General features: G+C 59.9%; 45 protein-coding genes. 17 read left to right on the forward strand and 28 right to left on the reverse strand.

The window, feature by feature from the left end:
- Nucleotides 1-178: 178 nt before the first annotated feature.
- The 23 genes from ispD to rpsB all read right to left on the reverse strand — a co-directional run bounded on the left by ispD (nt 179) and on the right by rpsB (nt 26,383).
- Entirely contained in the window at nt 179-886 is a 708-nt protein-coding gene (gene ispD, locus Q1V60_RS10785; RefSeq protein ID WP_300630124.1) for a 2-C-methyl-D-erythritol 4-phosphate cytidylyltransferase, read from the reverse strand.
- Entirely contained in the window at nt 883-1,161 is a 279-nt protein-coding gene (gene ftsB, locus Q1V60_RS10790; RefSeq protein ID WP_057723188.1) for a cell division protein FtsB, read from the reverse strand. Before ftsB ends, ispD begins: the two co-directional genes overlap by 4 nt.
- Before the next feature lie 184 nt (nt 1,162-1,345).
- Nucleotides 1,346-2,635: a phosphopyruvate hydratase gene (gene eno, locus Q1V60_RS10795; protein ID WP_300630126.1), complete on the reverse strand. Its 1,290-nt coding sequence runs from the start codon at nt 2,633-2,635 to the stop codon at nt 1,346-1,348.
- Nucleotides 2,636-2,790: 155 nt separating this feature from the next.
- Nucleotides 2,791-3,636, reverse strand: a complete 846-nt coding sequence (gene kdsA, locus Q1V60_RS10800) for a 3-deoxy-8-phosphooctulonate synthase (RefSeq protein WP_124366122.1) — start codon at nt 3,634-3,636, stop codon at nt 2,791-2,793.
- Nucleotides 3,637-3,641: 5 nt separating this feature from the next.
- Nucleotides 3,642-5,273, reverse strand: a complete 1,632-nt coding sequence (locus Q1V60_RS10805) for a CTP synthase (protein WP_124357350.1) — start codon at nt 5,271-5,273, stop codon at nt 3,642-3,644.
- A gap of 273 nt (nt 5,274-5,546) precedes the next feature.
- Nucleotides 5,547-6,866 carry a tRNA lysidine(34) synthetase TilS gene (gene tilS / locus Q1V60_RS10810; RefSeq protein WP_300630129.1) on the reverse strand — a complete coding sequence of 440 codons (1,320 nt, stop codon included), beginning with the start codon at nt 6,864-6,866 and terminating at the stop codon, nt 5,547-5,549.
- 186 nt (nt 6,867-7,052) lie between these two features.
- Nucleotides 7,053-8,000 (reverse strand): acetyl-CoA carboxylase carboxyltransferase subunit alpha, encoded by a 948-nt coding sequence (locus Q1V60_RS10815; protein WP_300630131.1) that lies wholly within the window; start codon nt 7,998-8,000, stop codon nt 7,053-7,055.
- 128 nt (nt 8,001-8,128) lie between these two features.
- Nucleotides 8,129-11,650, reverse strand: coding sequence for a DNA polymerase III subunit alpha (gene dnaE, locus Q1V60_RS10820; protein WP_300630133.1), 3,522 nt, complete (start codon nt 11,648-11,650; stop codon nt 8,129-8,131).
- Between the two features lie 77 nt (nt 11,651-11,727).
- Entirely contained in the window at nt 11,728-12,360 is a 633-nt protein-coding gene (rnhB, locus tag Q1V60_RS10825) for a ribonuclease HII (RefSeq protein ID WP_300630135.1), read from the reverse strand.
- Entirely contained in the window at nt 12,357-13,499 is a 1,143-nt protein-coding gene (gene lpxB, locus Q1V60_RS10830; RefSeq protein ID WP_300630193.1) for a lipid-A-disaccharide synthase, read from the reverse strand. The genes rnhB and lpxB overlap by 4 nt, the downstream gene beginning before the upstream one ends.
- Nucleotides 13,499-14,275 carry an acyl-ACP--UDP-N-acetylglucosamine O-acyltransferase gene (gene lpxA / locus Q1V60_RS10835; RefSeq protein WP_300630137.1) on the reverse strand — a complete coding sequence of 259 codons (777 nt, stop codon included), beginning with the start codon at nt 14,273-14,275 and terminating at the stop codon, nt 13,499-13,501. The genes lpxB and lpxA overlap by 1 nt, the downstream gene beginning before the upstream one ends.
- On the reverse strand, nt 14,272-14,712 hold the full coding sequence (fabZ, locus tag Q1V60_RS10840; RefSeq protein ID WP_300630139.1) for a 3-hydroxyacyl-ACP dehydratase FabZ: 441 nt from the start codon (nt 14,710-14,712) through the stop codon (nt 14,272-14,274). Before fabZ ends, lpxA begins: the two co-directional genes overlap by 4 nt.
- A 111-nt stretch (nt 14,713-14,823) precedes the next feature.
- The gene (lpxD, locus tag Q1V60_RS10845) at nt 14,824-15,879 is read right to left on the reverse strand and encodes a UDP-3-O-(3-hydroxymyristoyl)glucosamine N-acyltransferase (protein ID WP_300630141.1); all 1,056 of its coding nucleotides are present in this window, start codon (nt 15,877-15,879) and stop codon (nt 14,824-14,826) included.
- A 3-nt stretch (nt 15,880-15,882) separates the two neighbouring features.
- Complete coding sequence (locus Q1V60_RS10850; RefSeq protein WP_300630142.1) at nt 15,883-16,386, reverse strand: OmpH family outer membrane protein; 504 nt, start codon at nt 16,384-16,386, stop codon at nt 15,883-15,885.
- A 45-nt stretch (nt 16,387-16,431) separates the two neighbouring features.
- A complete protein-coding gene (bamA, locus tag Q1V60_RS10855) occupies nt 16,432-18,819 on the reverse strand; it encodes an outer membrane protein assembly factor BamA (RefSeq protein WP_300630144.1) in 2,388 nt (795 codons plus the stop codon).
- Between the two features lie 74 nt (nt 18,820-18,893).
- Nucleotides 18,894-20,246 carry a sigma E protease regulator RseP gene (gene rseP, locus Q1V60_RS10860; protein WP_300630146.1) on the reverse strand — a complete coding sequence of 451 codons (1,353 nt, stop codon included), beginning with the start codon at nt 20,244-20,246 and terminating at the stop codon, nt 18,894-18,896.
- A 53-nt stretch (nt 20,247-20,299) separates the two neighbouring features.
- Nucleotides 20,300-21,490, reverse strand: coding sequence for a 1-deoxy-D-xylulose-5-phosphate reductoisomerase (ispC, locus tag Q1V60_RS10865; RefSeq protein WP_300630147.1), 1,191 nt, complete (start codon nt 21,488-21,490; stop codon nt 20,300-20,302).
- Nucleotides 21,487-22,293, reverse strand: a complete 807-nt coding sequence (locus Q1V60_RS10870; protein WP_300630148.1) for a phosphatidate cytidylyltransferase — start codon at nt 22,291-22,293, stop codon at nt 21,487-21,489. Before Q1V60_RS10870 ends, ispC begins: the two co-directional genes overlap by 4 nt.
- Nucleotides 22,294-23,049 carry a polyprenyl diphosphate synthase gene (gene uppS, locus Q1V60_RS10875; protein WP_300630149.1) on the reverse strand — a complete coding sequence of 252 codons (756 nt, stop codon included), beginning with the start codon at nt 23,047-23,049 and terminating at the stop codon, nt 22,294-22,296.
- A 17-nt stretch (nt 23,050-23,066) separates the two neighbouring features.
- On the reverse strand, nt 23,067-23,624 hold the full coding sequence (gene frr / locus Q1V60_RS10880) for a ribosome recycling factor (RefSeq protein ID WP_300630150.1): 558 nt from the start codon (nt 23,622-23,624) through the stop codon (nt 23,067-23,069).
- Nucleotides 23,621-24,364, reverse strand: coding sequence for a UMP kinase (gene pyrH, locus Q1V60_RS10885; protein ID WP_003189161.1), 744 nt, complete (start codon nt 24,362-24,364; stop codon nt 23,621-23,623). Before pyrH ends, frr begins: the two co-directional genes overlap by 4 nt.
- A 212-nt stretch (nt 24,365-24,576) precedes the next feature.
- A complete protein-coding gene (gene tsf, locus Q1V60_RS10890; RefSeq protein ID WP_300630152.1) occupies nt 24,577-25,440 on the reverse strand; it encodes a translation elongation factor Ts in 864 nt (287 codons plus the stop codon).
- Nucleotides 25,441-25,645: 205 nt separating this feature from the next.
- Nucleotides 25,646-26,383, reverse strand: a complete 738-nt coding sequence (gene rpsB, locus Q1V60_RS10895) for a 30S ribosomal protein S2 (protein WP_003219330.1) — start codon at nt 26,381-26,383, stop codon at nt 25,646-25,648.
- 385 nt (nt 26,384-26,768) lie between these two features.
- On the opposite strand from rpsB, the gene map reads away from it, so the two are divergent.
- The 5 genes from map (at nt 26,769) to Q1V60_RS10920 (ending at nt 33,384) form a co-directional block, all read left to right on the forward strand.
- The gene (gene map, locus Q1V60_RS10900) at nt 26,769-27,563 is read left to right on the forward strand and encodes a type I methionyl aminopeptidase (protein ID WP_300630156.1); all 795 of its coding nucleotides are present in this window, start codon (nt 26,769-26,771) and stop codon (nt 27,561-27,563) included.
- Nucleotides 27,564-27,627: 64 nt separating this feature from the next.
- A complete protein-coding gene (locus Q1V60_RS10905) occupies nt 27,628-30,330 on the forward strand; it encodes a [protein-PII] uridylyltransferase (protein WP_300630158.1) in 2,703 nt (900 codons plus the stop codon).
- A gap of 142 nt (nt 30,331-30,472) precedes the next feature.
- Nucleotides 30,473-31,672: a succinyldiaminopimelate transaminase gene (gene dapC, locus Q1V60_RS10910; RefSeq protein WP_300630160.1), complete on the forward strand. Its 1,200-nt coding sequence runs from the start codon at nt 30,473-30,475 to the stop codon at nt 31,670-31,672.
- A gap of 118 nt (nt 31,673-31,790) precedes the next feature.
- Nucleotides 31,791-32,495, forward strand: a complete 705-nt coding sequence (locus Q1V60_RS10915) for a M12 family metallopeptidase (RefSeq protein ID WP_300630162.1) — start codon at nt 31,791-31,793, stop codon at nt 32,493-32,495.
- Between the two features lie 226 nt (nt 32,496-32,721).
- Nucleotides 32,722-33,384 carry a M12 family metallopeptidase gene (locus Q1V60_RS10920; RefSeq protein ID WP_300630164.1) on the forward strand — a complete coding sequence of 221 codons (663 nt, stop codon included), beginning with the start codon at nt 32,722-32,724 and terminating at the stop codon, nt 33,382-33,384.
- Here Q1V60_RS10920 and Q1V60_RS10925 read toward each other — a convergent pair.
- Nucleotides 33,377-35,020, reverse strand: coding sequence for a Na+/H+ antiporter (locus tag Q1V60_RS10925; RefSeq protein ID WP_300630166.1), 1,644 nt, complete (start codon nt 35,018-35,020; stop codon nt 33,377-33,379). The two genes, Q1V60_RS10920 and Q1V60_RS10925, sit on opposite strands and share 8 nt — an antisense overlap.
- A 268-nt stretch (nt 35,021-35,288) precedes the next feature.
- Between Q1V60_RS10925 and Q1V60_RS10930 the strand changes: the two genes are divergently transcribed.
- The 4 genes from Q1V60_RS10930 to Q1V60_RS10945 all read left to right on the forward strand — a co-directional run bounded on the left by Q1V60_RS10930 (nt 35,289) and on the right by Q1V60_RS10945 (nt 38,347).
- Nucleotides 35,289-35,597, forward strand: coding sequence for an arsenate reductase (locus Q1V60_RS10930; protein ID WP_231982825.1), 309 nt, complete (start codon nt 35,289-35,291; stop codon nt 35,595-35,597).
- A gap of 30 nt (nt 35,598-35,627) precedes the next feature.
- Nucleotides 35,628-36,662 carry a 2,3,4,5-tetrahydropyridine-2,6-dicarboxylate N-succinyltransferase gene (gene dapD, locus Q1V60_RS10935; protein ID WP_300630168.1) on the forward strand — a complete coding sequence of 345 codons (1,035 nt, stop codon included), beginning with the start codon at nt 35,628-35,630 and terminating at the stop codon, nt 36,660-36,662.
- 69 nt (nt 36,663-36,731) lie between these two features.
- Nucleotides 36,732-37,937, forward strand: a complete 1,206-nt coding sequence (locus tag Q1V60_RS10940) for a cysteine desulfurase (RefSeq protein ID WP_300630170.1) — start codon at nt 36,732-36,734, stop codon at nt 37,935-37,937.
- Nucleotides 37,934-38,347 carry a SufE family protein gene (locus tag Q1V60_RS10945; protein WP_300630172.1) on the forward strand — a complete coding sequence of 138 codons (414 nt, stop codon included), beginning with the start codon at nt 37,934-37,936 and terminating at the stop codon, nt 38,345-38,347. The genes Q1V60_RS10940 and Q1V60_RS10945 overlap by 4 nt, the downstream gene beginning before the upstream one ends.
- A 56-nt stretch (nt 38,348-38,403) precedes the next feature.
- On the opposite strand, the gene tcdA is transcribed toward Q1V60_RS10945, so the two are convergent.
- The gene (gene tcdA, locus Q1V60_RS10950; RefSeq protein ID WP_300630173.1) at nt 38,404-39,213 is read right to left on the reverse strand and encodes a tRNA cyclic N6-threonylcarbamoyladenosine(37) synthase TcdA; all 810 of its coding nucleotides are present in this window, start codon (nt 39,211-39,213) and stop codon (nt 38,404-38,406) included.
- Between the two features lie 218 nt (nt 39,214-39,431).
- On the opposite strand from tcdA, the gene Q1V60_RS10955 reads away from it, so the two are divergent.
- From Q1V60_RS10955 to Q1V60_RS10970, 4 genes are all read left to right on the forward strand, one after another.
- Entirely contained in the window at nt 39,432-42,023 is a 2,592-nt protein-coding gene (locus Q1V60_RS10955; protein WP_300630174.1) for a glycosyltransferase, read from the forward strand.
- 258 nt (nt 42,024-42,281) lie between these two features.
- Nucleotides 42,282-43,433, forward strand: coding sequence for a succinyl-diaminopimelate desuccinylase (dapE, locus tag Q1V60_RS10960; protein WP_300630176.1), 1,152 nt, complete (start codon nt 42,282-42,284; stop codon nt 43,431-43,433).
- Entirely contained in the window at nt 43,433-44,242 is an 810-nt protein-coding gene (locus Q1V60_RS10965) for a putative RNA methyltransferase (protein ID WP_300630177.1), read from the forward strand. The genes dapE and Q1V60_RS10965 overlap by 1 nt, the downstream gene beginning before the upstream one ends.
- 55 nt (nt 44,243-44,297) lie before the next feature.
- On the forward strand, nt 44,298-44,675 hold the full coding sequence (locus Q1V60_RS10970) for a hypothetical protein (protein WP_300630179.1): 378 nt from the start codon (nt 44,298-44,300) through the stop codon (nt 44,673-44,675).
- Nucleotides 44,676-44,777: 102 nt separating this feature from the next.
- Here the strand turns inward: Q1V60_RS10970 and Q1V60_RS10975 are convergent, their stop codons facing one another.
- Nucleotides 44,778-44,987 (reverse strand): cold-shock protein, encoded by a 210-nt coding sequence (locus Q1V60_RS10975; protein WP_300630181.1) that lies wholly within the window; start codon nt 44,985-44,987, stop codon nt 44,778-44,780.
- 180 nt (nt 44,988-45,167) lie between these two features.
- Here Q1V60_RS10975 and plsB point away from each other — a divergent pair, with 180 nt between their 5' ends.
- The 3 genes from plsB to Q1V60_RS10990 are packed head-to-tail and all read left to right on the forward strand — an operon-like array spanning nt 45,168 to nt 48,837.
- Nucleotides 45,168-47,672, forward strand: a complete 2,505-nt coding sequence (gene plsB / locus Q1V60_RS10980) for a glycerol-3-phosphate 1-O-acyltransferase PlsB (RefSeq protein WP_300630183.1) — start codon at nt 45,168-45,170, stop codon at nt 47,670-47,672.
- Between the two features lie 51 nt (nt 47,673-47,723).
- A complete protein-coding gene (locus tag Q1V60_RS10985) occupies nt 47,724-48,125 on the forward strand; it encodes a YbaY family lipoprotein (RefSeq protein WP_300630185.1) in 402 nt (133 codons plus the stop codon).
- Nucleotides 48,126-48,147: 22 nt separating this feature from the next.
- Complete coding sequence (locus Q1V60_RS10990; RefSeq protein ID WP_300630187.1) at nt 48,148-48,837, forward strand: DUF4197 domain-containing protein; 690 nt, start codon at nt 48,148-48,150, stop codon at nt 48,835-48,837.
- A gap of 213 nt (nt 48,838-49,050) precedes the next feature.
- Here the strand turns inward: Q1V60_RS10990 and Q1V60_RS10995 are convergent, their stop codons facing one another.
- Nucleotides 49,051-52,110, reverse strand: a complete 3,060-nt coding sequence (locus tag Q1V60_RS10995) for an efflux RND transporter permease subunit (RefSeq protein WP_300630188.1) — start codon at nt 52,108-52,110, stop codon at nt 49,051-49,053.
- A 6-nt stretch (nt 52,111-52,116) separates the two neighbouring features.
- Nucleotides 52,117-53,217, reverse strand: a complete 1,101-nt coding sequence (locus tag Q1V60_RS11000) for an efflux RND transporter periplasmic adaptor subunit (RefSeq protein ID WP_300630190.1) — start codon at nt 53,215-53,217, stop codon at nt 52,117-52,119.
- A 93-nt stretch (nt 53,218-53,310) separates the two neighbouring features.
- Here Q1V60_RS11000 and Q1V60_RS11005 point away from each other — a divergent pair, with 93 nt between their 5' ends.
- Nucleotides 53,311-53,946 (forward strand): TetR/AcrR family transcriptional regulator, encoded by a 636-nt coding sequence (locus tag Q1V60_RS11005; protein ID WP_300630191.1) that lies wholly within the window; start codon nt 53,311-53,313, stop codon nt 53,944-53,946.
- The last annotated feature ends 265 nt before the right edge of the window (nt 53,947-54,211 follow it).

Raw genomic sequence — 54,211 nt, forward strand, 5'->3', positions numbered from 1 at the left:
GGCACACGACTGGAAAGTGGCAATGAATCAATTTGCGATCCTGTACGGAGACCGATTTACCAGACCGAGCTGGTAAAACAACGGCCTGCCTGACGGCAGGCCCTAACCAGCCCGAACACAAAAAAACTGATACTCCCGAGCTGGCTTGCCTGCGATGAAGTCGACCCGATGCAACTGGCTATCTGCGATTAGCCCAGCGCAATCTGAGCCACTCGAGGTCTTCAGGCCGAGTCACCTTGATATTGTCCGAACGCCCTTCGATCAGGCGCGGCGCCTGGCCGGACCATTCCATGGCCGACGCTTCGTCGGTGATCACAGCATCGGCCACCAGGCTGTCAGCCAGCGCGCGGTGCAAGGCGCCCAGGCGAAACATCTGCGGCGTATAGGCTTGCCAGATCAGGCTGCGATCAACAGTCTCAACGATACGGCCGTGTTTGTCGGCGCGCTTGAGGGTGTCACGGGCCGGCACTGCCAGCAGGCCGCCAACGCGATCGTCAGCCAGCTCGCCTAATAGCTTGTCGAGGTCATCACGGCTCAGATTCGGACGCGCCGCATCGTGCACCAACACCCAATCATCATCACTGGCGCCCAGGGCATTGAGTTGCAGCAGCGCATTAAGCACTGAACCCGAACGTTCCGACCCGCCTTGCGCACGGTGAATACGCGGGTCAGCAGCACACGCCAGATTGGGCCAGTAAGGGTCATCAACAGCGAGACTGACCACCAGCCCTTTCAACGACGGATGGCCAAGGAAACAGCCCAGGCTGTGTTCAAGAATAGTGCGCCCGCCCAGTTGCAGATATTGCTTGGGACGGTCCGCGGCCATACGGGCACCCACACCCGCGGCAGGAATCACGGCCCAGAAGGCCGGCAACTCGGTGCTCATTGGGCCAACTGGTAGAGGGTTTCACCCTCCTTGACCATGCCCAACTCATGACGAGCCCGCTCTTCGACGGTCTCCGTACCTTTTTTCAACTCAAGCACTTCAGCGTCGAGGACGCGGTTGCGCTCCAGCAGACGTTCGTTTTCGGCGTGCTGGTCGGCAATTTGCTGGGTCAGCTCTTCCACCTGCGCAAAGCTGCCGTTACCGACCCATAGGCGGTACTGCAGGCCAGCCAGCAACAAGAGCAGGACGAGGAACAACCAATTGGGACTGCGCATCGAAATCCAGGTATCCAATGAAAAAAGACAGCCATGCAAAACCTTTTGCAGCAACTGATAGCACGAAGCCTGGATAACCAGGCTTGTGCTTGTCAGTCAGCAGATCAGCGCCGAAATTCCCACCGTCGTGAGATGTGCGACGCAATCCGCTGACTTTTTACCATGCATTACCACCAAGTGGCGATCAGCCGCGAAACTCGCTGCGACCGTTGTACTTGGCTTTACCCGCCAATTGCTCTTCGATGCGCAGCAACTGGTTGTACTTGGAGACGCGATCGGAACGGCACAGGGAACCGGTCTTGATCTGGCCCGCCGAAGTGCCCACGGCCAGGTCGGCAATGGTGGAGTCTTCGGTTTCGCCGGAACGGTGAGAGATCACGGCGGTGTAACCCGCAGCCTTGGCCATCTGGATGGCCTCCAGGGTTTCGGTCAGCGTGCCGATCTGGTTGAACTTGATCAGGATCGAGTTGGCGATCTTTTTATCGATGCCCTCTTTCAGGATCTTGGTGTTGGTCACGAACAGGTCGTCGCCCACCAGTTGGATTTTCTCGCCGATCTTGTCGGTGAGGATTTTCCAGCCATCCCAGTCGGACTCGTCCAGGCCGTCTTCGATCGAGATGATCGGGTAGCGCTGGGTCAAGCCCTTCAGGTACTCGGCGAAACCTTCGGAGTTGAACACCTGGCCTTCGCCGGACAGGTTGTACTGGCCGTCTTCGTAGAATTCGCTGGCGGCGCAATCCAGGGCCAGCGTCACGTCGGTGCCCAGCGTATAGCCGGCGTTGGCCACGGCTTCGGAGATCACTTTCAGCGCATCTTCGTTGGATGCCAGGTTCGGTGCGAAACCGCCTTCGTCACCCACCGCGGTGCTCAGGCCACGGGCCTTCAGCACAGCCTTGAGGTGATGGAAAATCTCGGTGCCCATGCGCAGGCCTTCGGAGAAGGACTTGGCGCCCACCGGCTGCACCATGAATTCCTGGATGTCGACGTTGTTATCGGCGTGCTCGCCACCGTTGATGATGTTCATCATCGGCACCGGCATCGAATACACACCCGGCGTACCGTTCAGGTTGGCGATGTGCGCGTACAGCGGCAGGTCCTGGTCCTGTGCGGCGGCCTTGGCGGCGGCCAGGGACACAGCGAGGATCGCGTTGGCGCCCAGGCTGCCTTTGTTTTCGGTGCCGTCGAGCTTGATCATCGCGTGGTCCAGGGCTTTCTGGTCCAGCGGGTCCTTGCCCAGCAACAGGTCACGGATCGGGCCGTTGATGTTGGCTACCGCCTTGAGTACACCCTTGCCCAGGTAACGGCTCTTGTCGCCATCACGCAGCTCCAGCGCTTCGCGCGAACCGGTGGAAGCACCGGAGGGCGCGCAGGCGCTGCCGATGATGCCGTTATCGAGAAGCACGTCGGCTTCGACGGTGGGGTTGCCACGGGAGTCGAGAACTTCACGACCTTTGATGTCGACGATTTTTGCCATTGTTGTAAACACTCCAAAGTTGACGAAAACGACGCAGCTGAAGGAAATCTTTTGACCGACCGCAAGGGTGGAACAACAGGGCAGGCTTGCAGACGACAAGGCTCAGGCCTGGGCCTGAGCGTAAAGCGTGGGAAATTCTACCGGAGAAACGACGCTTACGCGGTCTCTACCGTCGGAAAACTCTTGACCAACTCGTCCAACTGCTTGAGCTGGGCCAGAAACGGCTCCAGCTTGTCCAGGCGCAGGGCACAGGGGCCGTCGCACTTGGCGTTGTCCGGGTCCGGATGGGCTTCCAGGAACAGGCCGGCCAAGGATTGGCTGATGCCCGCCTTGGCCAGGTCCAGTACCTGGGCACGCCGCCCGCCAGCGGAATCGGCGCGACCACCGGGCATTTGCAGCGCGTGGGTCACGTCGAAGAACACCGGGTATTCGAACTGTTTCATGATGCCGAAACCGAGCATGTCCACCACGAGGTTGTTGTAGCCGAAGCTGGAACCACGCTCGCACAGGATCAACTGGTCGTTACCCGCTTCCACGCATTTGCTCAGGATATGTTTCATTTCCTGGGGCGCGAGGAACTGGGCTTTCTTGATATTGATCACAGCGCCGGTCTTGGCCATGGCGACCACGAGGTCGGTCTGGCGCGACAGGAAGGCCGGCAACTGGATGATGTCGCACACCTCGGCGACCACGGCAGCCTGCTCAGGCTCGTGGACGTCGGTGATGATCGGCACGCCGAAGGCTTGCTTGATGTCCTGGAAGATCCGCATGCCTTCTTCAAGGCCCGGGCCGCGATAGGAAGTCACGGACGAACGGTTGGCCTTGTCGAAGCTGGCCTTGAATACATAAGGGATACCCAGCTTCTGGGTAACCCGCACGTACTCTTCACAGACCTGCATCGCCATGTCGCGGCTTTCCAGTACGTTCATGCCGCCGAACAGCACCATGGGCTTGTCGTTGGCAATTTCGATGTCGCCTACGCGAATGATCTTCTGGGCCATCAGGGTTATGCCTTCTTCTGATGTTGCGTCAGTGCAGCTTTGACGAAACCGCTGAACAACGGATGACCGTCGCGCGGCGTCGAGGTGAACTCAGGGTGGAACTGGCAGGCCACGAACCACGGATGATCCGGCGCCTCGACCACTTCAACCAGCTTGCCGTCACCGGAACGGCCGGAAATCTTCAGGCCGGCTTCTTTGATCTGCGGCAGCAGGTTGTTGTTCACTTCGTAGCGGTGACGGTGACGTTCGACGATCACGTCCTTGCCGTAGCAGTCGTGTACCAGCGAACCGGCTTCCAGCAGGCAGTCCTGTGCGCCAAGGCGCATGGTGCCGCCCAGGTCGGACGCTTCGGTGCGGGTTTCAACGGCGCCGGTGGCATCTTCCCACTCGGTGATCAGGCCTACAACCGGGTGGCCGCTGGCGTGATCGAACTCGGTGGAGTTGGCGTCTTTCCAGCCCAGCACATTACGGGCGAACTCGATAACGGCCACTTGCATGCCCAGGCAAATACCCAGGTACGGCACCTTGTTCTCGCGGGCGTATTGCACGGCGGTGATCTTGCCTTCCACGCCGCGCAGGCCGAAACCGCCGGGAACGAGGATCGCATCCACGCCCTCAAGCAGCGCGGTGCCCTGGTTCTCGATGTCTTCGGAATCGATGTAGCGCAGGTTGACCTTGGTACGGTTGCTGATGCCGGCGTGGCTCATCGCTTCGATCAGCGACTTGTACGCGTCGAGCAGCTCCATGTATTTGCCGACCATGGCGATGGTGACTTCATGCTCGGGATTGAGCTTGGCGTCGACCACGGCTTCCCACTCGGACAGGTCCGCGCCATTGCACTGCAGGCCGAAACGCTCGACGACAAAATCATCCAGGCCCTGGGAATGCAGAATGCCCGGGATCTTGTAGATGGTGTCGGCGTCTTCCAGGGCAATCACCGCACGCTCTTCAACGTTGGTGAATTGCGCGATCTTGCGACGCGAGGAAATATCGATCGGGTGATCGGAGCGGCAGACCAGCACGTCCGGCTGCAGGCCGATGGAACGCAGTTCCTTGACCGAGTGCTGGGTTGGCTTGGTTTTGGTTTCGCCGGCGGTGGCGATGTACGGCACCAATGTGAGGTGCATCAGCATCGCGCGCTTGGCGCCGACTTCGAAACGCAGTTGGCGAATGGCTTCGAGGAACGGTTGGGATTCGATGTCACCCACGGTGCCACCAATCTCGACCATCGCCACGTCGGCATCGCCTGCGCCCTTGATGATGCGACGCTTGATTTCGTCGGTGATGTGCGGAATCACCTGGATGGTTGCACCCAGGTAGTCACCACGGCGCTCCTTGCGCAGCACGTGCTCGTAGACGCGGCCGGTGGTGAAGTTGTTGTTCTGGGTCATGGTCGTGCGGATGAACCGCTCGTAGTGGCCCAGGTCCAGGTCGGTCTCGGCGCCGTCATGCGTGACGAACACTTCACCGTGCTGGAACGGGCTCATGGTGCCCGGGTCGACGTTGATGTATGGGTCCAGCTTGAGCATGGTGACTTTAAGCCCCCGCGCCTCCAGGATGGCCGCCAATGAAGCGGAGGCAATGCCTTTCCCCAATGAAGAAACAACACCGCCCGTGACGAATATGTAGCGCGTCATGAAAAACCCTAGAAGTCTGCGTTAAAGCGGTCCGAGCCGCCGGGGAAAGCGAAGAGAGGCCGAAGCCCCCGATCACCTGCATTAATCACAGTGCACCTTTCAAAAAAACCGCCGCGTTGTGACAGACCAGCAATGGAACACCGGTACGTTGATCGCTACACATTTTTTGGAATCGCCCAGCAAAGACTGCTTGGTAATCGGCAACTGCTGCGATTCAGGCGAATCCACAGAAGTTGTATCAAGAAGGGAGCGTAGTCTACCGGAAAGGCTCTATCAGCTCAAACCTTGATCGCAGCTCTGTGGCAACCAATGCAATTGCCAGCCATTCGACGAGCCGGCCCATAACCCTGCAAGGGCTGGCACAGCCAGCAATCGCTCGCCCTGATACAGCAGCGGCAATCTGCCACGGACGAACCCGGGCACACCACACTCATTGAACAGACGCTTCAGGTCGCGTCGGCCGCGACCTGGCACTTCGATGACTTCGCCGCCCCGACGATAGCGGACCTCCAGTGCACCTTCAGGCGCCTGGCCACTGAATTCCAACTGACCATTGCCGGGTAACTCCAGTGGTTTTTGCGGATCGGGCCAGCTCACCGAAACGTCGGAAAATTCCGCCCACAGAGGCGGCAGCCACCAAATGCGCTCGCCACTGCGGTGCAGCTCGCCGTCGGCCAGACGCCACAGGGGCTGGGCATCGCCCTTGGCATCGCGCATGGAGTGCCAACCGGCCCAGTGGTTGCTGTCGGGCAGTCGAGTCAGCGGGCTCAGCCAATGACGCAAGGCGTTGCGCTGGCGGGCATCGGAGAGCTCGCGCAACGGCGCGAGGGCCAAGGATGGCAAAGGCAACCAGGGAAACGCTGAAGGCTGATCGGCGGCTTTCAGGTCCAAGTGCGCCAGTTCATCGAGCAGCCCCTGGGCTTCGTTCAGGTGCTCGGCCGTGCGGGCCAGGCTTGAGACTGCCTGGGGCCAGCGCTGCGTCAGCATTGGAAATACTTGATGACGCAGGTAATTGCGCGAGAACCGCGGATCAGCGTTCGAAGGGTCTTCGATCCACGTTAAATGATGTGCATGGGCATAGGCTTCCAGCTCGCCACGCGCGACATCCAGCAGCGGCCGCACCAGATGCCCCCGTGCCAAAGAACGATGCGCAGGCATTGCGGCAAGCCCGCGTACCCCGGCGCCGCGCAGCAGGCGGAACAACAGGGTTTCGGCTTGATCGTCGCGATGTTGACCGGTGAGCAACGCCTCCCCTGCCCCGGTCACGCCAGCGAGGGCCTGATAACGCGCATCACGCGCCGCGCGCTCAAGGCTGGCGCCGGGCTGTACCTGCACGCGCAGAATGCGCAAGGGCAAGCCCAGGCTGTCGCAGACCGCTTGGCAATGACCTGGCCACGCGTCGGCGGCAGCCTGCAGGCCATGATGGATATGCACGGCGCTGAGCGGCGGCAGCGGCTCGGTTTTGCTCAGGGAGACCAGCAGGTGCAGCAGGACGGTGGAATCAAGGCCACCGGAGAATGCGATGTGCCAGGCCGGGGCGTTGCGCCAGGGGGCCAGGGTTTGCAGGCATTTGGTGATCAAGGTGGGCGTCATGGCAAAGTACCACCAACAATCTGGGATCCTGGAATGCGATAGCCCAGCATACACAACGCAAATGTGGGAGCGGGCTTGCTCGCGAAAGCGGTGTATCAGCCAACCTGTTCAGTGACTGAGCCCCTGCATTCGCGGGCAAGCCCGCTCCCACATTGGTACTGCATTGTCTGCCGGATCAGTGTTCGATCAGAGACCGTAGCTCATCAGACGCTCGTAACGACGGGCCAGCAGCGCTTCGGTATCCAGCTTTTTGAGCATCGCCAGTTGCGAGCCCAGCTCAGCACGGATTGTTGCGGCAGCCGCCGCCGGATCACGATGCGCGCCGCCCAGTGGCTCGGCGATGACTTTATCAACGATACCCAGGCCCTTGAGACGATCAGCGGTGATGCCCATGGCTTCAGCAGCGTCCGGTGCCTTTTCCGCGGTCTTCCACAAGATCGAGGCGCAACCTTCCGGCGAAATCACCGCATAGGTCGAATATTGCAGCATGTTCAACTGATCGCAGACGCCAATGGCCAATGCACCGCCGGAACCACCTTCACCGATCACAGTGGCAATGATCGGGGTTTTCAGGCGCGCCATGACACGCAGGTTCCAGGCAATCGCTTCGCTCTGGTTGCGCTCTTCGGCGTCGATACCCGGGTAAGCACCCGGAGTGTCGATGAAGGTCAGGATCGGCATCTTGAAGCGTTCGGCCATTTCCATCAGGCGGCAAGCCTTGCGGTAGCCTTCCGGACGCGGCATGCCGAAGTTGCGACGCACTTTCTCGCGTACTTCACGGCCTTTCTGGTGACCGATCACCATCACCGGCTGGTCGTCCAACCGAGCGATACCGCCCACGATAGCCGCATCGTCGGAGAAATGGCGGTCGCCATGCAGCTCGTCGAACTCGGTGAAAATGTGCTGAATGTAGTCCAGGGTGTACGGACGGCGCGGGTGGCGCGCCAGGCGCGCGATCTGCCAACTGGTCAGCTTGCCGAAGATGTCTTCGGTCAGCGTGCTGCTCTTGTCTTGCAGGCGGGCGATCTCATCGCCGATATTCAGCGAATTGTCATTGCCGACCAGGCGCAGCTCTTCGATCTTGGCTTGCAGGTCAGCGATCGGCTGTTCGAAATCAAGAAAATTCGGGTTCATAAGCGTCCGTCTTGGGTCGACGGCCAAGGGGTGCCTGGCCAGCCGGTTGTCTATTCGCGCCCTACCTTAAGGGAGAGGCGCGTTTAGGTCGAGATTAAATGTTCAGCCGAGGTCAGGGGTTCTGACCGTCAACGGTATTGGAGGAAGACGTTGTCTCGCCCGAACTGGTCACGCAAAGCTTGAATCAAGCCGTCAGCGGGATCAATTCGCCAGGTCTCGCCAAACTGCAACATGGCCTTGGCGTCGTTGCTGGTGTACTCCATGGTCACCGGGCACGCGCCACGGTGACGCTTGAGCAGCTCACCCAACCAGCGTAGCTGATCGCCCTTGAGTGCATCGGTCTTGAGCTTCAGGCGCAGGCTTTCGGCCAGATTGGTACGCGCATCTTCCATGCTCATCACGCGCTTGATGCGCAGGCGCAGGCCACCGGAGAAGTCGTCGTTGCTGACCTCCCCTTCCACCACCACCATGGCGTCGGTCTGCAGCAGCGACTGGGCGGAGTGGAAGGCGTCGGCAAACAGCGACGCTTCGATCCGGCCCGAGCGGTCATCGAGGGTGATGAAGCCCATTTTGTCGCCCTTCTTATTTTTCATCACCCGCAGGGCGATGATCATGCCGGCAACAGTCTGGGTATCACGGGCGGGTTTCAGGTCGATGATGCGCTGACGGGCGAAACGGCGAATCTCGCCTTCATATTCGTCAATCGGGTGACCGGTGAGATACAGGCCCAGGGTGTCTTTCTCGCCCTTGAGACGTTCCTTGAGGGTCAATTCCTTGGCTTTGCGGTGGTTGGCATACACATCCGCATCTGCTTCGACGAACAATCCGCCAAACAGGTCGGCGTGGCCGCTGTCATGGGTGCGGGCAGTCTGTTCGGCGGCCTTGATCGCTTCTTCCATGGCGGTGAGCAACACTGCGCGGTTGCGGTCGATATTGGCCTGGTAAGCCTTCGGCTCGTCATGGAAATAAGGGCCAAGACGGTCAAGCGCGCCACTGCGGATCAGGCCGTCAAGGGTACGTTTGTTGATGCGCTTGAGGTCGACCCGCGCACAGAAGTCGAACAGATCCTTGAAGGGCCCGTCCTGACGCGCTTCAGTGATGGCTTCCACCGGGCCCTCGCCCACGCCTTTGATCGCGCCAAGGCCATAAATGATGCGGCCTTCGTCGTTTACCGTGAACTTGAACTCCGAGGCGTTCACGTCCGGCGCGTCGAGGCGCAGCTTCATGGTGCGCACTTCCTCGATCAAGGTCACAACCTTGTCGGTGTTGTGCATATCCGCCGAGAGCACCGCCGCCATGAATGGCGCCGGGTAGTGGGCTTTCAACCACGCCGTCTGGTACGAAACCAGGCCATAGGCGGCGGAGTGGGATTTGTTGAAGCCGTAACCGGCGAACTTTTCCACCAGGTCGAAAATGTTACCGGCCAGGTCCGCGTCAATATTGTTGGTGGCACAGCCCTCAATGAAACCGCCGCGCTGCTTGGCCATTTCCTCGGGTTTCTTTTTACCCATGGCGCGACGCAGCATATCCGCGCCGCCGAGGGTGTAACCCGCCATCACCTGGGCGATCTGCATCACCTGTTCCTGATACAGGATGATGCCGTAGGTCGGCGCCAGTACCGGCTTGAGGCCTTCGTACTGATAGTCGGAATGCGGGTACGCCAGCTCGGCGCGCCCGTGTTTACGGTTGATAAAGTCATCAACCATGCCCGATTGCAGCGGCCCCGGACGGAACAGAGCCACCAGTGCGATCAAGTCTTCCAGACAGTCGGGCTTGAGCTTTTTGATCAGCTCCTTCATGCCCCGGGATTCAAGCTGGAACACCGCCGTGGTTTCGGCTTTTTGCAGCAGGCTGTAGGTCGGTTTGTCGTCCAACGGGATAAACGCGATATCCAGCGGTTCCTCGCCAACCTTGGCGCGCTCGCGGTTGATGGTCTTGAGCGCCCAGTCGATGATCGTCAGGGTACGCAGGCCGAGGAAGTCGAACTTCACCAGGCCGGCCGCCTCCACGTCATCCTTGTCGAACTGGGTAACCAGGCCGTCACCCTCTTCATCGCAATAAATCGGCGAGAAGTCGGTGAGCTTGGTTGGCGCGATCACCACGCCACCGGCGTGTTTCCCGACGTTACGCACCACACCTTCAAGCTTGCGCGCCATGTCCCAGATTTCGGCGGCTTCTTCATCGACCTTGATAAAGTCGCGCAGAATTTCTTCCTGCTCGTAGGCTTTTTCCAGGGTCATGCCAACTTCGAACGGGATCATCTTCGACAGGCGGTCGGCCAGGCCGTAGGACTTGCCCTGCACCCGAGCCACGTCGCGAATAACCGCCTTGGCCGCCATGGAACCGAAGGTAATGATCTGGCTTACCGCATTGCGACCGTATTTCTCGGCCACGTATTCGATCACTCGGTCGCGACCGTCCATGCAGAAGTCGACATCGAAGTCGGGCATGGAAACCCGCTCCGGGTTCAGGAAGCGTTCGAACAGCAGGTCATATTCCAACGGGTCGAGGTCGGTGATCTTCTGTACGTAGGCCACCAACGAACCCGCACCTGAGCCCCGGCCCGGACCTACCGGTACACCGTTGCTCTTGGCCCACTGGATAAAGTCCATCACGATCAGGAAGTAACCGGGGAACCCCATCTGGATGATGATATCCAGCTCGAAATTCAGCCGGTCGACGTAGACCTGTCGCTTGGCTTCGTAGTCTTCGGTGGTGTCCTTGGGCAGCAGCACGCTGAGCCGCTCTTCCAGGCCATCGAATGACACCTTGCGAAAATACTCGTCGATGGTCATGCCATCGGGAATCGGGAAGTTGGGCAAAAAGTGCTTGCCCAGTTTCACTTCGATATTGCAGCGCTTGGCGATTTCGACCGAGTTTTCCAAAGCCTCGGGCAAGTCGCTGAACAGCTCGGCCATTTCCTCGGCGCTTTTGAGGTACTGCTCTTCGCTGTAGTTTTTTGAGCGACGCGGGTCATCCAGGGCTCGGCCTTCGCCGATACACACGCGGGTTTCGTGGGCTTCGAAATCTTCTTTCTTGATAAAGCGCACATCGTTGGTCGCCACCAGCGGCGCGCCCAGCTTGTCGGCCAGGGCCACGGCGGCGTGCAGATGCTCTTCATCGTTGGGACGATTGGTACGCTGCACTTCCAGATAGAAGCGGTCAGGGAACACCTGCATCCATTCGCGGGCCAGCACTTCGGCTTCCTGCGGGTTGCCGCCGAGCAGCGCGATACCGATCTCGCCCTCTTTGGCGGCCGAGAGCATGATCACGCCTTCGCTGGCTTCGGCCACCCACTCGCGCTCGATGATGATCGAGCCATTGCGCTGACCATCGATAAAACCACGGGAAATCAGTTCGGTCAGGTTGCGATAACCCACGCCGTTCATCGCCAGCAGGCTGATGCGGCTCAGGGGGTTATCCGGGTCTTTGTTGGACAGCCACAGGTCGGCGCCACAGATCGGCTTGATACCGGCGCCCATTGCGTTTTTGTAGAACTTGACCAGGGAACACATGTTGTTCTGGTCGGTAACCGCCACCGCCGGCATGTTCATGCCCACCAGGGTTTTGACCAGCGGTTTGATCCGCACGAGGCCGTCGACCAGGGAGTATTCAGTGTGCAGGCGCAGATGAACGAATGAAGCCGGCATAGTGATCCTGTGCAGTAACTTAGAAACAACAAGGCCCGGGATTGTACCGGGCCTTGAGCAAAACATCAGCCTCGCGACTACACCTCGCTGAAGCTCTCGCGCAGCTCATAAGCCTGGCGCACCGGGGCGAACGAGCGGCGATGGATTGGCGTAGGGCCAAGCCGCGCCAGGGCTTCCAGATGAACGGGCGTCGGGTAGCCCTTATGGCCGCCCATGCCGTAGCCGGGGTAAATCAATTCGAAAGCAGCCATTTCGCGGTCGCGACTGACCTTGGCCAAAATCGACGCCGCGGCAATGGCCGGCACCTTGCTGTCGCCCTGCACCACGGCCTCGGCGCGCATCGCAAGTTGGGGGCAACGGTTGCCGTCGATCATCGCCAGCCTGGGCGTGATATGCAGCCCTTCAATCGCTCGCTGCATGGCAAGCATGGTGGCGTGCAGGATGTTCAGCTCATCGATTTCTTCTACTTCTGCCCGAGCGATATGCCAACTCAAGGCTTTCTCACAGATCTCGTCATAGAGTTTTTCACGACGGGCTTCAGTGAGTTTTTTCGAATCATTAAGGCCAAGGATCGGACGGTTCGGGTCAAGAATCACCGCCGCCGTCACGACCGCACCGCACAGCGGGCCGCGTCCGACTTCGTCGACACCCGCCACCAGTTCGTGGGCTTGTGCAACCAGGCTGAAATCCAGGCCCATTTGCGTACTCATAAGGTTTCCTGTTTATGGCCGATCAAGTTCAGCACGGCGTCTGCCGCCTGGTTCGAGGCATCTCGCCGCAAGGTGCGATGAATGTCGTCGAAACCACGGGTCTGCTCTTCGCCGCCGTCAATCAAGGGTAGTAGAGTTTGCGCGAGCGCTTCAGGCGTAGCATCGTCCTGCAACAACTCCGGCACCAACAGCCGTTGGGCCAGCAGATTGGGCAAGGAAATATACGGGCTTTTAACCATCCGTTTGAGAATCCAGAAGGTCAGCGGCGCCAGACGATAGGCCACCACCATCGGGCGCTTGTACAGCAAGGCTTCCAGGGTAGCGGTGCCCGACGCGATCAATACGGCATCGCACGCGGCCAGGGCCAGGTGCGACTGACCGTCGAGCAGAGTCAGCGGCAGGTTGCGCCCTTCCAGCAGTGTTTCAATTTGCGAGCGACGCTGGGGGCTGGCACATGGCAGCACAAAACGAATACCCGGTTTGAGGGCCTGCAGACGTTCGGCCGCATCAAAAAACAGGCCACCCAGGCGCCCGACTTCCCCTCCCCGACTACCCGGCATCAGTGCGACCAGCGGACCATCGGCCAACCCCAACTCGCTACGCGCTGCGCCACGGTCGGCTTGCAAAGGAATGGCATCGGCCAGGGTATGACCGACAAACCGCACCGGCACGCCTTTCTCTTCGTAGAACCTGGCCTCGAACGGCAGCAGGGTCAGCATCAAGTCGCAGCCTTCACGAATCTTCAGCACGCGCTTTTGCCGCCACGCCCATACGGACGGGCTGACATAGTGCACGGTCTTGATCCCGGCCTGGCGCAACTTGAGTTCAATGTTGAGGGTGAAATCCGGGGCATCGATACCGATAAAGACGTCGGGCTTTTCTTCGATCAGCGTCTTGATCAGCAGCTTGCGGCGAGCGAGCAGTTCACGCAGACGCCCCAGCACTTCCACCAGCCCCATGACCGACAAACGCTCCATCGGAAAGTAGGAGGTGAGGCCTTCGGCCTGCATCAACGGGCCACCGACACCGATAAATTCGATTGCCGGGTGCTGGACCTTGAGAGCCCGCATCAAGCCGGCGCCGAGAATATCGCCGGAAGCTTCTCCGGCGACCAATGCGATACGCAACCTGGCCATGATCAGCGGGTGATGCCGCGAGTCGACGCCTGGATCGAGTCACGAAACACAGCGACTTCCGGGAACGACGCTGCCGGCTCGGCCAGTTCGGTCAGGGCCTGCTCAACCGTCAGCCCTTGACGGTAAACCGTCTTGTAGGCACGGCGCAGGGCTTGGATCGCGTCGTCGCTGAACCCGCGACGGCGCATGCCTTCGAAATTCATGCTGCGGGCTTCGGCAGGATTGCCGAACACCGTGACAAATGCAGGAACATCCTTGCCGATGGCGGTGCCCATGCCGGAGAAGCTGTGGGCGCCGATATGGCAATACTGATGCACCAGGGTGAAACCGGACAGGATCGCCCAGTCATCCACATGCACATGCCCGGCCAACGCGGTGTTGTTGACCAGAATGCAGTGGTTGCCGATTACGCTGTCGTGGCCGATATGCGCATAGGCCATCACCAGGTTGTGATCTCCCAGCGTGGTCTCTGCCCGATCCTGCACGGTGCCACGGTGAATGGTCACGCCTTCACGAATGATGTTGTGGTCACCGATTACCAGACGTGTTTCTTCACCCTTGTACTTCATGTCAGGGGTGTCCTCGCCTACCGAGGAAAACTGGTAGATACGATTATGTTTGCCAATGCGGGTCGGCCCCTTAAGGATCACGTGCGGCCCGATGACAGTACCCTCGCCGATTTCCACACCTGCGCCGATGATCGACCAAGGGCCGACCTCAACGTCGGCGGCCAGTACGGCCGACGGATCGATGATTGCGCGAGGGTCAATCAAACTCATAGTTTGCGTTCCGCACAGATAATCTCGGCAGAGCACACCGGCTTGCCATCCACCGAAGCCTGGCATTCGAACTTCCAGATCTGGCGCTTGCAACTGATGAACTTGGCTTCCAGGATCAACTGGTCACCCGGGGTGACCGGATTGCGGAAACGCAATTTGTCGGAGCCCACGAAATAGTAAAGCGTGCCGTCGGCAGGCTTGAGGTCGAGCATTTTGAAACCAAGGATACCGGCAGCCTGGGCCATTGCTTCGATGATCAACACGCCCGGCATGATGGGATGCGCGGGAAAGTGGCCATTGAAAAACGGTTCGTTGATGCTGACATTCTTGTAGGCACGAATGCGCTTTTCCTCAACATTGAGGTCCACTACACGATCCACCAGCAGGAACGGGTAACGGTGAGGCAGGTCTTCGCGAATCTCGTTGATGTCCATCATTTCGGGGGGAAGCCTGTAATAAAGATTGGGGGCGGGCGGACTAAAAGCACGCCCCGCTAGCAAATCAAGGAGGCAGTCTAGCGGCTGTGCACACTTGATATGGAAATGGTATCAGCCTTCTGATGAAGCATTACCGCCAGGGGTCACGTCCCCAACACGCTTTTCCAGCTGTTTGAGACGTCGAGCCATGTCGTCGAGCTGCCTCAGACGCGCCGCACTCTTTCGCCATTCAGCCGCTGGCTGCATGGCGGTACCGGATGAATAAGCCCCTGGCTCGGTAATCGAGTGAGTGACCATGGTCATGCCGGTGATGAAAACGTTGTCGCAAATGTCGATATGCCCCACCAGTCCCACGCCACCGGCAAGCATGCAATGCTTGCCGATCCTGGTGCTGCCGGAAATGCCCACGCAGGCAGCCATGGCGGTGTGGTCGCCAATCTGCACGTTGTGGGCGATCTGAATCTGGTTGTCGAGCTTTACGCCGTTCCCAATCACAGTGTCGGCCAGGGCCCCGCGATCGACAGCGGTGTTGACACCGATTTCTACGTCGTCGCCGATCAATACACCACCCACTTGGGCGATCTTGTGCCAGACGCCTTTGGCGTTGGCAAAGCCAAAGCCCTCACCGCCGATCACCGCACCTGACTGAATGACCACCCGCTTCCCGATACGCACATCGTGGTAAAGAGTAACGCGAGGAGCCAGCCAGCCATCGGCACCGATTTCGCAGCGCGCGCCGATAAAGCAATGCGCGCCTACGGTGACACCAGCGCCAATGCGGGCGCCACTCTCGATCACGGCAAAAGCGCCGATGCTGGCCGCCGGATCGACCTGGGCATCCTCGGCAATCACTGCTGACGGGTGGATACCGCCAGCCGCCTTAGGCTTGGGATCGAACAAGTGCGATGCTTTCGCATAGCACAGGTACGGGTCGTCCACCACCAGCGCATCCCCAACGAACCCTTCGGCATCAGCGGCCTTCAGCAACACAGCTGCGGCTTGGCAATCGACCAGGTATTTACGGTATTGAGGATTTGCGAGGAAGCTCAACTGAGCTGGGCCAGCCTCCTGCAAGGTGGCTAGCCCAGTGATTTCTTTCTCCGAGGAGCCACGCAAGGTGGCCCCCAGGAACTCGGCCAACTCGCCGAGCTTGATAGTCGCGGTCATGGTTTACTTCAGCTGGTTCATGCGCTCGATCACCTGGCGGGTGATGTCGTATTGAGGCTTGACGTCAATTACGGCGCCACGCTCGAACACCAGGTCAAAGGCACCCTTCTTGATGACTTCTTCCACGGCGCTGTCGAGTTTCGGCTTGAGCTGCTTGAGCATTTCGCGGTCGGCAACAGCCTTGGCTTCGTTCAGCTCCTTGGATTGGAACTGGTAGTCACGGGCCTTTTGCTTGAATTCAAGCTCCAGACGCTCGCGCTCGCCTTGCTGCATCTTGTCACCACCGGCTACCAGGCGGTCCTGGATCCCCTTGGCGCCGCTTTCCAAAGTCTTGAGCTTGGTCAGTTGTGGGCCGAACTTCTTCTCGGCATCCACGGCGTACCTCTTGGCGGCGTCAGATTCCAGCAGTGCCATCTGATAGTTCAGCACGGCAATTTTCATTTCGGCGAAGGCCGGGGTGGTTACCAGCACAGTGGCCAGGAGGACCAATTGAGTCAACTTACGCACGATGTACTCCTACAGAATCCGTTGTCGTTATCTTAGGTCAGACGCTTAGAACGTCTGGCCAAGGGAGAATTGGAAAATCTGGGTTTCAGCGTTATCCGGTTTCTTGATCGGCATGGCCAGAGCAAAGCTCAACGGGCCCAACGCAGTCACCCAGGTCACACCCACACCCACGGAGCTCGCCAGATTGCTGAGGCTCACGTCGTTGCACTGAGTGTTGGACTTCAAGCCACTTGGGTTCTTGATCTGCTCGCACTTGGAATCGAACACGTTACCCACGTCCCAGAAAACCGAAGTTCGCAGGGAGCGCTGATCTTTCACGAATGGCAGCGGGAACAGGATTTCCGCACCACCCTGGATCAGAACGTTACCACCGAATGGCAGCGGGTCGTTGTCGGAATCCGGTTGCGTGCCCTGGTTACCGGTAAAGGCCTGACCACGGCTCGGTGTACCGCGAGGACCCAGGGTGCTGTCCTTGAAGCCACGTACCGAGTTGAAGCCACCCGCGTAGTAGTTTTCATAGAACGGCAAGCCATTGGTCGAACCATAACCGTCGCCATAACCCAGCTCGGTGTGCAGGCGCATGGTGTAGTTGTCGCTCAACGGCTGGAACAACTGGCCGCGGTAATCGAGTTTGAAGAACGACAGGTCGCTGCCCGGCGTGGTGACTTCCGCAGTCAGGCTTTGGGAATGGCCACGGGTTGCCAGTACGCCTTTGTTCAGAGTCGACTCGGACCAGCCGGCAGACGCCTTGAAGTTCAGGAACTTGTCGCCTTCACGGCGGGTGAAATCGAAGATCTCATCCACGGTGTATATACCGGTCTTGATCTCATCCTGCTGCGCGGTCAGGCCGAAGGTCAGGCGCGAGGTTTCGCTGATTGGATACCCCACGTTGACACCGGCACCGAGGCTGTCGATCGCATAGCTTGCAACGTCTACATCAAGATCTTTGTAGTCGGTGGTGCGGTAGAAGGCGTTATAGCCCAGGCTCACACCGTCTGCTGTCCAGTAGGGGTCGGTGTAACCGAAGTTGTATCGGCTCTGGTATTCGCTTCGGGTCAGGCCGATGGACACACGGTTACCGGTACCGAGGAAGTTGTTCTGCGTGATGGAACCACCCAGGATCAAACCGGCGCTCTGCGCGAAACCGACGCTGGCGGTGATCGAACCCGAGGCTTGCTCTTCAACGGCGTAGTTCACGTCGACCTGGTCATCCACACCCGGTACGGCCGGGGTTTCGACGTTGACTTCCTTGAAGAAGCCCAGGCGCTCAAGACGGGTCTTGGATTGATCAATCAGGTAAGTCGATGCCCAACCGCCTTCCATCTGGCGCATTTCACGGCGCAGTACTTCGTCCGAGGACTTGGTATTGCCACGGAAGTTGATGCGGTTGACGTAGGCACGCTTGCCCGGATCGACGACGAAAGTGATGTCCACGGTGTGGTCTTCGTCGTTCGGCGTCGGCACGCCGTTGACGTTGGCGAAGGTATAGCCTTCGTTACCCAGGCGACGGGTGATCAGCTCGGAGGTGGTGGTCATCAGCTTGCGCGAGAACACTTGGTCCTTCTGGACCAGCAACAGGGACTTGACCTGGTCTTCAGGCACTTTCAAGTCACCGCTGAGCTTGACGTCACGAACCTTGTACTTCTCGCCTTCGTTGACGTTGACAGTAATGTAGACGTGCTTCTTGTCCGGGGTGATGGACACCTGGGTCGAAGCGATGTCCATATTGATGTAGCCACGGTCCAGGTAGTAGGAGCGCAGGCGTTCCAGGTCACCGGACAGCTTTTCACGGGCGTACTTGTCATCGTTCTTGAAGAACGACAACCAGTTGGTGGTCTTGAGTTCGAACAGGTCGATCAGGTCTTCATCAGCGAACTTGGTGTTGCCCACCACGTTGATGTGCTGGATGGCGGCCACGGTGCCTTCGTTGATGTTGACCTTCAGGCCGACCCGGTTACGCGGCTGCGGGATGACTTCCGTCTCCACGCTCGCCGAGTAGCGGCCCTGGGCAACATACTGGCGTTGCAGCTCGTTACGCACACCCTCGAGGGTGGCGCGCTGGAAGATCTCGCCCTCGGCCAGGCCAGACTGCTTCAACCCTTTCATCAGGTCTTCAGTGGAGATGGCCTTGTTACCTTCGATCGCGATACTCGCGACGGAAGGTCGCTCGACGACCGTGATAACCAGGACATTGCCTTCGCGACCCAGTTGGATATCTTGAAAGAACCCGGTTTTGAACAGCGCACGAGTGGATTCCACCAGGCGACGATCATCAGCCTGTTCCCCGACGTTCAACGGCAAGGCACCAAAGACGCTACCCGCGGAAACCCGCTGGAGGCCGTTGACGCGAATATCGGAGATGGTGAAGGACTCGGCGTGAACTTCGGCGATCATCAATACGGTGAGAACCGCAGTTAGCAGCAGACGTTTCATGAAGTCCTTTCTTATTCCAACTGGCAATAAACAAACTGCCGCAAAATGCGGCAGATTCGCAATTCAGCGAAGCGTTACAGTCGTCCCAGATCGTTGACCAGAGCTAACAACATCACCCCGACCACCAAACTGATTCCGATCTGTATCCCCCAACCCTGCACCCGATCCGACAGGGGGCGACCACGCACCCACTCGACCAGATAAAACAGCAGATGCCCCCCATCCAGTACCGGAATGGGCAGCAAATTCAGAACTCCCAGGCTGATACTCAGATAAGCCAGGAAATTCAAGAAATCCGCGACACCCGACTGGGCAGAAGCGCCCGCCACTTTAGCAATGGTTATCGGTCCACTCAAGTTTTTTACCGAGAGCTCGCCGAACAACATTTTCTTGAGGGATTCGAGGGTGAGCACGCTCATGGTCCAAGTGCGCTTGGCACCCTCGCCAATCGCTGCCAACGGCCCAAAACTGACCTCTCGCACCATCGAGGGTGGCCACTCGATGCCCTTGACCCCTGCACCCAGGTAACCCCCGGCGGCCTTGGCCTCCCCACGCACCGACAAAGTCACGGGGACGTCGATTTGAGCACCTTCGCGCTCAACTTTCAGCACAATTTTGGTATCCGGGCGTACACGCACCAGGTCAACCACTTGCTGCCAGTCACCCAGCGCCTGACCATCAAGGGCCAACAGCCGGTCGCCGGTTTTAAGACCTGCGGCCTGGGCCGGGCCCTTGGGGTCCAGTTCGGCCAGTACCGGCGGTAACGCCGGACGCCATGGACGAATGCCCAGAGATTTGATCGGATCCGGCTCGTCGGCACCTTGAAGCCAACGGTCCAAAGCCAGCTCACGCGGGCTTTCGGCACTGGAATCCTGCTCGCGCACCATCACATTGACGGTGCCGCTCTCGCCCAGCCGACGTACCAACTGCAAATTGACCGCGCCCCAACCCGTGGTGGGTTCGCCATCAATGGAAACAATTTCCTGCCCTGCCACCAGGCCGGCCTTGGCCGCAATACTGCCCGCCTCAACCGCGCCGATGACCGGACGCACTTGCTGGCTGCCCAGCATGGCGAGGATCCAGAAGAACACCATCGCCAGGAGGAAGTTGGCAATCGGGCCTGCAGCGACGATCGCGATACGCTGACGAACGGTCTTGCGGTTGAAGGACTGGTCCAACTGATCCGCAGGTACTTCGCCTTCTCGCTCATCAAGCATCTTCACATAGCCACCCAACGGGATGGCTGCGATCACGAACTCAGTGCCACGGCGGTCATGCCAGCGAACCAGCGGCATGCCGAAACCGACGGAAAAGCGCAATACCTTGACGCCGCAACGACGCGCCACCCAAAAGTGGCCGAATTCGTGGAAGGTAACCAGCACACCCAGAGCAACCAGGGTGCCGACAATCATGTAGAGCGCACTCATCTAATTTCTCCGCATTTCAATCCGATGCCTGCAGGCGCTAACCCGCCCAAAGCCTACTGCGCGTTGCGGCTCAGCCATTGATCGGCCAGGGCCCGGGCCTTTGTATCGGCCTCGAACACAGCCTCCAGGTCACTCACAGCCACTACCGGCTCAAGATCCAGAACGTTCTCGATGATACTCGCGATCTGTGGAAAGCGGATGCGCCGTTCGAGAAACGCCGCCACGGCCACTTCATTGGCAGCATTAAGCATCGCCGGCGCACTGTTACCCGCCTCCGCCGCTTGCCGGGCCAGACGCAGGCACGGGAAGCGTTGTTCGTCCGGTGCCTGGAAATCCAGGCGCGCAATTGCAAACAGGTCCAATGGCGCCACACCGGAGTCAATCCGTTCCGGCCACGCCAAGGCATTGGCGATCGGCGTGCGCATATCGGGGTTGCCCAATTGCGCCAGTACCGAGCCGTCCACGTAATCAACCAGGGAATGAATCACACTTTGCGGGTGAATCACCACCTCCACCTGGTCAGGCCGCGCATCAAACAACCAGCATGCCTCAATCAGCTCCAGGCCCTTGTTCATCATGCTTGCCGAATCCACGGAGATTTTGCGCCCCATGGACCAATTCGGATGCGCGCACGCCTGGTCCGGCGAAACATCCTCAAGCTCATCCAGCGGAGTTTGCCGGAAGGGGCCGCCGGAGGCCGTTAGCAAAATCCGGCGCACACCAACCTGGCTCAAGCCGCGGGCAAAATCAGTGGGCATGCACTGGAAGATCGCGTTGTGTTCGCTGTCGAGGGGCAACAGCACCGCACCACTCTTGCGCACAGCCTGCATAAAGAGCGCGCCGGACATGACCAGCGCTTCCTTATTGGCCAGCAGGATTTTTTTACCCGCATCGACTGCGGCCAGTGTAGGACGCAAACCCGCCGCACCGACGATCGCCGCCACAACAGTATCCACTTCGGCATCCGCCGACACCTGGCACAGCCCCTCTTCACCCACCAATACCTGGGTGGCGAGGCCGGCAGCCCGCAGGTCATCCTGCAGGCCACGCGCGGCAGCCGCCTGCGGCACCACGGCAAAACGTGGCGAGTGACGCACACACAACGCCAGCAATTCACTCATACGCGTGAAGCCGGTCAGGGCAAACACTTGATAACGATCTGGATGACGCGCGATGACATCCAGGCTGCTCAGCCCAACCGAGCCCGTCGCTCCCAGCACGGTGACCTGCTGCAGACGGCTCACGAAGCGATCATCCACAGCAACACGGCAAAGATCGGCAACGCTGCTGTGAGGCTGTCAATACGGTCCAGCACGCCACCGTGACCTGGCAGCAGGTTACTGCTGTCCTTGATCCCGGCCTGACGCTTGAACATGCTCTCGGTGAGGTCGCCCACTACCGAAATGAAAACGACGATGGCAGTACCCAACAGGGTCAGGAAAATTTCCTTCACCGACCAGTCGCGCATCACACCGACCACCAACGTAATCAGCAGCGTCAAGGCCAGCCCGCCGTATACGCCTTCCCAGCTCTTGCCCGGGCTGACGGCCGGCGCCAGCTTGCGCTTGCCAAAGGCCCGGCCCGAGAAATAGGCGCCGATGTCAGCCCCCCAGACCAGCACCATTACCGCCAGGATCAATTCGTTGCCATTCGGGAAACGCTTGATTTCCACCAGCCCTTGCCAGGCCGGCAGCAGGATCAGCAAGCCAATCACCAACTTGCAGGCCACACTGGACCACTGGCCGGCGGTACGCGGATAGGTCAGCACCAGGAACGTCGCCAAGGCCCACCACAATACCGCCGCCCCCAGCACCCAGGGCGCGATATCGGGCAGGATGTACATCAGGAACAGCAGCAGCGCGACGATCGCGGCGTACGCCATACGCGGCAATTGATCGCTGAACCCCGCCAGCCGCGCCCATTCCCATGCGCCGAGGGTGACGACCAGGCCGATAAACAGCGCAAATCCAGAACCCTCAAGCAGGAAGAAACCGCACAAGGCAATCGGCAGCAGGATCAGTGCTGTAATGATTCGTTGTTTAAGCATTTAAACCCGGGCTCCAGCTTCGATCTGCTCGCTCGTTTTACCGAAGCGACGCTGACGGGAAGCGAAATCGGCCAGCGCGTTGCGCATGGCATCGTGTTTGAAGTCCGGCCAGAACAGGTCGGAGAAATACAACTCGGTATAGGCTAGCTGCCACAGCAGGAAATTGCTGATGCGGTGCTCGCCACCGGTACGGATGCACAAGTCCGGCAACGGCAGATCGCCGGTCACCAGGCAGGTTTGCAACAATTCGGGCGTAATGTCGTCGGGCCGCAGATGACCGGCCTGCACTTCGCGGGCCAGTCGTTGCGCAGCCTGGGCGATGTCCCACTGGCCGCCGTAGTTGGCTGCGATCTGCAGCACAAAACGGTTGCTGCCGGAAGTGATCGCCTCGGCTTCACGCATGGCCGCTTGCAGCTCCGGATGGAACCGGGAGCGATCACCAATGATACGCAGGCTGATGTTGTTGTCATTGAGGCGCTTGGCCTCGCGACGCAGCGCCTTGAAGAACAGGTCCATCAAGGCACTCACTTCTTCGGCGGGCCGCTGCCAGTTCTCGCTCGAAAAGGCAAACAGCGTCAGCACTTCAACCTTGGCCTCGGCACACACTTCGATTACAGCGCGCACCGCATCGACACCCGCTTTATGCCCGGCAACACCCGGCATAAAGCGTTTCTTCGCCCAGCGATTATTCCCATCCATGATGATCGCGACATGGCGCGGCACCACCGAGGGCACAGTCTGCTTGGTCTTTTCCATGAAGGCGTCCTGACCCCTTATACGGCCATCAGGTCCTTTTCTTTTTCTTCGGTGGCCTTGGTGATCTGGGCCTCCGCATCCTTGGTCAGCTTATCGATATCAGCAACGGCGCGGCGCTCTTCGTCTTCGCTGATTTCCTTGTCCTTGACCAATTTCTTCAGATCACCCAACGCATCGCGACGGATGTTGCGCACGGCAACGCGTGCATCTTCGGCCGCGCTGCGCGCCTGCTTGGTGAAGCCCTTGCGGGTCTCTTCAGTCAGGGCAGGCATGGAAATCAGCAACAACTCGCCCAGGTTGGTCGGGTTGAGGTTCAAGCCGGCACTCTGGATAGCTTTGTCGACCGCCCCAAGCATGTTGCGCTCGAAGGCCACGACTTGCAGGGTGCGCGAGTCTTTTACGGTGATGTTGGCCACCTGGGTGATGGAAGTATCCGTGCCGTAGTAAGGCACCATCACGCTGCCCAGGATGCTTGGGTGCGCCTTGCCGGTACGAATCTGGCCGAATGCGTGGCTCAGAGACTCCAGGGATTTGTGCATACGCGCTTGGGCGTCTTTCTTGATTTCGTCGATCATTGTTGGCCTTCCTCGATCAGAGTCCCTTCCGCGCCGCCGTGTACGATATTCAGCAGGGCGCCGGGCTTGTTCATGTTAAATACGCGCAGCGGCATCTTGTGGTCGCGGCACAGGCAGATAGCCGTCAGGTCCATTACACCCAGCTTGCGATCCAGCACTTCATCGTAGGTCAGATGATCGAACTTCTCGGCATGCGGGTCTTTGAATGGGTCTGCAGTGTATACGCCATCCACCTTGGTCGCTTTCAGCACCACGTCGGCGTCGATTTCGATAGCGCGCAGGCACGCTGCCGAATCGGTGGTGAAGAACGGGTTACCGGTGCCGGCGGCAAAGATCACCACTTCTTTGGAGTTCAAGTGGCGCATGGCTTTGCGGCGATCGTAGTGATCGGTCACGCCGACCATGGAAATAGCCGACATCACGATGGCCGAGATATTGGCACGCTCCAGGGCGTCACGCATGGCCAGGGCGTTCATCACAGTGGCCAGCATGCCCATGTGGTCGCCGGTGACCCGATCCATGCCGGCAGCACTCAGTGCCGCACCGCGGAACAGGTTGCCGCCGCCGATCACCAGACCCACCTGAACACCGATGCCGACCAATTGGCCGACTTCCAGCGCCATGCGGTCAAGCACCTTGGGGTCGATCCCGAACTCTTCCGAGCCCATCAGGGCCTCGCCGCTGAGCTTGAGTAGAATGCGTTTATAGCGAGCCTGATAACCACTGCCCTGCTGAGCCATTGCGAATCTCTCCTGCGGCGTATGTTCTTAAAAATTCTTGGCGAGCCGTTTACGGCTTGCGTTCACTCTAGCTGGACGCTATCACAGCGCCATCGGAACACGGCTTTGTAAGCCAGTTCCGAGGGGAAGCCAAATAAAATTAGCCTTCCCATTTGAAAAGAGGCTGCGCGCGTGAGCGGGCAGCCTCTTTCGGGCGACAGTTGAAAACTGTCTTATTGCTTGGCGGCAGCCAGCTGGGCAGCAACTTCTTCAGCGAAGTTGTCGACCGGCTTCTCGATGCCGTCGCCTACTTTGAAGTAGGTGAAGGAAACGATTTCAGCACCGGCTTTCTTGGCCAGTTCGCCAACCTTGATTTCAGGGTTCTTGACGAACGCCTGTTCAACCAGGCTTGCCTCAGCCAGGAACTTGCTGATACGGCCTTTGACCATGTTCTCAACAATGTTTTCTGGCTTGCCTTTGATTTTCTCTTCGTTCAGCTGCAGGAACACAGCCTTTTCACGCTCGATCGCTTCGGCAGAAACTTCCGAAGGCAGCAGGAACTCGGGGTTGCTGGCCGCTACGTGCATAGCGATGTCTTTGGCCAGGTCAACGTTGCCGCCTTTCAGGACAACTGCAACACCGATCTTGTTGCCGTGCAGGTAACCACCAACCACGTCACCTTCAACACGCACCAGGCGACGGATGTTGACGTTTTCGCCAACCTTGCCGACCAGTACCAGACGAGCAGCTTCCTGAGCTTCGATCAGCGGAGCGACGTCAGTCATTTTGTCGTCGAACGCTTTTTCAACGCTGGCAGCAACAAATGCCTTGAAGTCGTCTTGCAGAGCCAGGAAGTCGGTCTGCGAGTTCACTTCCAGCAGAACAGCGGACTTGCCGTCTTCTTTCAGAGCGATAGCGCCTTCAGCAGCCACGTTGCCTGCTTTCTTGGCAGCCTTGATGGCGCCGGAAGCACGCATGTCATCAATGGCTTTTTCGATGTCGCCGTCAGCCTTTTCCAGGGCTTTCTTGCAATCCATCATGCCTTCGCCGGTACGCTCACGCAGTTCTTTAACCAACGCTGCAGTAATTGCTGCCATTTTCAAATTCCTCTTGGATAGGTTTTCAACCATTCCACCCGATCGAACGGGGGATCAATTCTTCCCGAATCTCCGTTGTAGGCTGCTGCACGTTACAGTCGCTATGTTGCGCTGCCACAAGTGGGTGCCAACAAACGGTTTTCGAGGTGGCAAAAAGGGGGCCAAGCCCCCTTTTTGCTTTACTGAGTCAACGCCAGGGCGTCAATTACTCAGCTGCAGCTACCGGAGCTTCTTCAACGAACTGCTCGGTACCACCAGCAACGTGGTTGCGACCGCGGATTACAGCGTCAGCCATCGAACCCATGTACAGCTGGATAGCGCGGATTGCGTCATCGTTGCCTGGGATGATGTAGTCAACGCCTTCCGGGCTGCTGTTGGTATCGACTACGCCGATAACAGGGATGCCCAGCTTGTTGGCTTCGGTGATCGCGATGCGCTCGTGATCAACGTCGATAACGAACAGTGCGTCAGGCAGACCGCCCATGTCCTTGATACCACCCAGGGAACGATCGAGCTTTTCCAGATCGCGAGTGCGCATCAGCGCCTCTTTCTTGGTCAGCTTGGCGAACGTACCGTCTTCGGCTTGCACTTCAAGGTCACGCAGACGCTTGATGGAAGCACGGATGGTTTTGAAGTTGGTCAGCATGCCGCCCAACCAGCGGTGATCGACGTACGGCGAACCGCAACGTGCTGCTTCTTCAGCAACGATCTTGCCGGCGGAACGCTTGGTGCCAACGAACAGAATCTTGTTTTTGCCCTGAGCCAGGCGCTCTACGAAGGTCAGCGCTTCGTTGAACATTGGCAGGGTTTTTTCAAGGTTGATAATGTGAATCTTGTTACGTGCGCCGAAAATGTACTTACCCATTTTCGGGTTCCAGTAACGGGTCTGGTGACCGAAGTGCACACCGGCCTTCAGCATATCGCGCATGTTGACTTGGGACATGATAGTTCCTTAATAAGTCGGGTTTGGCCTCCACGTATCCCAATGACCAACCAGCGGCATCAAGGCCTCCGGCACCCAGGTCATCGTGTCGACACGTGTGTGGATTTAAGCTCTGCGGGGTATCCCCGGAAAGCGGCGCATTTTATACCACAGCATCGGCAAAAACGGAATACGCAATCACATTCGGCGCACGCCGCGCTCATGTAACCCCTTGAATAGAGCCGATATCCCCCTACCTTATAGAGAGAAGCGATGATCAGAGGCTCATGATTTGATGCCGGCGTCTGTTAGAATCGCGTTTTTTGTGGCTTGTGCGAACGCTGCAACCCTTTGTCGCACGCCCTAACCGAATTGATTTCAGCGTATTGCGCTAAAGAGAGCCTGTATGACCGTGAGTTTGAAAACCGCCGAAGACATCGCCGGCATGCGCATTGCCGGCAAACTGGCTGCGGACGTGCTGGAAATGATCGCCGAACACGTCAAGCCCGGCGTCACCACCGAAGAACTGAACCAGATCTGCCACGACTATATAGTCAACGTGCAAGGCGCCATCCCTGCCCCGCTGAACTACAAAGGCTTCCCCAAGTCGATCTGCACGTCGGTCAACCATGTGGTCTGCCACGGAATTCCGGGCGACAAGCCGTTGAAGGATGGCGACACCCTGAACATCGACGTCACCGTGATCAAGGACCGCTACTTCGGCGATACCAGCCGCATGTTCCACGTCGGCAACGTGCCGGTCTGGGCCGAGCGCCTGTCCCAAGTGACCCAGGAATGCATGTACAAGGCCATCGAGATCGTCAAGCCTGGCTGCCGCCTGGGCGATATCGGTGAAGTGATCCAGAAGCACGCCGAAAAGAACGGCTTTTCGGTGGTGCGCGAGTTCTGCGGCCACGGCATCGGCACCGTGTTCCATGAAGAGCCGCAGATCCTGCACTACGGCCGCGCCGGCACCGGCATGGAACTGAAAGCCGGCATGACCTTCACCATCGAACCGATGATCAACCAGGGCAAGGCTGACACCAAGGTGCTGGGCGACGGCTGGACCGCCATCACCAAGGATCGCAAACTCTCGGCGCAGTGGGAACACACCCTGCTGGTCACCGAGACCGGCTACGAGATCTTCACCCTGCGCGCCGACGACACGATCCCACGCACGTCGGGTGCCGCTTCAGCGTAAGGGTTGCCCGGGTTTTCCAAACTGTGTTGTAACTGAATGATTAGATAGAAAGGAAAACCGATCGATGCCCCAGGTGGATCCCGAACTCTTCGACCGTGGCCAGTTCCAGGCCGAACTGGCGCTGAAGGCAAGCCCCATCCCCGCGTTCAAGAAGGCGATCCGCCGGGCGCGCGACGTGCTCGATGAGCGCTTTCGCCGCGGCCGCGACATACGCCGGCTGATCGAGGACCGCGCCTGGTTCGTCGACAATATCCTGCAAAAAGCCTGGGAGCAGTTCGGTTGGAGCACCGAGGCGGATATCGCCCTGGTGGCGGTCGGCGGCTACGGTCGTGGCGAGCTGCACCCCTACTCCGACATCGACCTGCTGATCTTGCTGGACAGCGCTGACCATGAGATTTTTCGCGATTCCATCGAGCGGTTTCTGACGCTGCTGTGGGACATCGGCCTGGAAGTCGGGCAGAGCGTTCGCTCAGTCGATGAATGCGCCGAAGAGGCCCGCGCCGACTTGACGGTCGTCACCAACCTAATGGAAAGCCGTACCATCTGCGGCCCCGAGCACCTGCGCCAGCGCATGCTTGAAGTAACCAGCCCCGCGCACATGTGGCCGAGCAAGGATTTCTTCCTGGCCAAGCGTGCCGAGCAAAAAGCGCGGCACCACAAATACAACGACACCGAATACAACCTGGAACCCAACGTCAAAGGCTCGCCGGGCGGGCTGCGCGATATCCAGACGATTTTGTGGGTCGCCCGTCGCCAGTACGGCACCTTGAACCTGCGCGCCCTGGCCGGCGAGGGCTTTCTGGTGGAGAGCGAAAACGCGCTGCTCGCTTCGTCCCAGGAGTTTCTGTGGAAGGTGCGCTACGCCCTGCACATGCTTGCCGGGCGTTCCGAAGACCGCCTGCTGTTCGACCACCAGCGTTCCATCGCCACCCTGCTGGGTTTTGAAGGCGAAGATGCGAAGACCAGCATTGAAAGCTTCATGCAGCAGTATTACCGGGTGGTGATGAGCATCGCCCAGCTCAGCGACCTGATCATCCAGCATTTCGAAGAGGTGATCCTGGCCCCCGAAGACGAAGCGCCGCCGCAACCGATCAACGCGCGCTTCCAACTGCATGACGGTTATATCGAGGCGCGTAACGACAACGTGTTCAGCCGCACGCCGTTCGCCATGCTGGAGATCTTCGTGCTGATGGCCCAGCAGCCGGAAATCAAAGGCGTGCGCGCCGACACCATCCGCCTGCTGCGGGAAAACCGTCATCTGATCGACGACGAGTTTCGTAATGACATCCGCAACACCAGCCTGTTTATCGAACTGTTCAAGTGCAAGATCGGCATCCACCGCAACCTGCGACGGATGAACCGTTACGGCATCCTCGGGCGCTATTTGCCTGAGTTCGGCTTTATCGTCGGGCAGATGCAGCATGACCTGTTCCACATCTATACCGTGGACGCCCACACCCTGAACCTGATCAAACACTTGCGTAAGTTGCAGTACACCCAGGTGTCAGAGAAATTCCCACTGGCCAGCAAGCTCATGGCCAAGCTGCCCAAGCCGGAACTGATTTACCTGGCCGGCCTGTACCACGACATCGGCAAAGGCCGACATGGCGACCACTCGGAGATCGGCGCGGTGGATGCCGAAGCGTTCTGCCAACGCCATCAATTGCCGGTGTGGGACAGCCGCCTGATCGTCTGGCTGGTGCAGAACCACCTGGTGATGTCGACCACCGCCCAGCGCAAGGACTTATCCGACCCGCAAGTCATCCATGACTTCGCGCAGATCGTCGGCGATGAAACCCGCCTCGACTATCTCTACGTGTTGACTGTTTCCGACATCAACGCCACCAACCCAACGTTATGGAACTCCTGGCGTGCCAGCCTGCTGCGCCAGCTGTACACCGAGACCAAGCGCGCCCTGCGCCGCGGCCTGGAAAACCCGGTGGACCGCGAAGAGCAGATCCGCCGCACCCAAAGCGCGGCCCTGGATATCTTGGTGCGCGGCGGCAACGACCCGGATGATGTCGAACAACTGTGGTCGCAATTGGGTGACGATTACTTCCTGCGTCACACCGCTGGCGATGTCGCCTGGCACACCGACGCCATCCTTCAACAGCCGGCCGATGGTGGCCCGCTGGTGCTGATCAAGGAAACCACCCAGCGCGAATTCGAAGGCGGCACGCAGATCTTCATCTACGCGCCGGACCAGCATGACTTCTTTGCCGTGACGGTGGCGGCCATGGACCAGCTCAACCTGAACATTCATGACGCCCGGGTGATCACCTCCAGCAGCCAGTTCACCCTCGACACCTATATTGTGCTCGACACCGACGGCGACTCGATTGGCGACAACCCGGTGCGCGTGAAGAAGATCCGCGAAGGCCTTACCGACGCCCTGCGCAACCCGGATGATTACCCAACCATCATCCAGCGTCGGGTACCGCGCCAGCTCAAACACTTTGCCTTTGCGCCTCAGGTGACTATCTCCAACGACGCCCAGCGCCCGGTGACCTTGCTGGAGCTGAGCGCGCCGGATCGCCCAGGCCTGCTGGCACGCATCGGCGGGATTTTCCTGGAATTCGACCTGTCGTTACAGAACGCCAAGATTGCGACCCTCGGCGAGCGAGTGGAAGACGTGTTCTTCATCACCGACGCCGATAACCAGCCGCTGTCCGACCCTGAGCTGTGCCGCCGTTTGCAGGAAGCGATCGTGGAGCAATTGAGCGTGACCCAGGAACCCGGCGTCGAGCTGACTCGCCTGACCATTTGATTGTTAACGTTGTGAACGCGATTGCTGTGGGAGCTGGCTTGTCTGCGATGGCATCACCTCGGTGTATCAACTACACCGCGTTGCCTGCAGCGCAGGCAAGCCAGCTCCCACAAGGTCTGTGTTTACCGTCATAGAGGTTTACATGAACAACGCCCTGAACCAGCTGCAACCCTACCCGTTCGAGAAACTGCGCGCCCTGCTCGGCAGCGTCACACCGAACCCGGACAAACGCCCGATTGCGCTGTCGATTGGCGAGCCCAAACACACATCACCGAGTTTCGTGGCCGAGACGCTGAGCAACAACCTCGACCAGATGGCCGTGTACCCGACAACACTGGGTATCCCCGCTCTGCGCGAGGCCATTGGCGCCTGGTGTGAGCGTCGCTTCAACGTACCTGAAGGCTGGCTGGACCCGGCGCGTAACATCCTGCCGGTCAACGGCACTCGCGAGGCGTTGTTCGCCTTTACCCAGACAGTGGTCAATCGCGGTGATGACGCGCTGGTGGTCAGCCCGAACCCGTTCTACCAGATCTACGAAGGCGCGGCGTTCCTGGCCGGCGCCAAGCCGCATTACCTGGCGTGCCTGGACACCAATGGTTTCAACCCGGACTTCGATGCCGTGTCGCCAGACATCTGGAAGCGGTGCCAGATCCTGTTCCTGTGTTCCCCAGGCAACCCGACCGGCGCGCTGATTCCGGTGAGCACCTTGAAAAAGCTGATCGCCCTGGCCGACGAGTACGATTTCGTGATCGCCGCCGACGAGTGCTACAGCGAACTGTACTTTGACGAACAAACCCCGCCGCCAGGTCTGCTGAGCGCTTGTGTCGAACTGGATCGCCAGGACTTCAAGCGTTGCGTGGTATTCCACAGCCTGTCCAAACGCTCCAACCTGCCGGGCCTGCGTTCGGGCTTTGTCGCCGGCGATGCCGAGATCCTGAAAGCCTTCCTGCTGTATCGCACCTACCACGGCTGCGCGATGCCGGTGCAAACCCAGCTGGCCAGCATCGCCGCCTGGCAGGACGAAGCGCACGTACTGGCCAACCGTGACCTGTATCGCGAGAAGTTCGACGCGGTGCTGGCGATTCTCAAACCGGTGCTGGATGTGCAACACCCGGACGGCGGCTTTTACCTGTGGCCGAATGTGAACGGTGACGACGCGGCCTTCTGCCGCGATTTGTTCGTGCAAGAGCATGTGACGGTGGTGCCTGGCTCTTACCTGTCCCGCGAAGTGGATGGCTTCAACCCTGGCGCCGGGCGTGTACGCCTGGCCTTGGTTGCACCGCTGGCCGAATGCGTCGAAGCGGCGGAGCGGATTCGGGATTTTATTACCCGCAACGAGTGAAAAGTGCGCTCCCCAAGGAGCGCACTCACAATTTCCCACATTCAAAGTCGGAACTTTTCCTGCGTCAGGGACGAATCAACTTTCAGTTTCGTCCCTGATTACAAGAAGGAAATTCGACATGATGCCTTCCAGCGCCCTCCCCCATTACCGGCCTGCGCTCATTGAGCGACCGAGCGATGAGCCTCATGAAGCCCAACGCCTTGTTAGAAACCGGCGCAATATTGGGGAGCCTGCCAAATACTGGCCGCAAAACAGTACCGTCAAGATCGCAATATTCGATTACGAGCAGGATGACCCCTATGTGTTAGCGCTCAAGGAAGCTGCCAGCAAATGGCTGCCCCACATTAATCTCAAATTCGAATTCGTAGCAGGCGAAGAAGGAGACGTGAGAATCGCGGCGACCCCGACCGATGGCGGTGGATCGACGCTGGGAACCGCTGCACAAAACATCAGTCCCGGGGCTCCGACAATGACGCTGCCGGCTGACCACACAAGGTCTTCATTCGAGAGTACGGTGCTGCACGAATTCGGGCATATGCTTGGGGCGCACCACGCCCATCAACATCCCGAAGCGAACATCCCTTGGCATCAGCCCAGCCTTGACAGGCACCTATCCCAACCCAACCAGCAAGAAAACTGGCTGCCCCTGCCGCGCAGCGATCAATACGAGTTTTTGCCTTACGACTCAGACTCAATCATGCATTACTCCATCAACCCTGAGTTGACCACCCAGAACACGTTTTACTCGCGAAACTCGACGCTGAGCGACGGCGATATTGCCTGGGCGAAAAAGGCATACCCGAAAGCATCGCCATCGACCTGATAGAACCCGGCAATCAGCGTTGCGGTGCGGGGCACTCCTATCAGGATTTTGCCGCGCACCTTGCACAATTTTGCAACTCATTGAGTGGGAACACAGATGCGCGAACGCTCCACCTAAGTTCATATAAAACGCTCAGGTGAACACCGTGCCCCTTCCGATCTCGCCCACTTCGCTTTCTGCTCATTACGTCAGCGCGCCTCTCCACAGAAGTAAACGCGGCGTTGCCATGCCCGACAAACTATGGCCTCAACATTCGGTGCTGACCATCTCCCTGCTGAACATGACCCAGGAACAAAAGACGCTGGTAAAGCACAACATCAACAAATGGGCCCCGCACACCAATCTCTTCTTCAAGTTCACCAACAGCCCCAACGGCGATATACGCATCACTGCAGACAGTGACACCGGACTGGGATGGTCAAGAGTGGGCACCGATGCCATGACGGTGCCGTTATTCAAACCTACCATGGGCATTAACTTCACACGTTCGCCCACCAGCGTTGCCGCCACAGTGCAGCATGAGTTCGGCCACGCCCTGGGCCTCAAACATGAGCATAAGCACCCCGACCGGACGTTGGACTTGAACAGGCAGAACATTTATGACGAATATGAATCCACCGGCAGATCACGCGCTGACGCCAACCACGATATCGTCAGCACCCTGCCGCGCAGGCAGGTAAAAGCTTCGGCAGACTATGATGACAAATCCATCATGCACTATGCGTTTGCCGCGTCGCGGCTGAACAGCGGAAATCCCATCCCGCGCAACTTCAAACTGTCTGAAGGCGATAAACGCTTCATGCAGTCACTGTATCCGGAAGATAAAACCCTGATGGGCAAACTGCTCAATACCAGCATCCGCGCAATGATCAACGCTCAAACTACTTAATACTGCCCAAGTTCGCCTCACTCATATCCAGATCCGCCAGGACTTCGCGCAATACATCATCGCCAATTTGATGTTGACGGCTCAAACGATACAACTCCAGCCGCTGCGCGCGCAGCCCCTTGAGCCGCAGCTTGCGCTCCAGTTGATCCATCTGCAGCGCCAGTGCCTGGGCTTCGGCGGAATCGTTGAACACCTCAAGCTGGTGGCGATACTCCGACATCAGTCGCGCCTTGAGCTCAGTGGCCAGTGCCGCTTGGGCCGCATCCGGCGCTACGGTTTCAGCAGGCTCTTCAGCCTCCAGGGCATGAATCGCCGCCACGGCGGTTTTTTTCCAGGCTTCGCGGACCTCTCGGTGACGCTTTTCATCGGGGCTTTTTTCGATACCACGAAGCAGCAATGGCAACGCGATACAAGCGGCGACCAGCGACAACAAAATGACCCCGGCCGCAATAAAGATCAGCAGGTCGCGCTCCGGAAAAGCCTGACCCGGCGCCAACAGCAATGGCACCGACATCACGCCCGCCAGTGTCACCGCACCGCGTACGCCGCCCACTGTCAGCAACCAGCAGGAGCGCGCCGTGGGCACCAGGGTCAACTCGCTTTTCCCACGTACGCGGCGCAGCAAGCCTGACAGCCGCCAAATGCTCTGCACCCAGATAAAGCGCAACACCACCAGCACCAGGAAGATCGCGATCACGTCCAGGCAGCGATACATCAAGGTCGGCCACAACGTCGGCTCATGACTCACCACCGCCTTGATGATGTCCGGCAGTTGCAGGCCCAACAGCAGGAAGATCAGGCCGTTGAAAGCAAACTCCAGCAGCGACCAGACGCTGCGATTGAGCAGACGCGTACTGGTTTGACGCGGCAGCAGGTCCAGCCAGCTCTGCATCATGCCCGCCGCCACCGCCGACAAAATGCCCGACGCGCCCAAGCGTTCAGCCAGGACGTATGCGGCGAACGGCAGCAGCAGCATGAACACCACGTGGGTGGCCGGGTCGTCCCAGCCCCGCGCAATCATCCAGGCGCGCAGGCGACCGACCAGCCAGCTCAACGCCACACCGACCGCCAGCCCGCCCACGGCGACCAAAACAAAAGTCAGGCTGGCATCGGCCAGGGAAAACACCCCGGTCAAGGCTGCCGCCAGGGCAAACTTGAAGGTCACCAGACCCGACGCATCATTCATCAAGGCCTCACCCTGAAGCATGTGCATCAAGGGGGTAGGCAAGCGGTTCTGGGAAATCGCCGACACCGCCACGGCATCCGTCGGCGACAGAACGGCGGCCAGGGCGAAGGCCACCGGCAGCGGAATCGTCGGCAAAATCCAGTGAATGAAGTAGCCTGCACCGACCACCGTGAACAGCACCAAGCCCACGGCCAACGTCAGGATCGGCCCGCGCAAACGCCACAATTCACGCTTGGGCATGCGCCAGCCATCAGAAAACAGCAGCGGCGGCAAAAACAGAAACAGGAACAGCTCCGGGTCCAGCGCCACATGCAGCCCCAACGTGGGCCAGGCCAACAGCGCCCCGGCGGCAATCTGCACCAGAGGCAGCGGCAGTGGAATGATGCGCCCGACCAGACGCGAAACGCTGACCAGCATCAGCAGGATGAGAACGGTGTAGGCGGTTTGCATAACGCGGGTTTCCCGGACAATCGACTTGCAAAGACACACTTGAGGCAACAGCTGGCCGTTGAAGTGCCATATTCCCCGGCTATGTTAACTGCTCAGGCTGCGCGATGGCTTTTGCACAAAAGTCGCAGCCTGCTGACGAGCGGCGCCGAAACGCGCTGAGCGTGGCATAATCCGCGATCTTTCATTTTTCATTCGTCCAAAGGGGGGCAATTCCTTGACGGCTTCAAGCAAAACCTTGCACCTTTTCGGCATCAAAGCCTGCGACACCATGAAAAAGGCGCGCACCTGGCTCGATGAACACGCTGTGAGCTATGAGTTTCATGATTACAAAACGGCCGGTATCGACCGCGAACACTTGACCCAGTGGTGCAACGAGCACGGCTGGCAGGTGGTTTTGAACCGTGCGGGCACCACCTTTCGCAAACTCGAAGACGAACGCAAAGCCGATCTCGATCAGTCGAAAGCCATTGAATTGATGCTCGCACAACCCTCGATGATCAAGCGCCCAGTGCTCGATCTCGGTGACAGAACCCTGATTGGCTTCAAGCCAGATAGTTATTCGGCGGCCCTCAAGTAGGCCAGCCTTCCATTTTGTAGAGGTAACAGCATGTCCAATTCCCTGTTCAGCCTGGGCTTCGGCGTCGGCACTCAGAACCGCCAAGGTGCTTGGCTGGAAGTGTTTTACGCACAGCCCTTGCTCAACCCATCGGCTGAAATCGTCGCGGCCATCGCGCCGGTCCTCGGTTACACCGAAGGCAACCAGGCGATTACCTTCACCGTCACCCAGGCCCTGCAAATGGCCGACGCGCTCAAAGGCGTCGACGCCACCCAAGCCGCGCTGCTGAGCCGTCTGGCTGAAAGCCATACCCCGCTGGTCGCGACCTTGCTGGCCGAAGATGCCGCGCTGACCTCCACGCCTGAGGCCTACCTCAAGCTGCACCTGCTGTCCCATCGCTTGGTCAAGCCCCACGGCCTGAGCCTGGCCGGTGTGTTCCCGCAACTGCCGAACGTGGCGTGGACCAGCCAGGGCGCCATCGATATCGGGGAACTGGCCGAACGCCAGCTGGAAGCGCGCCTGCGTGGCGAGCTGCTGGAAGTGTTCTCGGTGGACAAATTCCCGAAAATGACCGACTACGTGGTGCCGAGCGGCGTGCGCATCGCTGACGCCGCACGCCTGCGCCTGGGTGCCTACGTGGGCGAAGGCACCACCGTCATGCACGAAGGTTTCATCAACTTCAATGCCGGCACCGAAGGCCCTGGCATGATCGAAGGCCGCGTATCGGCTGGCGTGTTCGTGGGCAAGGGTTCCGACCTGGGCGGCGGCTGCTCGACCATGGGCACCCTCTCGGGTGGCGGCAACATCGTGATCAAGGTCGGCGAAGGCTGCCTGATCGGCGCCAACGCCGGCATCGGTATCCCGTTGGGCGACCGCAATACCGTGGAGTCGGGCCTGTACGTGACCGCTGGAACCAAAGTTGCCTTGCTGGACGAGAAGAACCAACTGGTCAAAGTGGTCAAGGCGCGCGAACTGGCCGGTCAACCCGACCTGCTGTTCCGCCGCAACTCCGAGACCGGTGCCGTGGAGTGCAAAACCCACAAATCGGCCATCGAACTCAACGAAGCGCTGCACGCTCACAACTAAGCAGCCGCTCGATGCCCCCAGCGGGCCGCACCTTCAGGGTGCGGCTCGCTTATACGAGTCTTGAACATCATGCGTTTGCCCTCCCCCTGGCGTGCTGACTTTCCAGCCATCGCCACCCTGCAACGGCAAGACCAGACCTACCTGGACAACGCCGCCACTACGCAAAAACCCCAAGCCTTGCTGGATGCAATCAGCCATTACTACGCCAACGGCGCAGCCAATGTGCACCGTGCCCAGCATTTGCCGGGTGCCCATGCGACCCAGGCGTTTGAAGACAGTCGCAGCAAGGTTGCGCAGTGGTTGAATGCGGGCGACAGCGGGCAGGTGATGTTTACCCACGGCGCAACCTCTGCGCTGAACCTCCTGGCCTACGGCCTGGAGCACTTATTCGATGCGGGCGATGAGATTGTCATCAGCGCCCTGGAACACCACGCCAATCTGTTGCCCTGGCAGCAGTTGGCCAAGCGCCGCGCACTGACGCTGGTGGTATTGCCGCTGGGCGATGACGGCGTGATCGACCTTGCAGCCGCCGCCGACTTGATCGGCCCGCGCACGCGCCTGCTCGCCGTAAGCCAGTTGTCCAACGTGCTCGGCGCCTGGCAGCCGTTGGAAGCCTTACTGGCGATGGCTAAAGCAAACGACGCCTTGACCGTGGTGGATGGCGCCCAAGGCATCGTCCATGGTCGTCACGATGTGCAGGCCCTGGGCTGCGACTTCTATGTTTTTTCCAGCCATAAGCTTTACGGCCCGGATGGCGTCGGCGTGTTGTTCGGCCGCGAAGAAGCCTTGCATCACCTGCGCCACTGGCAGTTCGGCGGTGAGATGGTGCAGCAGGCGGACTATCACAGCGCCAGCTTCCGCCCCGCGCCCCTGGGCTTCGAAGCCGGCACGCCGCCGATTGCCGGCGTCATAGGTCTGGGGGCGACCCTGGACTACCTGAGTTCGCTGGATCAGCGCGCCGTCATCAACCATGAGGCGGCGCTGCACGACTACCTGTTGCGCGGGCTGAAAGCACGCAATGGCGTACATGTACTCGGAGCGCCGCACGTGGCGTTGGTCAGCTTTGTGGTGGACGGAGTGCACAATGCCGACCTCGCCCATCTCCTGACCGAGCAAGGCATTGCCGTACGCGCCGGTCATCATTGCGCCATGCCGTTGCTCAAGGCGATGCAGTTGTCCGGGGCGATTCGCGTGTCCCTGGCGCTGTATAACGACTCCGATGACCTGGAACGCTTCTTTGAAGCGCTGGACCAGGCGCTGGATATGTTGCGATGAGCTTGCCCGTGGATGCAGCGGCGGCGCTGGAAGCGTTCCAGGCTGTCGGCAGCTGGGAGCAACGGGCCCGGCTGCTGATGCAATGGGGCGAGCGGCTGCCCGCGTTGGCGGATGACGAAAAGGTCGACGCCAACCTGGTGCAAGGCTGCGAAAGCCTGGTATGGCTGGTGGGGCGCTTGCAGGACGGCCATTGGCAGTTTGCCGCCAGCAGCGATGCGCGGATGATTCGTGGGTTGGTGGCGTTGCTGCTGGCGCGGGTCAATGGGTTGTCGGCGGCTGGGTTGCAGGCGGTTGATCTGCCTGGTTGGTTCAATCAACTGGGGCTTTCCCGCCAACTGTCACCGTCGCGCAGCAATGGCCTGAATGCAGTCCTGCAACGCATGCGCGAATTGAGCCATTCACAACGCTAAAGGTGGGGGCTGGCTTGCCTGCTCCCACGTTTCAGATCCGTGTCAGACCGTGATACTCAAGCGGGCTTGACCCGCTCCGAAGGCCGGCGTACCCCTGCCACAATCTTGTCCACCGCCTTGGTTGCCGCAACCATGCCGAACGTCGCCGTCACCATCATCACCGCGCCAAACCCACCGGCACAATCGAGCTTCACGCCATCGCCGACAAAACTCTTCTGCAAACAAATGCTGCCGTCCGGCTTGGGATAGCGCAGCTGCTCGGTGGAAAACACGCACGGCACGCTGTAATGGCGGGTCACCGTGCGGGAGAAGCCATAGTCGCGGCGAAGGGTGGAGCGCACTTTGGAGGCCAGGGGGTCATTGAACGTGCGGTTCAGGTCACACACCTGGATCAGCGTCGGGTCGATCTGCCCGCCGGCGCCACCGGTGGTAATGATCTGGATCTTGCGGCGTTTGCACCAGGCAATCAGCGCCGCCTTGGCGTTGACCGCGTCAATACAGTCGATCACGCAATCAATGTTCGGGGTGATGTACTCGGCCATGGTGTCGCGGGTAACGAAGTCCGCCACCGCATGCACCGTGCATGCCGGGTTGATGCCACGCAAGCGCTCGGCCATCACTTCGACCTTGGGTTTGCCCACGGTGCTGTCCAGCGCATGCAACTGGCGGTTGCTGTTGCTCACGCAGACATCATCCAGGTCAAACAACGAAATTTCGCCGACCCCGCAACGGGCCACGGCTTCCGCCGCCCACGAGCCCACGCCGCCGACACCGACGATCGCCACGTGGGCCGCTTTCAAGCGTTCCAGGCCTTCAATGCCATACAAGCGGGCGACGCCTGCAAACCGCGGATCTTCTGTGCTCATGACCATTACCCTAAAAACCGGCGCGCATTATAGGGCTACGCAGCGACAAGTTCGAAACTTCAAGCTAGAAGTAAATAACTTAGATGATCTTTCGCTGACTAACGTCCGGCTTTTCTTTGTCTGCTGTACGCTCGGGGAAAGGCCGGTGTAGGATGCGCGCCGGTTGGCGTAGGCCGACAGCTCTTTTCGTTCCACACCCTTTGGAACCTGACATAACCATGGCATCGCGTAAATTTGGACTCAACCTGGTGATCGTGCTGGCAATCGCCGCGCTGTTCACGGGTTTCTGGGCGCTGATCAATCGCCCGGTCACCGCTCCCAACTGGCCTGAGCAGATCTCCGGTTTTTCCTACTCGCCGTTCCAGCAGGGCCAGTATCCGCAGAAAAACCAATACCCCACCGACGACCAGATGCGTCGCGACCTCGAGATCATGAGCAAGCTGACGGACAACATCCGTACCTACTCGGTCGACGGCACCCTGGGGGATATCCCCAAGCTGGCGGAAGAGTTCGGCCTGCGCGTGACACTGGGGATCTGGATCAGCCCGGACCTTGAGCGCAACGAGCGGGAAATCCAGCGCGCCATCGAAATTGCCAACAGCTCGCGCAGCGTCGTGCGAGTGGTGGTCGGTAACGAGGCACTGTTCCGCGAGGAAATCACCCCCGAAGCGCTGATCGTGCTGCTGGACCGGGTGCGTGCCGCCGTGAAAGTGCCGGTGACCACCTCCGAGCAATGGCACATCTGGGAAAAGAACCCGCAACTGGCCAGGCACGTCGACCTGATCGCCGCGCACATTCTGCCGTTCTGGGAGTTCATCCCCATGGACAAGGCCGGCCAATACGTTCTCGACCGCGCCAGGGATTTGAAAAAACTGTTCCCGAAAAAGCCGCTGCTGCTGTCGGAAATTGGCTGGCCAAGTAACGGCCGGATGCGCGGCGGCAATGAAACCTCGCCGGCAGACCAAGCCATTTACCTGCGAACACTGGTGAACAAGCTCAACCGCCAGGGTTTCAACTACTTCGTGATCGAAGCCTTCGATCAGCCGTGGAAAGTCAGCGACGAAGGTTCGGCGGGCGCTTACTGGGGCGTGTTCAACGCCGCGCGCCAGCAGAAATTCAACTTTGAAGGGCCGGTTGTCGCGATCCCGCAATGGCGCGTGCTGGCCATCGGTTCGGTCGTGCTCGCCCTGCTGTCCCTGACCTTGCTGATGATCGACGGCTCGTCTCTGCGCCAGCGTGGCCGCACCTTCCTCACGTTTATCGCGTTTCTGTGCGGTTCGGTACTGGTGTGGATCGGCTACGACTACAGCCAGCAATACAGCACCTGGTTCAGCGTCACCGTGGGCATCCTCTTGGCCCTCGGCGCCCTGGGCGTGTTTATCGTGCTGCTGACCGAAGCCCACGAACTGGCGGAAGCGGTGTGGACTCACAAACGTCGGCGTGAATTCTTGCCGGTCGAAGGGGAATCGGACTACCGCCCCAAAGTGTCAATTCATGTGCCGTGCTACAACGAGCCGCCGGAGATGGTCAAACAGACCCTCGACGCCCTCGCTGCTCTCGATTACCCGGACTACGAAGTCCTGATCATCGACAACAACACCAAGGACCCGGCGGTATGGGAACCGGTGCGCGATTACTGCGAAACCCTCGGCCCGCGCTTCAAGTTTTTCCACGTCGCACCCCTGGCCGGTTTCAAGGGCGGCGCGCTGAACTACCTGCTTCCGCACACCGCCAAAGACGCCGAAGTGATCGCGGTGATCGACTCGGACTACTGCGTGTTGCCCAATTGGCTCAAGCACATGGTGCCGCACTTCGCCGACCCGAAAATCGCCGTGGTGCAGTCGCCGCAGGACTACCGCGACCAGAACGAAAGCACCTTCAAGAAGCTCTGCTACGCCGAATACAAAGGCTTCTTCCATATCGGCATGGTGACCCGCAACGACCGCGACGCGATCATTCAGCACGGCACCATGACCATGACCCGTCGCTCGGTGCTCGAAGAGCTGGGTTGGGCCGACTGGTGCATCTGTGAAGACGCCGAGTTGGGCCTGCGGGTTTTCGAGAAAGGCCTGTCGGCGGCGTATTACCCCGACAGCTACGGTAAAGGCCTGATGCCCGATACCTTTATCGACTTCAAGAAACAGCGTTTCCGCTGGGCCTACGGTGCGATTCAGATCATCAAGCGCCACACCGCCAGCCTGCTGCGCGGCAAGGACACCGAGCTGACCCGTGGCCAGCGCTACCACTTCCTCGCGGGCTGGCTGCCATGGGTGGCCGATGGCATGAACATCTTCTTTACCGTCGGCGCACTGCTGTGGTCGGCGGCGATGATCATCGTGCCGACCCGCGTCGATCCGCCGTTGCTGATCTTCGCGATCCCGCCGTTGGCGTTGTTCGTGTTCAAGGTGGGCAAGATCGTCTTCCTGTACCGCCGTGCGGTCGGGGTGAACCTCAAGGATGCCTTCTGCGCGGCACTGGCGGGCCTGGCGTTGTCGCACACCATCGCCAAAGCGGTGCTGTACGGCTTTTTCACCACCAGCATTCCGTTCTTTCGCACACCGAAAAATGCCGATAACCATGGCTTCTGGGTCGCGATTTCCGAAGCCCGCGAAGAAATGTTCATCATGGTGTTGTTGTGGGGCGCGGCATTGGGGATCTATCTGGTACAAGGCCTGCCGAGCAATGACATGCGCTTCTGGGTGGTGATGTTGCTGGTGCAATCGCTGCCTTATGTGGCCGCGTTGATCATGGCCTTCCTCTCGTCGCTGCCGAAACCTTCAGCGGCGCCGGAGCCCGCACCCGCGGTGTAAAAACGTGCGCAATGCACTAAACGGCGGCCCTTGGCCGCCGTTTTGCTATAAGATTACGGCCGTTTGTGAGATCGGTCAGGCGCGGTTTACCCCTTGTGGGAGCGGGCTTGCTCGCGAATGCGGTGGGTCAGTCAGTGCAGAGGCTGAGTGAACCAGCGCATTGGCGAGCAACCCCCCTCCCATATCGGGTCTGCGCCGACTCAGGTTCTGTATTGCACATTCGTCCTGCGCCTACCACACGCTTTCCGGAGTTTTCCCATGACGGCCCATGCCGACCTTTCGCCGACCCTTCAACTCGCCATCGACCTGATCCGTCGCCCGTCGGTTACGCCGATCGATGCCGATTGCCAGAAGCTGATGATGCAGCGCCTGGGCGATGCCGGTTTTGCGCTCGAGCCCATGCGCATCGAAGACGTGGATAACTTCTGGGCCACCCATGGCAAACATGAAGGCCCGGTGCTGTGCTTTGCCGGTCACACCGACGTCGTGCCGACCGGCCCGTTGCAGGCCTGGCAGAACGATCCGTTCGACGCGCTGATCGACGAACACGGCATGCTTTGCGGCCGTGGCGCGGCGGACATGAAAGGCAGCCTGGCGGCGATGTTGGTGGCGGCGGAGCGGTTTGTCAGCGACTACCCGGACCATAAAGGCTCGGTTGCCTTCTTGATCACCAGCGATGAAGAAGGCCCGGCGCACCATGGCACCAAGGCCGTGATCGAGCGCCTGGCCGCGCGCAAGGAGCGCCTGGACTGGTGCATTGTCGGCGAACCGTCGAGCACCGCTCTGGTGGGCGATGTGGTCAAGAACGGTCGCCGTGGCTCGCTCGGCGCCACCCTTACCGTACGCGGCGTGCAAGGCCACGTGGCCTACCCGCACCTGGCGAAGAACCCGATCCACCTGGCCGCACCGGCCCTGGCCGAACTGGCCGCCGAGCATTGGGACGATGGCAATACCTTCTTCCCGCCGACCAGTTTCCAGATCTCCAACCTTAATTCCGGCACCGGCGCCACTAACGTAATTCCCGGCGACCTGACGGCGGTGTTCAACTTCCGTTTCTCCACCGAATCCACCGTGGAAGGTTTACAGCAGCGGGTCGCCGCGATCCTGGATAAACACGGCCTGGACTGGCATGTGGACTGGGCGCTGTCAGGCCTGCCGTTTCTCACCGAACCGGGCGCATTGCTCGACGCGGTATCGGCCAGCATCAAGGCGATCACCGGTCGTGAAACCAAGGCGTCCACCAGTGGCGGCACCTCGGACGGCCGTTTCATTGCGACCCTGGGCACCCAAGTGGTGGAACTGGGCCCGGTGAATGCGACGATCCATCAGGTCAACGAGCGCATCCTCGCCAGCGACCTCGATGTGTTGACCGAAATCTACTACCAGACCCTGATCAAGTTGCTCGCCTGATGCTGGCCTGCCCCCTTTGCAGTGCCCCGCTCAACGCGGTGGACAACGGTGTGGCGTGCCCCGCCGGGCACCGTTTCGACCGCGCGCGTCAGGGTTACCTGAACCTGCTGCCGGTGCAGCACAAGAACAGCCGCGACCCGGGCGATAACCTGGCGATGGTCGAGGCGCGCCGCGACTTCCTCAATGCCGGGCACTACGCCCCCGTGGCCAGGCGACTGGCCGAGCTGGCCGCTGAACGCGCGCCGCAACGCTGGGTGGACATCGGTTGTGGCGAGGGTTACTACACCGCGCAAATTGCCGACGCCTTGCCCGACGCCGACGGCTACGCCCTGGATATTTCCAAGGAAGCCGTCAAGCGGGCGTGCAAGCGCAACCCGGCACTGACCTGGTTGATCGCCAGCATGGCTCGCGTACCGTTGGCCGACGCCAGTTGCCAGTTTCTCGCCAGCGTGTTCAGCCCGCTGGACTGGCAGGAAGCCAAGCGCCTGCTCAGCCCGGGCGGCGGCTTGATGAAGGTCGGCCCCACCAGCGGCCACCTGATGGAACTGCGCGAACGCTTGTACGATGAAGTGCGCGAGTACACCGACGACAAACACTTGGCGCTGGTGCCGGATGGCATGAGCCTCGCCCACAGCGAAACCCTTGAGTTCACACTGAGCCTGGCCGAACCCAAGGACCGCGCCAATTTGCTGGCCATGACCCCGCACGGCTGGCGCGCCAGTGCCGAACGCCGCAACGAGGTGATCGAAGCCGCCGAGCCGCTGCAGGTCAGCGTGTCGATGCGCTACGATTATTTCGTGCTTCAATAACCGACTTTTTCAGTACCCGCGAATGGATTTTCGAATCCCGCAACGAGGAACATCCATGCGCCAACCCGATATCGAGATTTACCTGAAGGACGCCGACGTCGACCACAAGGCCATCGCCGCCTGGCTGGGCGCCGCCCTGGGTCCATGCACCGACTGGGTGCAGCGGGGCCAGACCTACAAATGCAAGGCCGGCAACGTGCCGGTGACCTGGCTGCCGAAAGCCGTCGGCAAGTGGAACAGCCTGTACCTGGAAAGCGACCAGACCCCGTGGGACGACGACATCGCCTGCGCCCGCGCCGCGTTTGCCGCCTTGAATGTTGAAGTGCGCTGCGCACCGGGGACTTGGGTTGAGGAAGAGGGCGAAGAAAGCGCCGATCGCTGGATGCGCATCAGCGTGGATGGTGAAGAAGAAATCACCTGGAAAACCGCCTGACTTCGGATCGCAAACCCAGTCAATGTGGGCGCCGGCTTGCCTGCGATGCAAGCAAGCCGGCGCCCACAGTTGAATGGTTTAACAAGTCCGGACGGCTCGCGCTTAAAGGCCGATCACATCCTCGGCCTGCAAGCCTTTCTCGCCCGTCACCAGGGCGTACTCCACCTGCTGGCCCTCGGCCAACGAGCGGTGGCCGTCACCGCGAATGGCGCGGTAGTGCACGAACACATCCTTGCCATCTTCACGCTGGATAAAGCCATAGCCTTTGGCATCGTTGAACCACTTCACATTGCCGGTTTCGCGCGTTGTCATCTGTTCACTCCCACTGGTTTTTATTATTGAGTCGCTGGCATTGAACGGCCGAGTATAAGACACGCTCAAAAACCATCAACTCAACTTTACATCGCTGCTTTTTTGCCGATTTTCGGCGAATACGGCACACTACCTGCCCGAGCATCTGCTCGGTTTATTCCCACTTGAAGCAGCTCGCCTATGACCCGCTCCCCGTTCCGCCGTCTGGTGTTTGGCACCTTGCGTCGACTGCTGTACCTCTGGGTTCGCTCGGAGACGATCAACCAGTCGTCCCTAACCCTTAACCTGGACCGCAGCCGGCCGGTGTTCTACGTCCTGCAATCGCCCTCCCTGACCGAGTTGGCTGTGGTCGATACCGAGTGCACCAAGGCCGGCCTGCCGCGCCCGGTGCTGCCGGTATCGGTAGGCCCGCTGATGGAACCCGCGGCGTTCTTTTACCTTACCCCAGACCCGGACTGGCTCGGCCGCCAGGACAAGCGCGGCGCACCGCCAACCCTGACGCGCCTGGTCAACACCCTGACCGAACATGCCGAAGAGAATGCACAAATCATTCCGGTCAGCGTGTTCTGGGGCCAATCGCCCGAAAGTGAGTCCAGCCCCTGGAAACTGTTGTTCGCCGACAGCTGGGCGGTCACCGGGCGCTTGCGCCGGTTGTTGAGCATTCTGATCCTGGGGCGCAAGACCCGCGTGCAATTCTCCGCGCCCATCAACCTGCGTGAATTGATCGAGCACAATAAAGGGCACGAACGCACCGTGCGAATGGCCCAGCGCATCCTGCGTGTGCACTTTCGTAACCTGAAGACCGCCGTGATCGGCCCCGACCTGTCCCACCGCCGCAACCTGGTCAAGGGCCTGGTGAATATGCCGCTGGTGCGCCAGGCCATTGCCGATGAAGCCGAGCGCGAGAACATTTCGCCGGAAAAAGCCAAGGCCCTGGCCCTGCGCTATGGCAACGAAATCGCCTCGGACTACACCTACACGGCGATCCGCTTCCTGGAAGTGGTGCTGAGCTGGTTCTGGAACAAAATTTACGACGGCATCAAGGTCAACAACATCGAGGGCGTGCAACAGGTTGCCCAAGGCTACGAAGTGATCTACGTGCCTTGCCACCGCAGCCATATCGATTACCTGCTGCTGTCCTACCTGCTGTTCAAGAACGGCCTGACTCCGCCGCACATTGCCGCCGGCATCAACCTGAACATGCCCGTGATCGGTAGCCTGCTGCGCCGTGGCGGCGCGTTTTTCATGCGCCGCACCTTCAAGGGCAACCCGCTGTACACCTCGGTATTCAACGAATACCTGCACACCCTGTTTACCAAGGGCTTCCCGGTGGAGTACTTCGTCGAAGGCGGGCGCTCGCGCACAGGTCGCATGCTGCAGCCGAAAACCGGGATGCTGGCGATCACCCTGCGCAGTTTCCTGCGCTCTTCGCGCATGCCCATCGTGTTTGTGCCGGTGTACATCGGTTACGAACGTGTGCTGGAAGGCCGTACCTATCTCGGCGAACTGCGCGGTGCGAGCAAGAAGAAAGAGTCGATCTTCGATATTTTCAAAGTGGCCGGCGCGCTCAAGCAGCGCTTCGGCCAGGTCGCGGTCAACTTCGGCGAGCCGATCAAGCTGGCGGAGTTTCTCGACAGCGAGCAACCGGATTGGCGCGAACAGGAACTGGCGCCGAACTACAAACCGGCGTGGCTGAATGAAACCACCAACCGCCTTGGCGAGCAGGTGGCCCGCCACCTCAACGAAGCCGCGGCGGTGAACCCGGTGAACCTGGTGGCATTGGCGCTGCTGTCGACCACTCGCCTGGCGCTGGATGAACAAGCCATGGCCCGCCAGCTGGACCTGTACCTGGCGTTGCTGCGCCGCGTGCCCTATTCACCGCATACCACCCTGCCGGAAGGCGACGGTCTCGCACTGATCAAGCACGTCAAAGACATGGACCTGCTGTCGGAACAAAGCGATGCCCTGGGCAAAATTGTCTATCTGGATGAGCAGAATGCCGTCCTGATGACCTATTACCGCAACAACGTGCTGCACATCTTCGCCCTGCCGGCGCTGCTGGCGAGCTTCTTCCAGAGCAGTTCGCGAATGAGCCGCGAGCAGATCCTGCGCTACACCCAGGCGCTCTATCCGTACCTGCAATCGGAGCTGTTTATCCGCTGGTCACTGCAGGAGCTGGACGCGGTGGTCGACCAATGGCTGGAGGCGTTCGTCGAGCAGGGCCTGCTGCGCTTTGAAAACAACGTGTATCTGCGCCCGGCGCCGAGCTCGCGGCATTTTGTGCTGCTGACGCTGCTCTCCAAGAGCATCGCCCAAACCCTGCAACGCTTCTACATGGCGATCTCGCTGCTGCTCAACAGCGGCCAGAACAGCATCAGCGCCGAAGAACTGGAAGACCTGTGCACGATCATGGCCCAGCGCCTGTCGATCCTGCATGGCCTCAATGCCCCGGAATTCTTCGACAAGAGCCTTTTCCGACATTTTATCCAGAGCTTGCTGGAGCAAGATGTGCTGCGCCGCGATGAAGCCGGCAAGCTGAGCTATCGCGACCTGCTCGGCGAGTTGGCCGAAGGCGCGGCCAAACGTGTACTGCCGGCGGACATTCGTCTATCGATTCGCCAGGTGGCGTTGCATCGCGTCGATGGCGCGGCCGAGCAACCGGTGGAACCGGCGCAAACCCGCTAGATTGAATAAGGCGCCGGTCGGTTTCCGGCGCCGTTGAAAAGGAGCTGCACCATGAAAAAGATCATCCTGCTCGGCCTCACCGCCCTGCTCGGAGCCTGCCAATCCATGCCCCCCGTCCTCAAGGCCAGCCTCGACGGCGAGGTGTTCTACCTGCAACGCATCGCCTTGCCACCCACCGCCACCTTGAGCGTCAGCCTGCAAGACGTGTCCTTGATGGACGCCCCAGCCGTGGTCCTCGCCGAACAAAAAGGCCCGGTCAAAGGCCAGGTGCCGCTGCCGTTTCACCTGAGCTATGACCGGGCGCAGATCAAGCCTGGCCACAGCTACTCGGTCAGCGCTCGCATCGAAGTGGACGGCAAGCTAATGTTCACCACCACTGAACGGCACGCGGTACAGCTCAATGGCCAGGATCCGCAGCCGCTGCGCGTGCGCGTCGACGCTGTAGCCCACTGAATTCAACCACAAGGAAGCGCTCATGCTCCGTAACCCTCTTCGCCTCACTGCCCTGTTCGCCGGCCTGCTGCTGGGCGCCAACGCCATGGCTCTGGACCTTGGCAGCCTGTCCCAGGGCGACGCCAGCGGCGGCCTCAAGGACGCCTTGACCCAAGGCGCGCAGATCGCCGTGAAACAACTGGGCACGCCTGGCGGTTTCAGCAACAACCCCGACGTGAAGATCGGCCTGCCGGGCAAGCTGGGCAAGGTCGCAGACAAGCTGAAGCTGTTCGGCATGGGCGACCAGGTCACCCAGCTGGAAACCAGCATGAACAAAGCGGCGGAAACGGCCGTTACCCAGGCTCAGCCGATTCTGGTCAATGCCGTGAAAAACATGAGCGTGACGGATGCCAAAGGCATTCTCAGCGGCGGCCAGGATTCAGCCACCCAGTACCTGAACAAGAGCAGTCGCGACCAGATCCGCGCCAAGTTCCTGCCTATCGTCAAGGCTGCCACCGACAAGGTCGGCGTGGCTCAGCAGTACAACGCGCTCGCCGGCAAGGCGGCGGCGTTTGGCGCAGTGGACGCTAAAAGCGCCAATGTTGAAAGCTACGTGACCGAACAGGCGCTGGACGGCTTGTTCAAGATGATCGCGCAGCAGGAAGAAACGATTCGCAAGAATCCGGCAGCCGCGGCCACCAGCCTTGCCAAAAAAGTGTTTGGCGCCCTGTAACACCTCTGTGCACCCGAGCAGGTGAGGAAGGATCTCCTGCCCGGGAGCGCTTAGCGCACCATCAAAACAACTGACCGGGCAGCCCGCCGAAGATCACCGCGCCCAGCGGCATCACGCTGACGCCGAACTTGATCGCGCCGCCACGGCCACCATTCTCGCAGTCGGGTTTGGGCTTGGCGAAACGTTAATAAACGTTCCTTGCCCTGCCTCATCTCATGGTCGCTTGACCCTGAACCAGGCGGCGTAAAGCGCCGGTAGAAACAGCAGCGTCAACGCCGTCGCCACAATTAACCCGCCCATGATCGCAACCGCCATCGGCCCGAAGAACACACTGCGCGACAGGGGAATCATCGCCAGTACCGCAGCGAGTGCGGTGAGCACGATCGGCCGGAAGCGGCGGACGGTGGCCTCAATGATCGCCTGCCAGGGCGCCAGCCCCGCCTTGATGTCCTGTTCGATCTGGTCGACCAATATCACCGAGTTGCGCATGATCATCCCCGACAGGGCGATGGTGCCGAGCATTGCCACGAACCCAAACGGTTGACGAAACACCAGCAGGAACAGCGTTACGCCGATCAGGCCCAAAGGCGCCGTCAGAAACACCATCGCCGTGCGTGAGAAGCTGCGCAGTTGCAGCATCAGCAACGTCAGCACCACCACGATAAACAGCGGCACGCCGGCCTTCACCGAGTTCTGTCCGCGCGCAGAGTCTTCGACGGTGCCGCCAACCTCCAGCAAATAGCCGTCAGGCAACTCGGCCCGCACGCCTTCGAGGGTCGGCAGGATCTGCTGGGCCAGGGTCGCCGGTTGCTCCTTGCCGTAGATATCGGCGCGCACGATCACCGTAGGCAGGCGGTTACGGTGCCAGATAATGCCTTCCTCAAAGCCATACTCAAGGGTCGCAATCTGCGACAAGGCCACACTTTTACCGTTGTCGGTCGGCACGGCCAGGCTAGGCAGCCGCGACAACTCGGTGCGTTCGTGGACGGTGCCGCGCAGGAGAATTTCGATCAATTCGTTATCCTCGCGGTACTGGCTGACGGTGGTACCCGTCAGTGAGCTTTGCAGGAATTTCGCCAAGTTGGCGGTGCTCACGCCCAGCGCACGGGCACGGTCCTGGTCGATATTCAGAGAGACGATTTTGCTCGGCTCTTCCCAGTCCAGATGCACATTGACCACATAGGGATTCTCGCGAACCTTAGTCGCGACTTTGCGCGCCAGGGCGCGGACTTCTTCGATGTGCTCGCCGGTCACGCGAAATTGCACCGGGTAGCCCACGGGCGGGCCATTCTCCAGACGGGTAACGCGCGAACGCAGGTCGGGAAACTGTTCGTTAAGGGTTTCGATCAGCCAGGTGCGCAGGCTTTCGCGTTCTTCGATGGTGTGCGCCAGCACCACAAATTGCGCGAAGCTGGCAGCCGGCAGTTGCTGGTCGAGTGGCAGGTAGAAACGCGGCGAACCGGTGCCCACATAGGCCACGTAGCTGTCGATGCCGGCGTGTGCCTTAAGCAAGGTTTCGAGGCGTTTGACCTGGTCGGCCGTGTTGCTCAGGGACACGCCTTCGGCCAGTTTCAGGTCGACCATCAGTTCCAGGCGACCGGAGGCCGGGAAGAACTGTTGCGGCACGAAACGAAATAGCCCAACCGAGCCGATAAACAGCAGCAGGGTCAGGACGATCACCGTCTTGCGCCGATGCACGCACCATTGCACCACACGTCTTACGCGCTGATAAAACGGCGTGCCGTAGGGGTCAGGCCCGTTTGTGCCGTGTTTGGCGGCATGCATCTTTGCCAGGTCCGGCAGCAGCTTTTCTCCCAGATACGGCACAAACACCACCGCAGCGACCCATGAGGCCAGCAGTGCAATGGTGACCACCTGGAAGATCGAACGGGTGTACTCACCGGTACTCGATTGCGCAGTGGCAATCGGCAAAAAACCCGCAGCGGTGATCAACGTACCCGTAAGCATGGGGAATGCGGTGCTGGTCCAGGCAAAACTCGCGGCTTTGAGCCGGTCGTAGCCCTGTTCCATTTTGATCGCCATCATTTCCACAGCGATGATCGCGTCATCCACCAGCAAGCCCAGGGCCAGCACCAGCGCTCCCAGGGAGATTTTGTGCAGGCCGATGCCGAGGTAATACATGGTGGCGAAGGTCATCGCCAGCACCAACGGAATCGCCAGGGCCACCACCATGCCGGTGCGTACGCCCAGGGAAAAGAAGCTCACCAGCAACACAATGGCCAGCGCTTCAGCCAGCACCTGGACGAATTCGCCGACACTGGTTTTCACCGCTGCCGGTTGGTCCGAAACCTTGCGCAGCTCCATGCCTGCCGGAAGGTTCTTCTGCAATCGTGCGAATTCATTTTCAAGGGCCTTGCCCAGCACCAGAATGTCACCGCCATCACGCATGGCCACGGCCAGCCCGATGGCGTCGGCGCCCATGTAACGCATACGCGGTGCCGGTGGGTCGTTGAAACCACGCTGAATATCGGCCACATCGCCGATGCGCAAGTTTCTCTCCCCAACCCGAATGGGAAAGTTGCGAATCTCGTCCACGCTCTTGAAGTTGCCCGACACCCGCAGTTGCACCCGTTCGGTCGAGGTTTCAAAGAAGCCGGCGGTCGAGACCGCGTTCTGTTCCTGTAAGGCCTGCTGCACTGCGGCCAATGGCAGACCGAGGGTCGCGAGCTTGAGGTTGGACAGCTCGATCCAGATCTTCTCGTCCTGCAGGCCAAGCAGCTCAACCTTGCCCACGTCCGGCACGCGTTGCAGCTGAATCTGGATACGGTCGGCGTAGTCCTTGAGCACGGCGTAATCGAAACCGTCACCGGTCAAGGCGTAGATATTGCCGAAGGTGGTGCCGAATTCATCGTTGAAAAACGGTCCCTGGATATCCGGCGGCAAGGTCTGGCGGATATCGCTGATCTTCTTGCGCACCTGGTACCACAGCTCGGGAATCTGCGCCGAGTGCATGGAGTCGCGAGCAATGAAGGTGACTTGGGATTCGCCGGGGCGCGAGAACGAGACGATGCGCTCGTACTCGCCGGTTTCCATCAGTTTTTTCTCGATGCGCTCGGTGACCTGGCGCGACACTTCCTGGGCCGTGGCCCCAGGCCAGTTGGTTTTGATCACCATGGCTTTGAAGGTAAATGGAGGGTCTTCGCTTTGCCCCAGTTTGGTGTAGGACAAGGTACCGACCACAGCCAGCAGGATCATCAGGAACAGTACGATCTGGCGATTACGCAACGCCCACTCGGAAAGATTGAAACCCATCGGGGACTACTCCTTGGCCGCCAGATTCACCACACGGTTGGCGCGATCCACCGGCCGCACTTGCTGGCCCTCATGGAGCACATGCACCCCCGCCGCAATAACCCAGTCGGTGGGCGCCAGGCCTTCCAGTACGGGCACGGAGTTCTCGCCAAACGCGCCGATGCGCACGGGCGTGCGCTTGAGGGTGTTGTCCGGGGCCACACGCCAGACGTAAGACGCGCCATTCTGCGCACTAAGGGCAGACAGCGGCACCGACAGTGGAATCACACCGTCGGCCTGTATGAATACGCGGGCGCTCTGGCCGAGTTCGGCCGGCACTTTGCCGCCCGTGAATGCAACCCGAGCAGCGAAGGTGCGCGACTTCGGATCGGCCGCCGGCGACAGCTCGCGTAAGCGCCCGGCAAAGCGTTGATCGGGCTGGCTCCACAACTCAACCGCCACCGGCTGGCCGATCTTGAAGCGGCCGAAGCCTTGCTCGGGCAGGCTGATCAACACTTCACGCTCGCCATCGGTGGCCAGAGTGAACACGGTGTGGCCAGCAGAAACTACCTGACCCACTTCAACCGCGCGCTTGGCGACGACCCCGTCCTGGGGCGCACGCAACACGGCATATCCGGCCTGGTTGCTGGACACGTCGAATTCCGCCTTGATCTGCTTGAGGCGTGCACTACCGGCTCGATATAGGTTTTCGGCATTGTCGTACTGGGAGCGGCTGACCATCTGACGGTCCATCAGGGTCTTGTAGCGGTCACGCTCGGCGCGGACCAGGCTCAGGTTGGCTTCGGCGCCTGCCACTTGGGCGCGGGCGGCTTCCAGTTGCAGGCGCACATCCTGAGGGTCGAGCTCAGCCAGTGGCTGGTTGGCCTTGACCCGTTCGCCCTCATCCACCAGGCGCTTGCTGACTTTGCCGCCGATGCGAAAGGCCAGGTCCGGCTCATAGCGGGCGCGCACTTCACCTGAATAGCTGTCCATCGCCTGCGCCGAGGGCTGGGGTTGCACCACCATGGCCGGGCGGATCGAGGTTTGAGCTGCTTCTTCATGGCCGCACGCGGCTAACAGGAAGGCCAGGCTGACAGGCAATGCAAGGGGCAGGAAAGTGCTGTGCATGCTGTAGGACCTTTCGCAAATGGAGCTAGGAATAATTATACTGGGCGGTATGTTATTAATACCAAACTCGCCAGTCCAGTATTAAAGGTGAAAATGTCCGACAATCCTGTGAACACCGCGAGCCCCGGGCGTCCCAAGGACATGGCAAAACGCCAGGCAATCCTCGAAGCTGCGAAATCCCTGTTCTTGAGCAATGGCTACGCGAGCACCAGTATGGACGCAGTCGCCCTCGCGGCCGGCGTATCGAAACTCACCGTTTACAGCCACTTCACCGACAAGGAGACCCTGTTCACCGCTGCGGTGGTGGCCAAGTGTGAAGAGCAATTGCCGGTCATGTACTTCGAGCTACCCACCGGCATGCCTGTAGAGACGGTGTTGCTGAACATCGCGCGGGGCTTCCATCGGCTGATCAACAGCGAGGAATCGGTGAATCTGCATCGCTTGATGATGACCACCGGCAACCAGGACGTGAAACTCTCACAGATCTTCTTTGAAGCCGGCCCCATGCGCATGCTGCAAGGCATGGAGCGGCTGCTCGGCACTATTGACCAGAGCGGTGCCCTGAGCATCGACAACCCCTTCAAAGCAGCCGAGCACTTCTTTTGCCTGCTCAAAGGCACGGCGAATTTCCGCTTGCTGTATGGCTGTGGCGGGCAACTGAGTGAGGCGGACGCCGAGGCGCATGTGCAGGAGGTGGTGAAGTTGTTTATGCGGGCCTATCGCCCCTGAAGCCTTGCGCCGCCTGGACTTGCGCCAACGCAGCATCGGTATCTACCGACGCTGGGAGCGACACTGAGCCTGTGGCGAGGGAGCTTGCTCACGTGGTGGCTTGGCAGCCTACAACTATCTGCCTGACGCCCCGCGATCCAATCCGGGAGCCGGGCTTGCCCTAATGCCAGTCAGTTAAGACAGAACCGGTCCCTGTGGCGAGGGAGCTTGCTCCCGCTGGACTGCGTAGCAGTCCCATTTTTGGGGCCGCTTCGCGCCCCAACGG

This window comes from Pseudomonas sp., assembly GCF_030147005.1.
GTDB lineage: Bacteria > Pseudomonadota > Gammaproteobacteria > Pseudomonadales > Pseudomonadaceae > Aquipseudomonas.

Excerpts from the sequence above, each read along its gene's own strand:
- ispD (WP_300630124.1), bottom strand. The coding sequence starts at position 886 with ATGAGCACCGAGTTGCCGGCCTTCTGGGCCGTGATTCCTGCCGCGGGT.
- ftsB (WP_057723188.1), bottom strand. The coding sequence starts at position 1,161 with ATGCGCAGTCCCAATTGGTTGTTCCTCGTCCTGCTCTTGTTGCTGGCT.
- eno (WP_300630126.1), bottom strand. The coding sequence starts at position 2,635 with ATGGCAAAAATCGTCGACATCAAAGGTCGTGAAGTTCTCGACTCCCGT.
- kdsA (WP_124366122.1), bottom strand. The coding sequence starts at position 3,636 with ATGGCCCAGAAGATCATTCGCGTAGGCGACATCGAAATTGCCAACGAC.
- Q1V60_RS10805 (WP_124357350.1), bottom strand. The coding sequence starts at position 5,273 with ATGACGCGCTACATATTCGTCACGGGCGGTGTTGTTTCTTCATTGGGG.
- tilS (WP_300630129.1), bottom strand. The coding sequence starts at position 6,866 with ATGACGCCCACCTTGATCACCAAATGCCTGCAAACCCTGGCCCCCTGG.
- Q1V60_RS10815 (WP_300630131.1), bottom strand. The coding sequence starts at position 8,000 with ATGAACCCGAATTTTCTTGATTTCGAACAGCCGATCGCTGACCTGCAA.
- dnaE (WP_300630133.1), bottom strand. The coding sequence starts at position 11,650 with ATGCCGGCTTCATTCGTTCATCTGCGCCTGCACACTGAATACTCCCTG.
- rnhB (WP_300630135.1), bottom strand. The coding sequence starts at position 12,360 with ATGAGTACGCAAATGGGCCTGGATTTCAGCCTGGTTGCACAAGCCCAC.
- lpxA (WP_300630137.1), bottom strand. The coding sequence starts at position 14,275 with ATGAGTTTGATTGACCCTCGCGCAATCATCGATCCGTCGGCCGTACTG.
- fabZ (WP_300630139.1), bottom strand. The coding sequence starts at position 14,712 with ATGATGGACATCAACGAGATTCGCGAAGACCTGCCTCACCGTTACCCG.
- lpxD (WP_300630141.1), bottom strand. The coding sequence starts at position 15,879 with ATGACCGCGACTATCAAGCTCGGCGAGTTGGCCGAGTTCCTGGGGGCC.
- bamA (WP_300630144.1), bottom strand. The coding sequence starts at position 18,819 with ATGAAACGTCTGCTGCTAACTGCGGTTCTCACCGTATTGATGATCGCC.
- rseP (WP_300630146.1), bottom strand. The coding sequence starts at position 20,246 with ATGAGTGCGCTCTACATGATTGTCGGCACCCTGGTTGCTCTGGGTGTG.
- Q1V60_RS10870 (WP_300630148.1), bottom strand. The coding sequence starts at position 22,293 with ATGCTTAAACAACGAATCATTACAGCACTGATCCTGCTGCCGATTGCC.
- uppS (WP_300630149.1), bottom strand. The coding sequence starts at position 23,049 with ATGGAAAAGACCAAGCAGACTGTGCCCTCGGTGGTGCCGCGCCATGTC.
- frr (WP_300630150.1), bottom strand. The coding sequence starts at position 23,624 with ATGATCGACGAAATCAAGAAAGACGCCCAAGCGCGTATGCACAAATCC.
- pyrH (WP_003189161.1), bottom strand. The coding sequence starts at position 24,364 with ATGGCTCAGCAGGGCAGTGGTTATCAGGCTCGCTATAAACGCATTCTA.
- tsf (WP_300630152.1), bottom strand. The coding sequence starts at position 25,440 with ATGGCAGCAATTACTGCAGCGTTGGTTAAAGAACTGCGTGAGCGTACC.
- rpsB (WP_003219330.1), bottom strand. The coding sequence starts at position 26,383 with ATGTCCCAAGTCAACATGCGCGATATGCTGAAGGCCGGTGTGCACTTC.
- map (WP_300630156.1), top strand. The coding sequence starts at position 26,769 with ATGACCGTGAGTTTGAAAACCGCCGAAGACATCGCCGGCATGCGCATT.
- Q1V60_RS10905 (WP_300630158.1), top strand. The coding sequence starts at position 27,628 with ATGCCCCAGGTGGATCCCGAACTCTTCGACCGTGGCCAGTTCCAGGCC.
- dapC (WP_300630160.1), top strand. The coding sequence starts at position 30,473 with ATGAACAACGCCCTGAACCAGCTGCAACCCTACCCGTTCGAGAAACTG.
- Q1V60_RS10915 (WP_300630162.1), top strand. The coding sequence starts at position 31,791 with ATGATGCCTTCCAGCGCCCTCCCCCATTACCGGCCTGCGCTCATTGAG.
- Q1V60_RS10920 (WP_300630164.1), top strand. The coding sequence starts at position 32,722 with ATGCCCGACAAACTATGGCCTCAACATTCGGTGCTGACCATCTCCCTG.
- Q1V60_RS10925 (WP_300630166.1), bottom strand. The coding sequence starts at position 35,020 with ATGCAAACCGCCTACACCGTTCTCATCCTGCTGATGCTGGTCAGCGTT.
- Q1V60_RS10930 (WP_231982825.1), top strand. The coding sequence starts at position 35,289 with ATGAAAAAGGCGCGCACCTGGCTCGATGAACACGCTGTGAGCTATGAG.
- dapD (WP_300630168.1), top strand. The coding sequence starts at position 35,628 with ATGTCCAATTCCCTGTTCAGCCTGGGCTTCGGCGTCGGCACTCAGAAC.
- Q1V60_RS10940 (WP_300630170.1), top strand. The coding sequence starts at position 36,732 with ATGCGTTTGCCCTCCCCCTGGCGTGCTGACTTTCCAGCCATCGCCACC.
- Q1V60_RS10945 (WP_300630172.1), top strand. The coding sequence starts at position 37,934 with ATGAGCTTGCCCGTGGATGCAGCGGCGGCGCTGGAAGCGTTCCAGGCT.
- tcdA (WP_300630173.1), bottom strand. The coding sequence starts at position 39,213 with ATGAGCACAGAAGATCCGCGGTTTGCAGGCGTCGCCCGCTTGTATGGC.
- Q1V60_RS10955 (WP_300630174.1), top strand. The coding sequence starts at position 39,432 with ATGGCATCGCGTAAATTTGGACTCAACCTGGTGATCGTGCTGGCAATC.
- dapE (WP_300630176.1), top strand. The coding sequence starts at position 42,282 with ATGACGGCCCATGCCGACCTTTCGCCGACCCTTCAACTCGCCATCGAC.
- Q1V60_RS10965 (WP_300630177.1), top strand. The coding sequence starts at position 43,433 with ATGCTGGCCTGCCCCCTTTGCAGTGCCCCGCTCAACGCGGTGGACAAC.
- Q1V60_RS10970 (WP_300630179.1), top strand. The coding sequence starts at position 44,298 with ATGCGCCAACCCGATATCGAGATTTACCTGAAGGACGCCGACGTCGAC.
- Q1V60_RS10975 (WP_300630181.1), bottom strand. The coding sequence starts at position 44,987 with ATGACAACGCGCGAAACCGGCAATGTGAAGTGGTTCAACGATGCCAAA.
- plsB (WP_300630183.1), top strand. The coding sequence starts at position 45,168 with ATGACCCGCTCCCCGTTCCGCCGTCTGGTGTTTGGCACCTTGCGTCGA.
- Q1V60_RS10985 (WP_300630185.1), top strand. The coding sequence starts at position 47,724 with ATGAAAAAGATCATCCTGCTCGGCCTCACCGCCCTGCTCGGAGCCTGC.
- Q1V60_RS10990 (WP_300630187.1), top strand. The coding sequence starts at position 48,148 with ATGCTCCGTAACCCTCTTCGCCTCACTGCCCTGTTCGCCGGCCTGCTG.
- Q1V60_RS10995 (WP_300630188.1), bottom strand. The coding sequence starts at position 52,110 with ATGGGTTTCAATCTTTCCGAGTGGGCGTTGCGTAATCGCCAGATCGTA.
- Q1V60_RS11000 (WP_300630190.1), bottom strand. The coding sequence starts at position 53,217 with ATGCACAGCACTTTCCTGCCCCTTGCATTGCCTGTCAGCCTGGCCTTC.
- Q1V60_RS11005 (WP_300630191.1), top strand. The coding sequence starts at position 53,311 with ATGTCCGACAATCCTGTGAACACCGCGAGCCCCGGGCGTCCCAAGGAC.